General features: G+C 39.6%; 41 protein-coding genes, 2 pseudogenes and 1 CRISPR repeat array (1 of these 44 only partly in view). Of the genes and pseudogenes, 20 read left to right on the top strand and 23 right to left on the bottom strand.

Translation table 11 applies throughout. The annotated features are described in order from the left end of the window. From treY to H6G79_RS15670, 5 genes are all read right to left on the bottom strand, one after another. Window positions 1-792, bottom strand: partial view of a malto-oligosyltrehalose synthase gene (gene treY, locus H6G79_RS15690; protein ID WP_190592467.1) — the 5' portion only. It extends 1,974 nt beyond the left edge of the window; 792 of the gene's 2,766 nt are visible here — the first part of the coding sequence; its start codon is at window positions 790-792; its stop codon lies beyond the left edge, outside the window. Window positions 793-1,029: 237 nt separating this feature from the next. Continuing rightward, on the bottom strand, window positions 1,030-2,877 hold the full coding sequence (gene treZ, locus H6G79_RS15685; protein ID WP_190592468.1) for a malto-oligosyltrehalose trehalohydrolase: 1,848 nt from the start codon (window positions 2,875-2,877) through the stop codon (window positions 1,030-1,032). A gap of 228 nt (window positions 2,878-3,105) precedes the next feature. After that, window positions 3,106-3,297 carry a hypothetical protein gene (locus H6G79_RS15680; protein ID WP_190592469.1) on the bottom strand — a complete coding sequence of 64 codons (192 nt, stop codon included), beginning with the start codon at window positions 3,295-3,297 and terminating at the stop codon, window positions 3,106-3,108. Window positions 3,298-3,437: 140 nt separating this feature from the next. Further along, window positions 3,438-4,847: a tyrosine recombinase XerC gene (gene xerC / locus H6G79_RS15675; protein WP_190592470.1), complete on the bottom strand. Its 1,410-nt coding sequence runs from the start codon at window positions 4,845-4,847 to the stop codon at window positions 3,438-3,440. Window positions 4,848-5,224: 377 nt separating this feature from the next. Beyond that, complete coding sequence (locus tag H6G79_RS15670; protein WP_190592471.1) at window positions 5,225-6,952, bottom strand: NFACT family protein; 1,728 nt, start codon at window positions 6,950-6,952, stop codon at window positions 5,225-5,227. Between the two features lie 69 nt (window positions 6,953-7,021). On the opposite strand from H6G79_RS15670, the gene H6G79_RS15665 reads away from it, so the two are divergent. Together H6G79_RS15665 and H6G79_RS15660 are read left to right on the top strand one after the other, a co-directional pair. Next, the gene (locus H6G79_RS15665; RefSeq protein ID WP_190592472.1) at window positions 7,022-7,345 is read left to right on the top strand and encodes a hypothetical protein; all 324 of its coding nucleotides are present in this window, start codon (window positions 7,022-7,024) and stop codon (window positions 7,343-7,345) included. A gap of 248 nt (window positions 7,346-7,593) precedes the next feature. Then, window positions 7,594-8,085, top strand: a complete 492-nt coding sequence (locus tag H6G79_RS15660; RefSeq protein ID WP_190592473.1) for a hypothetical protein — start codon at window positions 7,594-7,596, stop codon at window positions 8,083-8,085. Window positions 8,086-8,221: 136 nt separating this feature from the next. Here the strand turns inward: H6G79_RS15660 and dacB are convergent, their stop codons facing one another. After that, window positions 8,222-9,709: a D-alanyl-D-alanine carboxypeptidase/D-alanyl-D-alanine-endopeptidase gene (gene dacB / locus H6G79_RS15655; RefSeq protein ID WP_190592474.1), complete on the bottom strand. Its 1,488-nt coding sequence runs from the start codon at window positions 9,707-9,709 to the stop codon at window positions 8,222-8,224. Window positions 9,710-9,853: 144 nt separating this feature from the next. Here dacB and H6G79_RS15650 point away from each other — a divergent pair, with 144 nt between their 5' ends. The 3 genes from H6G79_RS15650 (at window position 9,854) to H6G79_RS15640 (ending at window position 13,511) form a co-directional block, all read left to right on the top strand. Next, entirely contained in the window at window positions 9,854-11,371 is a 1,518-nt protein-coding gene (locus H6G79_RS15650) for an MBOAT family protein (protein ID WP_190592475.1), read from the top strand. Between the two features lie 30 nt (window positions 11,372-11,401). Next, complete coding sequence (locus tag H6G79_RS15645; protein WP_190592476.1) at window positions 11,402-12,400, top strand: DUF459 domain-containing protein; 999 nt, start codon at window positions 11,402-11,404, stop codon at window positions 12,398-12,400. Between the two features lie 187 nt (window positions 12,401-12,587). Next, window positions 12,588-13,511: an alpha/beta hydrolase gene (locus H6G79_RS15640; protein WP_199334044.1), complete on the top strand. Its 924-nt coding sequence runs from the start codon at window positions 12,588-12,590 to the stop codon at window positions 13,509-13,511. Between the two features lie 145 nt (window positions 13,512-13,656). Here H6G79_RS15640 and H6G79_RS15635 read toward each other — a convergent pair whose 3' ends face one another. Then, window positions 13,657-15,570: a heavy metal translocating P-type ATPase gene (locus H6G79_RS15635; RefSeq protein ID WP_190592477.1), complete on the bottom strand. Its 1,914-nt coding sequence runs from the start codon at window positions 15,568-15,570 to the stop codon at window positions 13,657-13,659. A gap of 253 nt (window positions 15,571-15,823) precedes the next feature. On the opposite strand from H6G79_RS15635, the gene H6G79_RS15630 reads away from it, so the two are divergent. Then, window positions 15,824-16,573, top strand: a complete 750-nt coding sequence (locus H6G79_RS15630) for an SDR family oxidoreductase (protein WP_190592478.1) — start codon at window positions 15,824-15,826, stop codon at window positions 16,571-16,573. Window positions 16,574-16,754: 181 nt separating this feature from the next. Here the strand turns inward: H6G79_RS15630 and H6G79_RS15625 are convergent, their stop codons facing one another. Continuing rightward, on the bottom strand, window positions 16,755-17,363 hold the full coding sequence (locus H6G79_RS15625) for a Uma2 family endonuclease (protein WP_190592506.1): 609 nt from the start codon (window positions 17,361-17,363) through the stop codon (window positions 16,755-16,757). Between the two features lie 676 nt (window positions 17,364-18,039). Here H6G79_RS15625 and bchE point away from each other — a divergent pair. Further along, the gene (bchE, locus tag H6G79_RS15620) at window positions 18,040-19,623 is read left to right on the top strand and encodes a magnesium-protoporphyrin IX monomethyl ester anaerobic oxidative cyclase (protein WP_190592479.1); all 1,584 of its coding nucleotides are present in this window, start codon (window positions 18,040-18,042) and stop codon (window positions 19,621-19,623) included. 348 nt (window positions 19,624-19,971) lie between these two features. Then, entirely contained in the window at window positions 19,972-20,604 is a 633-nt protein-coding gene (locus H6G79_RS15615; protein WP_190592480.1) for a glutathione S-transferase family protein, read from the top strand. A gap of 234 nt (window positions 20,605-20,838) precedes the next feature. On the opposite strand, the gene H6G79_RS15610 is transcribed toward H6G79_RS15615, so the two are convergent. Together H6G79_RS15610 and H6G79_RS15605 are read right to left on the bottom strand one after the other, a co-directional pair. Beyond that, entirely contained in the window at window positions 20,839-21,558 is a 720-nt protein-coding gene (locus H6G79_RS15610; protein ID WP_190592481.1) for a dienelactone hydrolase family protein, read from the bottom strand. Between the two features lie 52 nt (window positions 21,559-21,610). Next, window positions 21,611-22,282, bottom strand: a complete 672-nt coding sequence (locus H6G79_RS15605) for a phosphoribosyltransferase (protein WP_190592482.1) — start codon at window positions 22,280-22,282, stop codon at window positions 21,611-21,613. A 479-nt stretch (window positions 22,283-22,761) separates the two neighbouring features. Here H6G79_RS15605 and crcB (H6G79_RS15600) point away from each other — a divergent pair, with 479 nt between their 5' ends. Beyond that, window positions 22,762-23,145, top strand: a complete 384-nt coding sequence (gene crcB / locus H6G79_RS15600; protein ID WP_190592483.1) for a fluoride efflux transporter CrcB — start codon at window positions 22,762-22,764, stop codon at window positions 23,143-23,145. Window positions 23,146-23,159: 14 nt separating this feature from the next. On the opposite strand, the gene crcB (H6G79_RS15595) is transcribed toward crcB (H6G79_RS15600), so the two are convergent. Further along, window positions 23,160-23,573: a fluoride efflux transporter CrcB gene (gene crcB / locus H6G79_RS15595; protein ID WP_190592484.1), complete on the bottom strand. Its 414-nt coding sequence runs from the start codon at window positions 23,571-23,573 to the stop codon at window positions 23,160-23,162. Between the two features lie 620 nt (window positions 23,574-24,193). On the opposite strand from crcB (H6G79_RS15595), the gene H6G79_RS15590 reads away from it, so the two are divergent. From H6G79_RS15590 to H6G79_RS15560, 7 genes are all read left to right on the top strand, one after another. Beyond that, window positions 24,194-26,431 (top strand): peptidoglycan-binding protein, encoded by a 2,238-nt coding sequence (locus tag H6G79_RS15590; RefSeq protein WP_190592485.1) that lies wholly within the window; start codon window positions 24,194-24,196, stop codon window positions 26,429-26,431. A 644-nt stretch (window positions 26,432-27,075) separates the two neighbouring features. Continuing rightward, window positions 27,076-28,281 carry a response regulator gene (locus tag H6G79_RS15585; RefSeq protein ID WP_396019802.1) on the top strand — a complete coding sequence of 402 codons (1,206 nt, stop codon included), beginning with the start codon at window positions 27,076-27,078 and terminating at the stop codon, window positions 28,279-28,281. Window positions 28,282-28,754: 473 nt separating this feature from the next. Then, the gene (locus tag H6G79_RS15580; protein WP_190592487.1) at window positions 28,755-29,117 is read left to right on the top strand and encodes a response regulator transcription factor; all 363 of its coding nucleotides are present in this window, start codon (window positions 28,755-28,757) and stop codon (window positions 29,115-29,117) included. Between the two features lie 93 nt (window positions 29,118-29,210). Then, window positions 29,211-29,684 (top strand): chemotaxis protein CheW, encoded by a 474-nt coding sequence (locus H6G79_RS15575; protein ID WP_190592488.1) that lies wholly within the window; start codon window positions 29,211-29,213, stop codon window positions 29,682-29,684. Between the two features lie 83 nt (window positions 29,685-29,767). Continuing rightward, window positions 29,768-33,064 (top strand): GAF domain-containing protein, encoded by a 3,297-nt coding sequence (locus H6G79_RS15570; protein ID WP_190592489.1) that lies wholly within the window; start codon window positions 29,768-29,770, stop codon window positions 33,062-33,064. 45 nt (window positions 33,065-33,109) lie between these two features. Next, window positions 33,110-33,499 carry a four helix bundle protein gene (locus tag H6G79_RS15565; RefSeq protein ID WP_190592490.1) on the top strand — a complete coding sequence of 130 codons (390 nt, stop codon included), beginning with the start codon at window positions 33,110-33,112 and terminating at the stop codon, window positions 33,497-33,499. Window positions 33,500-33,738: 239 nt separating this feature from the next. Next, the gene (locus H6G79_RS15560; protein WP_190592491.1) at window positions 33,739-37,236 is read left to right on the top strand and encodes a hybrid sensor histidine kinase/response regulator; all 3,498 of its coding nucleotides are present in this window, start codon (window positions 33,739-33,741) and stop codon (window positions 37,234-37,236) included. 36 nt (window positions 37,237-37,272) lie between these two features. Here the strand turns inward: H6G79_RS15560 and H6G79_RS15555 are convergent, their stop codons facing one another. The 4 genes from H6G79_RS15555 to H6G79_RS15540 all read right to left on the bottom strand — a co-directional run bounded on the left by H6G79_RS15555 (window position 37,273) and on the right by H6G79_RS15540 (window position 41,370). Then, window positions 37,273-37,836, bottom strand: a complete 564-nt coding sequence (locus tag H6G79_RS15555; protein WP_190592492.1) for a Uma2 family endonuclease — start codon at window positions 37,834-37,836, stop codon at window positions 37,273-37,275. A gap of 37 nt (window positions 37,837-37,873) precedes the next feature. Next, window positions 37,874-38,764 carry an ABC transporter permease gene (locus H6G79_RS15550; protein WP_396019804.1) on the bottom strand — a complete coding sequence of 297 codons (891 nt, stop codon included), beginning with the start codon at window positions 38,762-38,764 and terminating at the stop codon, window positions 37,874-37,876. Between the two features lie 60 nt (window positions 38,765-38,824). Continuing rightward, entirely contained in the window at window positions 38,825-39,907 is a 1,083-nt protein-coding gene (locus H6G79_RS15545; protein ID WP_190592493.1) for a spermidine/putrescine ABC transporter substrate-binding protein, read from the bottom strand. A 335-nt stretch (window positions 39,908-40,242) separates the two neighbouring features. Beyond that, window positions 40,243-41,370 carry an ABC transporter ATP-binding protein gene (locus tag H6G79_RS15540; RefSeq protein WP_190592494.1) on the bottom strand — a complete coding sequence of 376 codons (1,128 nt, stop codon included), beginning with the start codon at window positions 41,368-41,370 and terminating at the stop codon, window positions 40,243-40,245. Window positions 41,371-41,602: 232 nt separating this feature from the next. Here H6G79_RS15540 and mrdA point away from each other — a divergent pair, with 232 nt between their 5' ends. After that, window positions 41,603-43,444: a penicillin-binding protein 2 gene (gene mrdA, locus H6G79_RS15535; RefSeq protein WP_190592495.1), complete on the top strand. Its 1,842-nt coding sequence runs from the start codon at window positions 41,603-41,605 to the stop codon at window positions 43,442-43,444. Beyond that, window positions 43,419-43,556, top strand: coding sequence for a hypothetical protein (locus H6G79_RS15530; protein ID WP_191049362.1), 138 nt, complete (start codon window positions 43,419-43,421; stop codon window positions 43,554-43,556). Before mrdA ends, H6G79_RS15530 begins: the two co-directional genes overlap by 26 nt. Before the next feature lie 93 nt (window positions 43,557-43,649). On the opposite strand, the gene H6G79_RS15525 is transcribed toward H6G79_RS15530, so the two are convergent. The 8 genes and pseudogenes from H6G79_RS15525 to priA all read right to left on the bottom strand — a co-directional run bounded on the left by H6G79_RS15525 (window position 43,650) and on the right by priA (window position 54,983). Then, complete coding sequence (locus H6G79_RS15525; RefSeq protein WP_190592496.1) at window positions 43,650-43,889, bottom strand: DUF6737 family protein; 240 nt, start codon at window positions 43,887-43,889, stop codon at window positions 43,650-43,652. A gap of 217 nt (window positions 43,890-44,106) precedes the next feature. Continuing rightward, a complete protein-coding gene (locus H6G79_RS15520; protein WP_190592497.1) occupies window positions 44,107-45,957 on the bottom strand; it encodes a DUF1565 domain-containing protein in 1,851 nt (616 codons plus the stop codon). A 363-nt stretch (window positions 45,958-46,320) separates the two neighbouring features. Further along, window positions 46,321-47,452: a CRISPR direct-repeat array (repeat unit 37 nt; unit sequence GTTAAAATCTCACTTAATCCCTATCAGGGATTGAAAC). Between the two features lie 136 nt (window positions 47,453-47,588). After that, window positions 47,589-48,180: pseudogene (locus H6G79_RS15515) on the bottom strand (FAD-dependent monooxygenase); the annotation flags it as partial. 159 nt (window positions 48,181-48,339) lie between these two features. Next, window positions 48,340-49,440, bottom strand: a complete 1,101-nt coding sequence (locus tag H6G79_RS15510) for an RNA-guided endonuclease TnpB family protein (RefSeq protein WP_190592498.1) — start codon at window positions 49,438-49,440, stop codon at window positions 48,340-48,342. Next, window positions 49,424-50,026: an IS607 family transposase gene (locus H6G79_RS15505; RefSeq protein ID WP_190592499.1), complete on the bottom strand. Its 603-nt coding sequence runs from the start codon at window positions 50,024-50,026 to the stop codon at window positions 49,424-49,426. The genes H6G79_RS15510 and H6G79_RS15505 overlap by 17 nt, the downstream gene beginning before the upstream one ends. A 69-nt stretch (window positions 50,027-50,095) precedes the next feature. Continuing rightward, a pseudogene (locus H6G79_RS15500) lies at window positions 50,096-50,764 on the bottom strand (FAD-dependent monooxygenase); the annotation flags it as partial. A gap of 226 nt (window positions 50,765-50,990) precedes the next feature. Next, window positions 50,991-52,292 carry an NAD(P)/FAD-dependent oxidoreductase gene (locus H6G79_RS15495; RefSeq protein WP_190592500.1) on the bottom strand — a complete coding sequence of 434 codons (1,302 nt, stop codon included), beginning with the start codon at window positions 52,290-52,292 and terminating at the stop codon, window positions 50,991-50,993. A 24-nt stretch (window positions 52,293-52,316) separates the two neighbouring features. Then, entirely contained in the window at window positions 52,317-54,983 is a 2,667-nt protein-coding gene (gene priA / locus H6G79_RS15490; protein WP_191049361.1) for a primosomal protein N', read from the bottom strand. Window positions 54,984-55,853: 870 nt separating this feature from the next. On the opposite strand from priA, the gene H6G79_RS15485 reads away from it, so the two are divergent. Both H6G79_RS15485 and H6G79_RS15480 read left to right on the top strand, forming a co-directional pair. Further along, complete coding sequence (locus tag H6G79_RS15485; RefSeq protein WP_190590079.1) at window positions 55,854-57,023, top strand: RpoD/SigA family RNA polymerase sigma factor; 1,170 nt, start codon at window positions 55,854-55,856, stop codon at window positions 57,021-57,023. A gap of 103 nt (window positions 57,024-57,126) precedes the next feature. Beyond that, window positions 57,127-57,609 (top strand): GNAT family N-acetyltransferase, encoded by a 483-nt coding sequence (locus H6G79_RS15480; protein ID WP_190590080.1) that lies wholly within the window; start codon window positions 57,127-57,129, stop codon window positions 57,607-57,609. The last annotated feature ends 62 nt before the right edge of the window (window positions 57,610-57,671 follow it).

Below are 57,671 nucleotides of genomic sequence, written 5' to 3'. Positions count from 1 at the left end.
CAAGTTAAAACTTTCAGAATTACCCGGTTCGCCATTGAAAATTTTCAGGTTTTCGTCAATAAATTCCCGGATATCATCATTAGTGCTGTAGAGTTCCCAAATCAAACCTTTGATAAAAGCAATTTGGTCTTGACGCTGTTTACCTGTAACTTCTGAAGGCACACTTTTGAGAATGTAGAGAACACCTAAAAGTTTAATAAAATCAGGATGATTTCTCCCCAGTGTGCGGGTAAGTTTACCAAGATTGTAAGTCAGAAATTTGCTATAAGACTCTAACCGCAATGGTAATTTTAAGCTGTAATAGTTAACAGTTAAACCATTCGGCTCATATTGGATTTGAATATCTCCCTTTTCTAAGGCTTCGCCATAAAAATCTCCTAACAATGGTGCAAGAATGCGCTCTTGGCTATTAGCAAAAGGCGAGTTCCAACAAACATCAAAATAATCGGTATAACTAGAATCTGCACCATGTTCTAACACATCCATTAAATAGGGATTTTCGCTACTATACGCCATGTGGTTAGGCACAATATCTTGTAGCCAACCCATCCCCAAAGCTTGTAATTCTGCCACTAAAGCCGCAAAATCCTCCTCAGTGCCTAATTGCGGATTTAACAGTGCAGCATCTACCACATCATAACCATGTGTACTCCCAGTCCTCGCCTTAAAAATTGGCGAAGCATACAAATCAGAAATACCTAAATCTGATAAATAGGATGCGATCGCTCTAGCATCATCAAAGCCAAACTGGGGTGTAAACTGAATTCTATAAGTTACTTTTGGGATTCGCATAATATTGTTACTTGTATATAAATAGGTTGAAAAAGAGGTTCAGGGGAAAACACTCTGCGCCCCTCCGCGTTGACTTCACGTAACTCTGCGTTAAAAAACCTCATATAGCAGCCCTAAATAATTTGTGAAATTTTCTTTCTTTTCCTTCCTTTCCTTCTTTGTGTCCTACCCTTCGGGAAGCCGCTATCGCGTCTATGCGTCCTTTGCGGTTCGTTAAAAAGAATACTTTTTCACGACTCATTTAGGATTGCTATACAAAACTAAACTCATAGCCGCCAACACAACCTCATCCCCCACCGCGAGTTTGTCAGCAGCTTGAGAACCTTCACCAGACCATACAGCATCGGCTGAGTCTAATAACTTCCGCGCACTTTGCTGAATTGGTAAACTTACCGCCACCGATGAGGAATTAAAATTCATCGCAAATACCACCTCACTCGACTCACACCAACGCCGCACTACAACTAATTTTTTGTCTTCATCACTGGTTGCTGTAATATTGTCGCGGTCAAAATTCAACAACGCGGGATGAGTTTGGCGTAAATTAATTAACTGACGATACCAATTCCATAAAACCTTGTGTTGTCCTTGGTGACGCAATTCCCAGTTAAGTTTACACCGCAGAAATGTCTGTGCAGATTCGGGATCTGGTGGATCTTCTGCATAGTGGAACGCCTCAAACTCTTGCTTACGTCCAGCACGCACAGCTTGAATCAATTCAGGGTCGGAGTGGCTGACAAAATAGATAAAGGGTGCTGTTTCGCCATATTCTTCACCCATGAATAGTAACGGTAAGTAGGGTGACAACAATACAGCACCAGCCGCTAATTTCAAACCAGCAAAGGAAATTCGCTCAGATAAGCGTTCCCCCTTCATTTGATTACCAATTTGGTCGTGATTTTGAATACAGACTGAAAACTGAGATAATGGGCGATCGCGGCAAGATATCCCATGAAAACGCTTACGGTGGGGTGCATACCGCCAATCGTAGACAAAAGTATCTTGGTAAGCTTTAGCTAAATCGGCACACTTACCGAAATCTTGATAATACCCTTGGCGATCGCCTGTTAACAATGTATGTAATGCGTGGTGAAAATCATCACTCCACTGTGCATCAATTCCATATCCTCCCAATTCTGGCGGACGTACAATTTGCGGGTTATTCAAGTCACTTTCTGCAATTAAATAACGTTTCCATGTCCCCCCTTGACAAAAGTTATGCACAACTTCCGCCAACTCCCCTAAAAAATGCTTTGCACCCAAATCATAAATTGCTTGAATTGCATCCAGCCGCAAAGCATCTATATGAAAATTTCCCAACCAATACAGAGCATTTTGAATAAAATAATTTCGCACACCTTGACTATAAGCATCATCGAAATTCATCGCGTTGCCCCAAGGTGTCTTATAAGTTTTAGTAAAATAGGGCGCAAACTGACCCATATAATTACCTTCTGGGCCAAAGTGGTTATAAACCACATCTAGCACTACAGCAATGCCATTTTCGTGACAAGCATTCACAAATCGCTTGAAATCGGCGGGACTACCGTAGGAATTTTGTACCGCATACAGATAAACGCCATCATATCCCCAATTGCGATATGCCAAATCAGGCTGAATATGATCATCGCCCGGAAATTGGGCAATGGGCATAATTTCAATCGCGTTAATTCCTAACTCCCGTAGTTCTGGTAAACGGGGAATAATCGCAGCAAAGGTTCCTTCCGGTGTGAATGTCCCGACATGGAGTTCATAAAAAATCATCGATTCTAAGGGAATACCCGTCCAGGTTGTATCTGTCCACTCAAAATGATGATCTACAACCACAGAAGCACCGTGAACTCCTTGGGGTTGAAACTGCGAAGCCGGGTCAGCAAAAGCTTCTTGCTCATTTAATTGATATCGATACAATGTACCCGGATACACATCATTGACTTTTACTTGCCAGTATCCCTCTGCTTGCGGTTTTAGCGGAATTAACTGCGACTCTGGCGTTAAAATCTCTACCGCAACGCTGTTTAGTGTGGGAGACCAAACAGTAAACTCACACTCGCCGTTACCTAAGTAGTGAGCGCCAATTTTCACACAGCATCCTCCGCTTAAATGATGTTCTGAATCAGTGTTTGACAACTGTAAATGTCATCAAGTCAACATTTTTCAGTTATCTGTCAGATAGCATCATGATATTTTTCTCAGTTATTTCACTAGTGCCAAAAGATATATTTGGTAGTCAGCATTTGGAAATAAAAAGACCAGCCTCTGGTGAGATGTCAGTTTAAATCTGATCTCAAATGACACTTTCTCAGAAGGGTATCAATCCGATTGTTTCTGTTTATCTAATTTTTCTTGTACCGCATCCCTACAAAATTGTGCTGGGTCGGGTTGTGCTTTCACTGCATCTTTCATGTCTTTACTTGCACGAAAGCTGATTTGCTCTGTTAAGGATTCCTCACCTTTTCTTTGTCCTGGTTCTAAATTTTCAGGTGTTCCTCTAGGATTCGGCATTTATGTAGAAACGTAAATATAAATTGAATCGATTGAAACCAATCGATTAGAGTTTTAATCAGTGGTTACTTAACCCTGGAAAAGTTGTTAACCACTGATACCACTCGTAAAAATGGTTTTTATTGTTGGTTTAGTTGTGTTTACTTGCCTTTCTCAGCTAACAGCTTGTCAATTAATTCCTGTTGCTGTCGTAACTGTTCTTCAAGTTGCTCTATTTTCGATAATTGCTGTGTTTGTGGACTAGCTGGTAATTCTGGGTTAATTAGAATTGCTCTGTCAGTTATATCTTGATAGTGTTTTTGGCTGACTGCTTCACCATGACCACACCAAGCACTTACTATTTTTTCATCCCTGCCTAAATCGAATATTTGGTGTGTGATGAATGTATGTCGTGTGTTATAGGGTGATAAATACTTAGTTAGTTTACCTTGCTCTATCAATTTATCTATAACTGGCTTCCAATGTTCTGAAGTAAAAATATTTCCACGTATGATTTTTTTGGTTTTGGTTTTAAATACAGTTTCATTTGCTTCCCCTTGAGGAATTGATTTTATTAGGTTCCATAGTTCCCCATCTTTAGGCATAGGGAAAATTCTAATTAATTCTTTATCCCCTTTGGATGTTTTTGTATGATAAAACTTTTTAGTTACTCTATCGTATGTTCTACGAATGTATACACATTCTTTCTCCCAATTAATATCACACCATAAAAAAGCAATTGCTTCACCCGTTCTACATCCTGTAAGAAATTTAAATTTAGTAAAATCATGCCAGTGAAATTTTTTAGGGTGATTTTTGAAAGCTTCTAAAATTGTTTGTACGTCATGCCAAGTATAAGCTTTCGATTTATCTAGTACATCATCATCGGTTTCTGTGTTAACCTCTGTCTGTTTTTTTCCCTTTGCACCTAAAACCTTAATATCATCTGCTAATCCATCGTAGGGATTAAAACTTACAGATTTGTTTTTTATTGCCAATTGATAGGCTTTAGATAAATTAGAAAGTAAAATTTTAACTCTATTTAAGCTTCTATTCTCAACTAACCAATTTCTAATCTTGATTGCATCCTCTGACTTAGTAGCTTCAATTGCTGATTTAATAAAACTTGAGTATTGATGGCAATACATATTAACGAAATGACTTTCTTTCATTCCTAGTTTTATGTATTCTAAATACCTATCCCAGACTTCAAGTAGTGATAACTCTGGCTTAGGTGGTAATTCATCACTAGTTTTGATCCCTCCATCCACTAACCTAAGCCTTGCCTGTAATCCGTATTCCTTTAAAATTGCCTGATAACGTACCTCATTAAAGTTACCGTTGCCGTCGTCAAGCTTTCCCTTCTCAAGCTCTAACTGTAGCCGACGTTGTAATTTATCTGCCTTAGCTTCCCATCCCTCAACATTAGAAATACCAGTACCTTTTTTGACTTGTTTACCATCCGCGAAATAGTTACGAGGAAAGCAAGCCTTGATGCTACCGCTATCCTCACGTACTACTATTTGACCCTTCTTAGTCTTACCAGTCGGTGTTGTGCTGCTATTTACCATAATGCTCAAAAAATGCTCAAATGTGAATGCTCAATTTTAAGGCACTTGGTATTATAAGGTGCTTGAAATAAAAAGACCAGCCTCCCACAGCTGGTCAATGAAATATTTTTCGCGTTGTCTTCTCAATAGAGTTAAAACCCGATTGCGCGTTCCCAAAATGCAACGGGCAACTTTTCTTAACAATATTGTAACAGCCAACACAGTTTTTTCTTAAAAATTCACTAAAAAAAGATAAAGCCCGTTCGGATGGGCTTCCATCTTTGAGAATATTTCAACTAACGCGGAAGGTAGAGGGAATTTAGGGGGGCAAGGGGGACAAGGGAGACAAGGGAGAAGAATAACAATTGATAACTCCTGCCTTCTGCCTTCTGCCTCCTTCAATGACTATTGACTAACTGTGGTTTTCCCCAGAGAATGCGCTCTTGTTTATAAATGGCAATTCCCGGTTTGGCTCCTTTTGGTTTGTAGACGTACTTGGGCTGGGTGTAGACTACTGGTACTTGGTCGCTTTGACGAGCGCGGCTGTAGTAGGCGGCGAGGTTGGCTGCATATTGCAAATCATCTGTATCGGGAACAGTACCCGCTTCTAAACGCATGAGAATATGACTGCCGGGAATTTCTTGGGCGTGGAACCACAAGTCATAATCTCCGGCCACCCGAAAAGTTAATTGGTCATTTTGGCGATTATTGCGACCAATTAAGATTTCCCAACCGTTAGGAGTGCGATAACGACGGAAGTTGGTGATAGCAGTTTCGTTAGTGTTGCGATCGCGGTATTGTGGATCTTCTAAATATTTTTGTCCAATTAGCTCATCACGGATTTCTTCTAAAGCTTGCAAATCTTCGGCTGTTTCGTAGTTTTCAATTTGCGCGATCGCAGCTTCTACTTGCTCTAAATAATCAATCTCTGATTGTACTTCTAACAATAGCGGTTCCACTGCCAAACGAGCGCGTTTGAGTTTTTGGTGCTGCTTGTAAAAATTTTGAGCATTCTGCACACCGTTTTTATCAGGCTGAAGTGCGATCGCTACTGGTTCCCCTGTCTCAAAATCAGGTAGAGTGATTTCTTGCATTCCCGCTTGCCAATTTTGCAAGTTAGCCATCAACAAATCTGCTTTTTGGCGATAATCATCAGCTTGATCTGATTGCTGTAACCGAGTTGTAAAGGCTTGGGCTTTGATTTTTAACTTCGTCAGAATATTTTGTAATTTCTGACTCAGTTGATGGCGCAATTGAGCAAATACCTGTTGATTGAGTTGGTCAGTATAATACTTATTCAGCAAGCTTTGAGTATCTTTGACTAGCGCAACCGCACCCCAACCCATCACGGTGTAACCAGTTGCTGTCCAAGCTGGTTGGAATTTACCAACATTTAAAGCTTGTAGCCATTCTTGCCAACATTCAAAGAGTTTTTGCCAATCGTCAGAACTTAGTTGATCAGTAGTTGTGTCTGGTGCAATACTCGCAGCTAACAGCAGAGAATCTACCAGTGATGCACTTAAACCGCTATAACTTTTGATCAGTTGACGCTTAATTGCACCGGGAACTAAACTCACCCTTTCTTGCCAACGTGCTTGAGATTCGCTCAAACTGGGAACCGGGCCTGTGAGTTTGGGGGGAAATTCGTAAAGCTGTCCAGTTTGAATTGGTCGGACACTCGATTGCTGTTCACTAACTTGATGGGCAGCCGTAATGATGAAATTATTGGCATCAGTCAAAATCGCATTACTGTATTTGCCCATAATTTCCACATACAAGTGATATAGGGCAGATTCTCCTGGACGACGGGCAAATTGTAAATCAATCGCCCTCTCCCAAGGTGCGATCGCTTCAATGGCAATTAAAGCCAAGCCGCCCAATTGATGTACTAGTTGCTGGCTAAATGTAAAAGTATCAGGCGATCGCGGCGGCGGATCACCAATACAAATCCGTGCAGCTTGCGGATGCCAAGAAATTTCCAGCCAACCCCGTTGTTTCAGGGTGCGTAATGCGATAGAAATAGTGTAGCGATCGCGCTGATAAACTTGTTCTAAACGCGATGGCAGCCAGTAAGCGCGTAGTTCGCTACAAGCAGAAGTCAGGGTGGTAAAGTCAACTGGTTGCACAACAAATCATTGGCGTTCAAACGTCGATGCTCAGTATATGCTATCTTGTCTAGCTCTGATTGGCATACTATGAAAAAGATAAAATCTTCCACATCCTCCCGCCTTCTCATAGCTACAGTCGTCACTACAGGCGTATTGTCATTAATCACTCCAGTTAATGCTCAACAAACTCCTGAAACTGTAGCTAACGGCATTTACCATCCGCGAGAGGCAGCATTTTTCCGTGAGGGAAGGGACAAATTAGAACGAGAAATAGAATTTTTATCAACAAATAGCATTTCTGCTCCCGAAAACATCCTCAAAATTACTCCAGCAAAAACACCCGTAATTCAGCAACCACCTTTAGATAACCCTGAATCTTTACCAGGTAAAAAAGCTCTACCGTCAAATTAATCACCACCTCATCTACCTGGACATTATTACAGACGAACAAAACAATTGCGAGATTCATATCCCCGACTTTTAAAAAAAGTCGGGGATATTTTTTCTGATGGATACTTTCCCCCGAATTTATAACTTTAACTACAATGCCATCTTCCTAGAGATACTAAAATTTTTCCTAAAGTTTGTCTATATTTTGAGCATAATTTTGTTGCTAAAAGGTAGCAAAAGTGAACTAGTAATTTCTAGAGGATTAAAGCATGAGTTTGCTACTTACAACATTCACCCAACACCTAAACCTTTCCCAAGCACAACTAGAATCTATCCTGTCAAAATCACTGAGTGAAGTACTGATTTTGCCAGAATTGCAACAAGAATTAGCGAGTTTAGATATTAAATTGCTCAAAGAAACATTACCTACAGCCGGAGCAGTTTTAGCCCAAGAATTACCACCTTTTTACAATTGGTTAAAAAACGAGTTGGGTGTTAAACGTGTTCCCGACAGTCCAGATCATGCAACTGCGTGGGTAATTGGGTTTGTGAACAATCAAGAAAGTTTAACTCACTTAGTTGAATTACATCGCCCTGTACCACGTCCAGCTTTAGAAGCTTCAGTTCCTCGCCTGATAGGGTTATTTGACGGTGTAGAAAATCCAGTAGTCAGAAAAGAATGGCAAAAAGCGATCGCAGCTTTATGCTTAGTCTTAATAGTCGATGCTCGTGAACAAGAGAAAATCTCTCTTGCTGCTTAAAACCTTGATTCTGTACCCAGGAGTGTCACAAGCCAAAGCAAGCATTGAAGATATGAATACAGGACTTACGCAAAAAACCTCTCAAACTCTCATTCCTGAGTTACATAGCCTCTGCGTAAGTCCTAGTTAATTAGAACTAACAATTACGACGTAGCTGTGTTAATAGAACAACAATCTCATCAACAGCTTGGCGAATTGTACTAGCGGGTTGATCAGATTGATTCACAATAATGCTAAAAACTAATGGTTCATACTGTGGTGAATCTATATATCCTGAGAGAGCAACTACTCCTCGTAAAGTACCTGTTTTAGCGTGTACAATGCCCTCGGCTGATGTGTTGCGAAAGCGATTTTTTAAACTACCACTCACCCCAGCTACAGGTAAAGTCGCACGAAAAACTTTGGCTTCTGGGGATGCTGCGATCGCTTCTAACAATTGTACCAAAGCTTCTGGACTAATTAAATTTTTCCGCGATAAACCAGAACCATCAAATACACTATAACTGTTGGGTTTAACTCCAAATTGAGTTAAGGTTTCTTGCATAACTTTCAAACCAAAATCAGCAGTATTTTGATTTTTGGTTAATTGTTGTTTATGCGCTAAAGTTCTTAATAAAGCCTCGGCAAATAAATTATTACTATTAACATTAGTTTCAGTTAATAAATCCGACAAAGGTGGAGATTCAATTGCAGCAACTTCGCGTTCATTATTACCACCATTAACAATAGATGTTTGCTGCACAGAAATTCCGGTTGCTGCTAAACTTTGGCGAAATTTACGTAAGAAATTTTGTGTAGGATCAAAAACTGCGATCGCAGTAACTTCTGGTGCAGCATTCACAGGTAATTGTCCTTGTAAATATAGCACCGCCCCTTTTAAATCACGCTTAATTTCTACTAACCCTCGTTCATCTTTCTGCACAGTTACAGAATTATTTTCGACTCGCCATTGATATGCTTCTGTAGGATCAGCCCATTTAATTTGTAATGGATTGCCTACTGTTTGTGGCAACAAAGTTAACACGGCAGCATTTTCATTTAAAATTAAACTATTAACTGGTGCGCCATAATCAGCTTGCACATCTTCCCATTGCCAACTCGGATTTACAACATCTCCTTGAAAGTAACTATCATCAGCAATTAAATTAGTAACTTGAGTAATTCCCTGTTGGCGTAATTGCTTGGCTAATTCTGTTAATTGAGCATTTTTTAAACTCGGATCTCCCCTACCAACAACACGCAAACTACCATCAGCATCTTGATAAACAGAAGTACGAATGCGAAAATCTGCGCCTAATTGTTTTAGTGCTGTGGCTGTAGTTAACAACTTAGTATTAGAAGCAGGAATAAAATATTTCTCCCCATCACGGTTATAAAGAGTTTGGGTAGAAACTAAATTTTTCACTAAAATTCCCCAACGGGCGCGACTAAACAAAGGACGATTAATAGTAGTATCTATCAGTGCGCCTAATTGGGCAGGACAGACTGATTTTGTTGTAGATGTAGGGGAAGCTGGAGTTTGGGCTGTAACTGCTTGTTGAGTAATACCAATGTGCATCCCCAGAAACAGTAGCATTAAACTCAGAGAAACTTTGTGTGTTTGGCGATTAATTCTGCTCAACATTGGTTTTAGTATATTCACTCACAAGTATCGTTTATTTATTTAAGCATTGACTCTGGAACGAGTGAATACACCGAAGACAAAATTTACTAATCTCAACCACAATATACTTACTTATTCACACACATCTGCATCCTAAAACTATCAGTGTTATTCCCTACATACGATTTTTTCCTATTCTTTATAGGTACATTTGCTTGTGCCAGTTTTTTAAAATCTCACGTTCTGGCTTACAAATATTTTCTGTTAATTGTTAATGTAATTTTTTATGCTTTTTTTGGCTGGCATTTCCTAGAATTGTTAAGTGCCAATGTTATAACTAATTATTTAATACTTGAAGGTATAAGTACAGGTAAAAATAGACGCTTTTTTCTTGTCTTTGGTATAGTTATTAACTTAATATACCTGGGCTTTTTTAAATATTATAATTTTTTTATTGATTCCTTACAAGAAGTATTAAATACATTCAAAATTTCCAGCGAAATTCCAATTTTACAAGTTTTAATCCCAGTTGGAATTTCCTTCTACACATTCCGAGTTATTTCTCATTTAATTGACTGCTATAAAAATCAACTTGCTTGTCCCAAGTTTTTAGATTATGCAGTTTATATTACTTACTTTCCGCAAATTGCTTCAGGGCCAATAGTTAGAGCAACGGAATTTTATCAACAGTTAAACAGTGAGAAAAAATATAATTATCAGATAGAAAGAGTTATTATTTTGATAATTTCTGGTCTGTTTAAGAAATACACTTTATCGAGTTTTTTATTTAACTTTATCAAAGTACCGTTTCAACTACCAGAACAATACTCAAGTTTCGATTTAATTTTAGCGGCACTAGCTTATTCTTGCTATATATATGTTGATTTTAGTGGTTATTCTGATTTAGCCAATGCTATTTCTAGTTTGTTAGGATTTCCGCCAGTGCTTAATTTTAATATGCCTTACTGCGCTCAAAGTTTGCAGGAGTTTTGGCGCAGATGGCACATTAGTCTCTCAGAATGGTTGCGAGATTATTTATATATTTCCTTGGGAGGAAGCCGTAAGGGGAATTTGAGGAAACATTTTAATTTACTAATGACGATGGTAATTGGTGGTTTTTGGCATGGTGCAGGTGTGAATTTCTTGATTTGGGGATTTTTGCATGGAATTGGTTTGGTTTTTACTCACCTTGTGAAAGATTTGATGAAAAACTTTCATCCCAAAAAGCAATCTGATCAGTCTTTAACTAGCAGCCATATTATTGTTTTTTCACGGAGGAGTCAAACACAAGTTTGGTTGAATTGGTGCCGATTTTATTTTCGACAAACTGTATATATATTTAAGCCGATATTTGCCTGTGCTTTGACTTTTAGCTATGTAAGTTTATGTTGGATATTTTTCAATACATCTAACTGGGAAACTGCACTGAAATTTTTACAGCAGATGGTGAATTTTTCCTCAAATTTGGAGTTGCGATCGCAATTTAATCTTTGGCAGTTATATATCACGTTCGCCATCATATTTATGATGAATTTTTATGGAGATAAAATTAGTGTTTATTTACAAAACCTCTTAGCCAAGCGGAATTTCATCATTCAAGCCATACTGACATCTACCTTGCTATATATCGTATTTAGATTAGGGCCAAATACCGTACCGCCATTTGTTTATTTTGGTTTCTAAGTTATTGAAATATTTCTGATAATTATTAATATGATGCAAGACTTAAAGTTTTTAGCTCTTTGTGGTTTAGTTACTTACAGTCTAGTGATGGTGAATGAACCTATCTTTCTGAAAAGTTTAGGTTCTAGCCCCATCGCACCCAGCGAAGTTAAACAAATAGCCCAACAAGTTGAACTAGAAGGACTTAGTAAAGTTGAATCTGATTTTTGGGATAGTATCAAAGAAATTGATGGTAAATCTCAAGCCACAGCACAAGCTACAGAAGTTCCTATAAAACCTGAACCTCAGATTCCAAAAAAACCTGAAACTACTATTCCAACCCCATCAGTTACTAGTCCACCTATCAAGCAAGCAGAACCAGCAAAACGTTTCTTATTGCTGGGTGATTCGATTATGAGTTTTTTGGGAGTTGCATTTGAGAATGATGTCAAAAAATCAGATTATGGCTTGGAAAGTATTAAAGTTTTTTATAAAATCTCCACAGGCTTAAATCGCATCGATTTTTATGATTGGTATTCCCGCACACGCGAACTGATTCAACAAAATAACCCTGATGTAATGGTGGTGATTTTTGGTGGGAATGATGACCAGAATATTTTAGATGCTAACAAAAAGTTGTATGCCGAATTAACTCCAGAGTGGGAAAAAGCTTATGAAGAACGTGTCGAAAGATATGCAAAATTGCTCGATGAATATCCCGTCAAAAAAGTTTACTGGATAGGTCATCCAATATCGAATGTGGCTAGATATAATAAATTCTTTCCTATTTTTAATCGGATTTATCAAAAAGTCTCAGCCGTTCACCCTAAAATCGAATTTGTTGATTATTGGAATACCTTTGCTGTCAACGGTAAATTTTCGCCTATAGCGGCAGATAGTACAGGGAGAAAAGCAAGAGTTCGGTATAACGATGGCTTACATCCAACTGAGCATGGCGCTAAAATTATGATTGAAATTCTCAAAAAAAGAATGATAGATGAAGGTGTCTTAAAACCAAAGTTAAAACCTGCGACTCATCTGAAAAAATAATTGATATGAATAAGAGACTTCAGGGAGAAAAGGTAGACAAGGTAGACAAGGGAGATAGAGGTTTTTAAATTATTTAGGAATGCTATAGCTCTTTTTAGTCTGCTGAGGTAAAAATTTATCTGCGTCCATCCGCGTCCATCTGCGGTTAATTATTCCTGAAACATATCACCTCTATTTAATTAGTCTTATGATACTTAAAAACAAGTCATATCGTCAGTTTTATCTCATTGCGGCTATTGTTACTCTCGCTATTATACTTTTGAATAGTGGGCAAGTCTTTGCTAATCAGCTTGCACAGGTAAATCAACGCCAAGTTTATAATTTAGAACGCAACATTGTTTATGAACAAGTAAATGAAACTAAATTAACTCTTGATGTTTACAAAAATAAAAAATCTGGCTTACGTCCGACATTAATGGTAATTCATGGCGGAGGTTGGATTAAAGGTGAAAAAGAAGATGAGTTATTTTTTAAACCTTATTTTGATTGGGGATTTTCTGTAGTTAATATTGAATATAGATTAGCAAAGGTAGCATTAGCACCAGCCGCAGTGGAAGATGCTCTATGTGCTTTAAATTGGGTAGTTAATAACGCCTCAAAATATAACTTTGATACCAAGAAAATTGTGTTGACTGGCTTTTCCGCAGGTGGACATCTATCATTAACTACGGGAATGATGCCTGATGTGAAAAAATTTAATCAAAACTGCCCCGAAAGCAAACCAACAAAAGTTGCTGCCATAGTTAATTGGTCGGGAATTACTGATGTGAATGATTTGTTAATTGGACGTAATCAAAAATATTTTGCTGTGCAATGGTTTGGCAATCGCAATTCTCCGCGAGAAATAGAAATTGCGAAAAGTGTTTCTCCAATTAACTTTGTGCGTCCAAATCTCCCGCCAATTCTAACCATACATGGTGAAAAAGATAATTTTGTGCCTTATAGTCATGCAGTGAGACTACACCAAGCATTGCGTCAAGCTGGAACTGTCAATCAATTATTTACTGTGAAAGGTGCAGAACATGGCGGTTTTAGTAAAGCGCAAAAAAGACGAATTTATGCAGCTATTAAAACGTTCTTGATTAATCAAGGTGTGATTAGGAATAATTGATACAGCTTTCAATGAAAGAGAGGCTAGAGGCTAGTACAACAAGGCAAAAGTAAAAAGTTGAGCAGAACAGTAGCGAAACCCAACATTCTCAAGACTTTGTTGGGTTTTGTTCCTCAAATTAATCTACGCTTTTTCAAACATCCTCTTAGAATCTCCTCAGCAAGCGCAAGCCGTTCAGAGTAACTAACACTGTTGAACCTTCATGGCCAATGACACCGATGGGGAGGTTAATATTCCCCACAAAGTTAGCCAGCATTAACAAAATAATAGATGTCAGCGCAAAAGTAATGTTTTGTTTAATAATAAATTGCGATCGCCTGCCGAGTTCCATTGCGACAACCATTTTTTCGAGTCTGTCTGCGATTAAAACAATATCTGCCGTTTCTAAGGCGACATCACTACCCGCGCCACCCATTGCTATGCCTACAGATGCTTGGGCTAAAGCAGGCGCATCGTTGATTCCATCTCCCACCATCGCTACATTTTCATACTGTTTCTGCAAGCTGCGGATGAGATTGAGTTTATCTTCTGGTAGGAGTTGGGCGTAAACCTGAGTGATGCCTATGGTTTGAGCGACACTTTGGGCTGTACGCTGGTTATCGCCTGTCATCATGACAATTTCTTCTACTCCCAACTGACGCAGGCGGCGAATGGTAGCAGCAGCTTCTGGTCTAATCATATCTGCAATGGCGATCGCGCCGATAACTTCCGCATTTTGGGCAACCCAAACCACAGTTCTGCCCTCAGATTCCCAACTATGCGCCAAATCTTGTAATTTATTGGGTAGCTGTGTCACATATTGCTGAATAAAAGCAGCATTGCCCACGGTAATTTTTTGGTGGTTGAGTATTCCCACAATACCTTGTCCTGGTATCGCTTGCACATCAGTACCCCGTTGCCAATTTAAATCACTTGCTGCTTGGACAATGGCTTTGGCTATCGGATGTTCGGAAGATGCTTCTAAGGCGGCTGCTACTTTTAACACGTCTGCTTGTGTATATTCCTCACTGGGCATTACCTGAGATACTTGCACTTGTCCTGTAGTTAAAGTACCAGTTTTATCAAAAGCGATCGCCCGGACTTTACCCATATTCTCTAACTGTGCGCCATTTTTGAATAAAATCCCTTGTTTCGCGCCATTGGCAATACCTGATAATAATGCTGGCATAATTGCCGCCATCAACGCACAAGGAGAAGCCACCACTAAAAAAGTCAAAGCCCGATAAATCGTCGTTTCCCAATCCCAAGCCCAAATAAACGGCGGTAATATTGCCAGCAATATGCCGGAAATCACAATTACCTTGGCATATCCCCGTTCAAATTTTTCGATAAACTCTTGGGAAGGTGGCGCTGTTTCTTGGGCTTCTGCGACTAACTTAATCACTCGTTGAATCAAATTACTCGCAGCCGGTTTGTGAACTTGTAATTTCAGCGCCCCATAACCATTAAGTGTCCCTGCAAACACTTCCTCACCGACAGTCTTTTCTACAGGTAAAGATTCCCCAGTAATCGCCGCTTGATTAATCGTGCTGTAACCAGACAAAATGATCCCATCGGTGGGAATTAACTCTCCGGGTTTGACAATAATTTCATCTCCCACCTTTAATTGGCTAATAGGTAGCATCTGTTCTTGTCCCTGATGCAAAACCCTGGCTGTATCTGGTGTCAAACTCATCAAACTGCGAATACTCCGTTCAGTGCGCCCCATTGCGTAACCTTCCAACGCGCCACTAATCGCAAAAATCAGAATTAACACCGCGCCATCAAGAATCAGGTGATATTCTCTGCGCCATAAACCCAAACCAGCCGCACCAACAGCCGCCACAATCATCAGCAAATCTACATCTAGCTCTTTTTCTTTAATTAATGTCGTTATTCCCTCACGGGCGCTTTCATAACCACCAATGATATAAGCAGCAGGTAACAACAGCATTGCCCATCCCAGCCAACCCAGATGTAAGGCGAACCATCCGAGAAACAACAACAGCCCACAAACCAAGGCTGCTAAGATATCGGCGTGTTCTTTTGTGAATTTGGTGAAATGCTGTGGGTAAACCATGAGAGTGAATTTATTGACAACTGATCTCACGTTAAACCTTGACATTAATGTTAAGGTCAAGCAATTGTTTTTCCACAAGACTTAGGCACAAAGAATGGGTGTGAGGGTATAAGGGTGTGGGAGGATGGTGAAGAAATCTTTCCCCCCACACTCCCCACACTCCCCACACTCCCCACACTCCCCACACCCCTATACCCCTTCACCCTTCCTAAACCCTTGATTTTTAATTCCTATCTACCAGGAGGCATTATAAATGGCACGCTTGCATAACAAAACTGCTGTGATTACCGGAGGTACATCGGGTATTGGTTTTGAGACGGCGAAACAGTTTATTGCGGAAGGTGCGCGAGTAATTATTACAGGGCAAGATGAACAACGTTTACACACCGCAGCCCAAGCACTCAATTCTCAGGTAATTCCAGTATTAGCAGATGTGCGATCGCTTTCTCAACTTGATAATTTAGCAGCACGAGTTAAATCAGAATTTGGCAGTCTTGATATTTTATTCGCCAACGCCGGTGTCGGATTTTTTGCCGCTTTAGAAGCAATGGACGAAACCTTGTATGACAATCAGTTTGATATCAACGTTAAAGGTGTGTTTTTCACTGTACAAAAGCTGTCTGGCTTACTGAATCCCGGCGCTAGTGTCATCTTAAATGCTTCATCAGTCAATGAAAAGGGTATGGCGATGGGCAGTGTCTATTGTGCGACAAAAGCGGCTGTGCGCTCCTTGGCTCGCAATTTAGCGGCAGAATTAGGATCGCGCCAAATTAGGGTGAATGCCATTAGCCCTGGTTTAATACCCACTGATTTTCAAACCAAAATGGGTTTATCGCCAGAAGCTTTGGAAAATTTTGGCAATTATATTAAGCAAACCGTACCTTTAGAACGCTTTGGTAAACCAGAAGAAATTGCGGCGGCGGTAGTATTTCTGGCTAGTGATGAGTCATCTTATATAACTGCGGCAGATTTAGTGGTTGATGGCGGCTATATGAACGTTTAGTAATGTAGCAAGGCTAAAATAGGAGCAGTGCGATCGCCCTACCTGTCAACAGCCGCTAAAATAAAAGGTTGGGTTGAGGAAACGACACCCAACAAAATGCAGCCATTGATAGAAGTTTTCACTCTGTTACAAGAGCAAATTTATCTAATAAGTTTACTAGCAGCAATTTTGATTAGATTGCTCACAAAACAACCTGAAAAATTTGTTCAGCAGTCAAACTTAACTCTGGAAAAGAAAGTGATTGAATTCGGTCACTCCCTCGAAACTGAGTAATTTGATACTCACCTTCAATTAGTGTGTAAACTGATATTGTTGGCTGTTTAGGACTGCCAATAAACCGCTTTCCACCTAAAGCTGCATAGTCAACAATCCAATATTCGGCAATTCCTATTTCTTCATATTCAGCAAATTTCAGGAAATAGTCATCACGCCAGTTAGTACTAACTACTTCCACTATTAGTGGAATTGATTCTGCTTGTGAAACAGTAGATGATTTCTGCCAAAGTGGTTCATTCACTAAATTAGGCAGATTCAATACTAAAACATCAGGGATGTAACCAGATTTTTTATCTACAGCTTTCACTAATGCTTGACTAGGAATTGTATAAGCCAAATTCTGAGAACGAATTTCAAAGTTAAGTTCTCTAATTAAAAATGCCCTAACTAACTCATGGTCGCCCGTTGGCTGCATTTCAACTATTACTCCTTTATGTAATTCATATCGACCATTATCTGGTTTCCATTCTAGGAATTCTTCAAAAGTTACTGGCTCTACTAAAGGTTGAAACATCATTTTGCCCCTTTCAATCTCCCACAATCATTCTACGCCGCGCTTTCTCGTCCTTGATCACCTGTGCTTCTGAACCATCGGGGTGCATGTATCTAAAACCCTTACACCCTTACACCCAATCTTTACAGACAATCTTGGTGCGTAAGTCCTGCGTAAGTGCCTATAGGAATATGGTTTGATTCCTGAATCTAGTTGTGTAAGCAGGGAGTAGGGAATGGGGAGTAGGAAGTAGGAAAGACGGCTGATCTGGGTGTACTGATTTTTTTCATAAATCAAATATGAGTCCTATATTAAGTTTTGAAAAATTAGCTATGTCTTTTAAAATCATAACTATATAGTTATGAAAGCTAACTTGGGTTAAATTTGAAAGTCAAAAACTTTTAGTTGATTTTAAGTTTTTCTTAAGAATTTGATTGCCAAGCTTTAGCAAGTGTTTGTATTTTAATCAGCAGAAACTTATCGGTCAAGAGTAAGAATTCAGAACCTAGAAGTTAGGGGAAAGAAGCATAATTGCTACCTTGAGTTATTACCTTTTCCCTGAGTCGTATAACTATTATAACTTCTGGATTCTTACGATAAATATTTCTGTGATTCTGCACTTGCTAGAAGTAGGCTAACAAAATTACAAGTGTAAAATTCTCTGTTCTTCTGATAAAAATTAGAAGGTAGGTAGAACATGCGGATTCTGATGATTCAACCTAATTACCATTCTGGTGGTGCGGAAATTGCCGGAAATTGGCCGCCAAGTTGGGTTCCTTATGTTGGTGGAGCTTTAAAAGCTTATGGCTTCAATAATATTCGTTTTATTGATGCGATGACCGACCATATTGCGGATGATCGTTTAAGGCAAATGGTTGCTGAACATCAGCCGGATATAGTATTGGCGACAGCAATCACGCCAATGATTTATCAATCGCAAACAACGCTCAAGATAGTTAAAGAAGTTTGCCCAGAAGCAACAACAATTATGGGCGGGGTTCACCCTACCTATATGTATAATGAAGTCCTCCATGAAGCGCCTTGGGTGGATTACATTATTAGGGGAGAAGGAGAGGAAATTACAGTTAATTTAGTGAAAGCGATCGCTAATGCTACAGTCGAGAGTGAACGACGCAATATTTTAGGTATTGCTTTCTTAGAAAATGGACAAGTTGTAGCGACACCAGCCCATCCACCAATTGCAGATTTAGATACCCTAACCCCTGATTGGAGTTTGTTGGACTGGAGCAAATATATTTATACTCCCCTAAATGTGCGCGTCGCAGTTCCTAACTATGCTAGAGGCTGTCCTTTTACTTGCCGTTTTTGTTCTCAATGGAAATTTTGGCGCAAGTACCGTTCTAGTAGTCCCAAGACATTTGTCGATCAAATTGAAATTTTAGTCAAAAAACATCAAGTAGGTTTTTTCATTTTGGCAGATGAAGAACCAACCATTAATAAACCAAAATTTATCGCTTTATGTAACGAATTAATTGAACGCAATTTAGGTGTTTACTGGGGAATAAATACCAGGGTGACAGATATATTGCGGGATGAAGAAGATTTACCACTTTATCGTCAAGCTGGGCTAGTGCATGTTTCCTTGGGTACGGAAGCAGCAGCACAGCTAAAGTTGAATTTGTTCCGCAAAGAAACGACAATTGAACAAAACAAGCGGGCGATTCAATTACTGCGGCAAAATGGGATGGTAGCGGAAGCTCAATTTATTATGGGCTTGGAAAACGAAACCCCAGAAACCATTGAGCAAACTTATCAGATGGCTTTGGACTGGAAAGCTGATATGGTGAACTGGAATATGTTTACTCCTTGGCCATTTTCGGAGTTATTTGAGGAGTTAGGCGATCGCGTAGAAGTGCGAGATTATTCTCAATATAACTTTGTGACTCCCATTATGAAACCGGAGGTAATGGAACGGGAAGAAGTTCTCAAAGGCGTGTTACGTAACTACGCCCGATTTTACCTGCGTAAAACAATAGAATACTGGTTTGAGAAAGACCCATTTAAGCGTAAATATCTTTTAGGGTGTCTCAAAGCATTTGTGAAAACAACTTTCAACAAAAGTTTCTACAATCTCCAACGGGTTAAATACAAAGGTTTGCACACCGAAATTGAGCTAGGGTTTGATAAGTCCAAAGTTCTCACCCGCGAACAAATTAATCAACGCAAGCAGGAACATCCAGAATTAATGGCAGATGTCAATTTTGCGGGGAATATTTCTGCTTGTGGCGCTCCCAATGATCTACCAGAATTTATTGAGTAATTACTAATTTGTCAGGGTGGGTTTACCTAGATCATCGTTAATCATCTCAACCCGCCCCTATAACCCGAATTTCTCACGTATGGGTAGCGGGTGTGGAGAGAGAGGGGAGTGTGGGGAGAGAGGGGAGTGTGGGGAGAGAGGGGAGTGTGGGGAGAGATTTCTTCACCATCCTCCCACCCCTCCCACACTTCCCACACTTCCCACCCCTCCCACACCCCTGGATTTCTCTCTTGTGAGAAATCCAGGTATAAATGTTGCTCTTGTCTCATTTCCAACCATCACCGCGATCGCATTTGTTGATACAGTATCTTTGTCCTGATTGGATTTTGGCAGAAAAATCTCAAAATTATGGCAAAGCTTACTGTTTACGGAACTCCTCTGAGTACTTATGTTCGGACTGTCCGATTGTTACTTGAGGAAGCAGGTGTAGACTATACCGTTCAAGACATTGATATCTTCAAAGGTGAAAATCAGTCGCCAGAGTACCTTGCCAAAAATCCTTTTGGTAAAGTGCCAACATTGGAAGTAGATGGAGAAGTAATTTATGAAACTCCAGCAATTACTGATTACCTGAATACAGTCTTTGCCAATAATCAGTTCAGCCCATCCGAACCGATGCTTCAAGCTCGGATGCGCCAGATTATCACAATTATTGATAACTATTTTTATCCTGCTGCAATTAGTAAAATTGTCATTCAACGTCTGATTGTGCCAATTCGCGGTGGTAAGCCAGATAAGGAGCAAATACAAAATGCGATCGCACCTGCACAAAAAGCAATCCAAGCAATTGAATCGATAACTGTTAGTAGCCCATATCTACTCGGTAGCCAGCTAACTATTGCCGATTTTTACCTCATTCCTGTTTTTATTTACCTTTCTCAAACTCCAGAGTATGAGGCGATTACTGCTCAAACTCCCAAATTGCAAGTTTGGTGGGATGCAGTTAAACCACTTCCGAATGTGAATAAAGTCTGTGCTTGAAGAATTTAGGAGTCAGAATCAATCCAATACATGTCGGTTAACATCTAAATCTTGTTCAGATCCCCCCAACCCCCCTTAAAAAGGGGGGCTAATAACCCTCTTTTACCCCCTTAAAAAGGGGGTCGCCGTAGGCGGGGGGATCTAAATTTAGAATGAGTGAACCTTTATCCGAAAAGTATTGAGAATCAATCAGTGGGGAAAAAGACCGACAACTGATTGCACACTGCTCAATCTTCAATTCAGCGACATACCTTGTAAATCTCTTGCGCCTGAATCAGATGCTTTGAGATAATGTTTAAACCATAGACTTGCCAATCGTGCTACTTCTTCTAAAGTTCCGGGTTCACTAAACTGATGAGTTGCACCAGAAATAACCTCTAGTTGCTTGTTGAATGCGGGAATATTTGCCAGTGCATCTTCATTCATAGCGATGATAGGCAAGTCATTACCACCAATAATTAACAAAGTCGGGGCTTGCACACAAGCTAGGGCTTCACTGACTAAATCAGTTTGTCCACTACGAGAAACAACTGCTTTTACAGCCATTGGACGTGTAGCCGCAGCTAATAATGCAGCACTCGCACCTGTATCTGCACCAAAATAGCCAAGCTTGAGATGACTGGTGCAGGGATTTGCTAACAACCAGTCGGTGACAGCAACTAAGCGGTTGCCCAGGAAACCAATATCGCTGCGAAAATGTTTGGTACGCTGGTCTATAGCTTCTTCTTCTTTGGTAAGTAAGTCTATTAACAAAGTTCCTAGTTTCGCTTCCTGACGTAGTATATGGGCGAGATAATGGTTGCGGGTACTATAGCGACTACTAGCACTACCATGTGCAAACAATACCAGTCCTTCAGCATTAGCAGGTATCACCAATTCACCTTTGAGCCTGATGTTTGCCAGTTCCACAATGACTATTTGTTCTTCAACGTTGAGTAGTAGTGTAGTATTCATAACTTGACCCTGATGATTAATGGAAGTCGATTGAGCTTTTGATTTTGCGTTTTTAGGCGTAGCTTTTATCTGCATTGTTAATAACTGAGTGTTTGGCTAGTAAATGCTGTACTTCTACATCGGTTGTTTGCGAAAAGTCTTCATACCACAGACCGATCGCATACAATGACTCTGGCATCACTAAACAAACTATTTCATCGACTTCCGCTTGTAACTGTTGGCAGGTTGTTGGTGCGGCAATTGGTACAGCTACAATGAGTCGTTGGGGTTGCTGTTGTTTAACTACCGCGATTGCCGCCAGCATGGTTGAACCTGTAGCAATACCATCATCTACTAAAATGACAGTCCGATTTTTGATATCTGGGAGGGGACGCTCGCCTCGATAAGCGCGATCGCGTCGTTGTAATTCCCACAATTCTTGAGTTGCAACTTTGTCAATTGTGGTACTATCGATAGCCAAATTATTGATGACATCATAATTTAACACGCGCACACCACCAGCCGCGATCGCACCCATCGCTAGTTCTTCATGACCAGGTACACCCAGCTTTCTGACTAAACATATATCTAGTGGTGCATTCAGGCTGGTGGCGATTTCATAAGCTACGGGTACACCGCCACGAGGCAAACCCAACACTAACAAATCTGGATGGTTAGTATACGCTGTTAGTTTTTTTGCTAACATCTTGCCTGCATCACTGCGATCGCGAAATTTACTTGTCATAATCTCAAGCTCCCGTGGAGAGGGATATATAGCTGACACAGAAGAAAAACCTGTCATTGTCTTCAACCCACTTTGCCTAGAGGGTGAAAAGTGCAAATTGCTAGTTCAGCGAAAACGTACTTTAATACAGTTCGATTGATTAAATTAATAGAGATATCTGGAAATTAATCCTCGCCACAGCATTTAAAAATATCTCTTTCTCTCCCCACATATTCAACTTAACTAGCTATCTTGCTGTTTGTGTGATCAATGCTCATTGCAATAAAACTTAATGCTAGTGATGAACATTTTTCACATGATGATCGCATTTTTCTTATACTTTAATATTATCCCTGTCGGAGATTAACTGTTTCAGATTGACACAAATCAACTCAAAAATTTTATATGTTTCAACAATATCAATCGAGTTTAGTAATGCAACTATAGAAAAAAACTGACTTCTGCATTGCGGCATATTTTCCGACTATTCCATTCAATATATGAACTTGATTATTGATGTACCTCTAGCAATTAGTTTCGGAGCCGTCCCAGGTGCGCTCAGTCGCTATTACCTAACCATATTATTTGGGCGCTGGTTTGGGCTAAACTTTCCCTATGGAACCTTGTTTATTAATGTGTCAGGTGCTTTTTTGATGGGTTTTTTTGCTACCCTTGTATCCAAGTTTGCAATTGATTCTACCGTATCATTGTTAATCGCCGTCGGATTTTTAGGCTCTTACACAACATTTTCAACTTACGCGCTGGACACCTCTAACCTCTTACGCACTAAAAATTATCAAGCTGCGTTACTTTACTGGTCTGGTACACCAATTTTAGGATTTATCAGTATAGAAGTGGGAATTTTATTAGCAAAAATGCTATGAATTAATTTGTCAAGCTATGCTTCTTTTGTACCCTGGATAGCTTCAGCTATTTTATTTCCTAATAAAATACCCAGCAGTGATAACACAGGACTAATTAGCCAGTAAATTAAACTCATTTCTAAACTCTGTTTTTCTATTAACTTGACTACATCTAATTCATAAGTAGAAAAAGTGGTATAAGCTCCTAAAAAACCAGTGGTGACTACTAGTCGAATTTCAGGACTAATTACAATTAATCTCCCCAATACCAACATCGTAAACAAACCCATCACAAAACAGCCACTGACATTAATGATCAGTGTGCTGTAAGGAAATACTTGTCCAAAAAGCTGAGTGAACCACAAACCGAGATAATAACGTGAAAGTGCGCCAGCTATTGCACCCAGACTAATACCTAAAGAGTTACGAAGCGCCAAATTTTGCAGCATATATCGTTAGAGGTTGTTAGTAAAATATATGACTTAGTGTGAGTGCGATCGCTCTCTGACCATATAAAACCACAGCGTATTAAAGCGTAGCCTATTTTCAACCAAGCAAATGTAAAAATAATTAACCGGCTTACTGCGTCAAACTTATAATCATCACAGCAAATATAATTTTGAACATATTTAATTCCTTTTAAACGAAATTAAACCTTTTCACTAACAATCGCTATAGCAGTGTAAAAATTGATAGTCACTTTTTATAGCGTTTCTCAGTATAAAGTGTTAAGTTTTTAGTAACCTCATGGGTCTGCTCTTCATCACACCCATTGGAACAGCGATGGCGATAGTATGGATAGCTGACAAGCTTACCAAGAAACTATTACACCATCTCCAATCCCAAATCGTATCACCCAGAGTTTAGCAGTCTTGAGGTCAACATACACAAACAGCCACCACTCAAACTTACATCTTGCATAAGTTGGAATTAGCGGAGTTATTAAAAGTGTTATATGATACTTGATTGTAAGTAAATTTCAATAGTCTCTAAACATCTCAAAAGTGGATCAATTTACTCTAGCGACAAAATGTCTTAAATTTGACTTAATCTTGGGTATTCTCTAACTATGGATACACTTGCTTATCTGCATTTAGCTGAAAGCTACGAAAACTCTATAAATTCAGAATCGGCAAATCTGGCTGGTTCTGACTTATGTTATCCGGAACTCGACTGGGTACCAGAAAAGCGGGGAGCGTTCATGCTGTTTCTCTCTTGTGCTTTCGGGCTGAGTTCTTTGGGTTGGAGTAACCCAGCGCAAGCATTAAAAAAAGGCGAAAAAAATTCACAAGTAGCATCACTACAACAAAAACTGCAAGCGGCGGGATATTTTAAACAAGCTGTAACTGGATATTTTGGCCCTGTAACCGAAACTGCTGTTATCAAATTTCAAAAAGCTCATGGATTAAAAGCTGATGGAGTTGTTGGTTCTCAGACATTAGCTGTACTCGAAGCTGATTTGGGAATAGCTACTCCAGCAGTTGTTAAACCAAAACCTGCGGTTACTAAAACTACTCAAAAAAAATCATCACCCCCCAATTCTCAAGTAAGCTCTCAGGTAAGTTTACAAAGAGGTGATCTGAGTTATGAAGTGATGGCAATTCAGAGGAAACTACAAGCAGCAGGATATTTTGACCAACCAATCACGGGAGATTTTAACGCGGCGACAGAAACTGCTGTTATGCAATTTCAGAAAGCACATGGACTTGTGAGTAATGGAATTGTTGATCATCGGACATTAACAGTATTAGAATCTGGTGCAAATATCAAAACCACTACACCGCCCCAGCCTACCAAACCTGCTGTAATCAATTCGCCAAAGTTGCAGACTAACACGCCTAAAATTTCTATGTTACGCAGAGGTGATATTAATGCAGATGTAAAATCTATTCAACAACAACTGCAAGCATCTGGGTATCTCAAACAATCAATTACCGGCTCTTTTGATGCAGCCACAGAAACTGCTGTCCTGAAATTTCAAACAGAAAATGGACTGATTGCTGATGGAATTGTTGGGCCAAAAACATTAGCAGCCCTGAAATCACAATCTATTAAATCACCTGCACGCCAAAACTCTGTAGTTCCAGACAAATCAAAAGAACTCAAAACTCCCATTCAAGAAAAAACTCCAACCGCACCAAAAACTAACTCCATAAAATTTGCCACCGAACCCACTCAACCCATCAATCAGCCGCCACAACAAGAACAACCAAACAACGAAAAAGTATTAGCGGCTGCTGTGTCAGAATATGATTTTGCTCAACCTGAACAATTAGCAACTCAAGATAATATTCAAAAAAATTCATCCAGTCATTCTCAGAAAATGACGCTCAAAAAAACGATTGCTGGGAAGATTTCGCCAAAATCTGTCGTACATTCTGGCAATGGGTTATTTTTTGCTCAAAACATGATGTACAACCACACAATCACTGTTTACAACCGTGAGCATAAATTAGTTAAGGTGATTCCCGACAAAGTTGATTTATCAAAATTTGGTTACTCCAAATTCAAAGGTAATTATCGCGGCGCACCTGTTGAAGCTAGTTTTTCCCAAGATGGTAGGTACGCCTGGATTTCTAACTACCAAATGTATGGCCCTGGATTTAACAATCCAGGTAGTGATAAATGTAGTCCTGAGCAGAAAACAGACAAGAGTTTTTTATATCGGATTAACACTGATTCTTTAGAAATTGATCATGTTGTTCAAGTTGGTTCAGTACCAAAATTTGTAGCGACAGCTAATAATGAAGGTTTAGTACTAGTTAGTAACTGGTGTTCTTGGGATTTAAGTGTTGTCGATACTGTCAAAAATAAGGAAATTAAAAGAATTCCCCTTGGCCCTTATCCTCGTGGTATAGCAATTGATTCAGCGACAAATCAAGCTTATGTTGCTGTTATGGGTTCTTATGACATTGCGAAAGTTGACCTCAATAACTTTTCAGTCAAATGGCTAAAAAATATTGGTAATGCACCACGACATTTAAATATAGATCCCACTGGTAAATATCTCTATGCTTCTTTGAATGGAGAAGGAAAAATAGCCAAAATTCAATTACCACAAGGAAAGTTAATCAAGAAAATCTCTACAGGTAACGCACCACGTAGCATGGTTTTATCAGAGGATGGGCAAAGACTTTATGTTGTTAACTATAGTGACAATACAGTTAGTAAAATTCGGACGAATGATCTAAAAGTCATACAAAAAGTAAATGTTGGTGCTAACCCAATTGGTATTACCTATGACCCACAAACTAGAGAAGTTTGGGTCGCCTGTTACTCTGGTAATATCATGGTATTTCAAGATTAAGTGATTATTGGGGCTAAATTTCAACTGTCTCTTTCTGTGGAACGTTAGTAGCTACAGTAGATAGAAGAGACAGTTTTTTCTACTAAATTTTCGCCAACTTATCCAATCAAGCGTTCTGTTGATAGCACTAACAGTATAAAATCCATATATTTCTTTTATAGCTTGTTTGTAAACATAAATATTTACTAGTCAACAAGTATTTTAAGAAAAATAACACACATATCTTTGTAATACTTAACAAATAAAAATATTATCTCGAAAATCTTTAAAAGAATTATATAGTTTTAAAATCAGGATTTCCACGGTTATTTCTGACATTAAAGTTGCTTAAGATAATGTTAATGAGATTTTAGCGTTGAAATATAGCCATTCCACTTTATAAATAAAAAATGAGTTTAGTTGGCTCACAAATAAAGAAAAGTTTGTATTAGTAGCAAATCTATCTAATACAAAATTTTCTATTGCTATTTTCTGACTCTGTTCAATGTTGCTTAGGGAAGGCTATGTATCAATATTCAGAAGGTTGCAAAATTTATTTCGCCAGCTTCTACATTTTTGCCAAGAACTAGAACTATATGGCTAATGTGGATTTGGACAAGCTGACTTTTGCATTATAAGAAACAGGTATGACCCCCCCGGAACTAATGGTATCAAATAACATCATTCATGAATTTAGAACTTGCACTCAGCTACAATACAACGGTCAGCTAAACATCAAAAGTGCTAAAGGACACCACTGGTCTTTTTATTATCGGCTAGGTCGGATAGTTTGGGCCGCAGGTGGTACTCATCCGTTTCGGCGTTGGCGCAGATACATGGCACAATATTGTCCGCAAATTGATGTGGAGAAAATTCAGTTTCGCCAACAAGATTTTGCCGTTTATTACTGGGATTATCGCCTGTTAGAAATTTTGTACAAAAGGCAAAAAATTCACAGAGAACAAATTCAAGCAATTGTCGAAAGTACAATTACTGAGTTGTTATTCGACTTGGCCCAGCATACAGATTTTGAGGCTTTCAGTTGCGATCGCACCCAGGATACCATTTTAGAAACACCAATGAGTTTCACGAGTGCAGATTTATCTGTCAAACAGATGCAAGACTCTTGGAAAAGTTGGTCAGAAGCTGGTTTAGCAAACTTTTCGCCTGATTTAGCACCAATTCTGCGGAGACCAGAACAACTCCAACAACAGGTAAGTCCATCTGTTTACAATAACTTTGTCACTTTGATGAATGGTAAACAGACGCTACGAGATTTAGCTGCAAAAATGAAGCAGAATGTTTTACCTATAACTCGTTCATTACTTCCCTATATTCTCAAAGGCATTGTTGAATTAATCGAAGTACCAGACTTACCTTTGTTAGCTACGGAAGGTGAAAATAACTCTATTGCTTTGCAACCAAAAAACTCTCAGATGCCATTGGTTGCCTGTGTCGATGATAGTCCCCAAGTATGTAAGATTTTAGAGGATATTGTGACTGCAAATGGGTTTAGATTCATTAAAATTCAAGACCCAATCCAAGCACTACCGACTTTAATTCAACATAAACCAGATTTGATTTTTTTAGATTTAATTATGCCAGTCGCTAGTGGTTACGAAATTTGTACTCAGTTGCGACGTGTATCTGCTTTTGCTAATACACCCGTGATCATCTTAACGGGCAATGATGGTTTATTAGATCGAGTCCGTGCTAAAGTTGTTGGCTCTACAGATTTTCTGACTAAACCTGTCGCTGCGGATAAAGTTATGAGTGTAATTCGCAAATATTTGCAAGTTCAGAAACCAGCAAGCGTAACACCGCCTAAATCACAGAGTAACTCTAACTTAGAAGTGTCTTTGGGACATTAGTAATCAAGCCTAGATACTGACTCTGCTTAAACTTGCTAATAACTAGTTAAACTGGATATTCATCAAGATATTTATCCAGATTATTCTAGTGCGTTTAGCTATGACAATTTTTCTGTAATTTGACAAACCTTAACATTTTTCTTCCAGATTTTTGCAGCAAAATTAGAAATGTAAGTGTTTTTTCTCTAACATTTACAAAAATAATCAACCAAAATTAAATCATTGAAGCAGAATTCAGAAGTCAGAATTCAGGAGCGATGCCCTGAGATTGCTGAAGGGTCTTAGAGATTTAGAGCTGTAGTAGATTTGGTGAGTTTTTAAAACGTTTATTTATTAACTAGTAGTACAGAATTCAAAAGAAATTCTGGCTCCTAACTCCTGAATTATGTTTCGATTAAAAGCTCGTATTCATCTATAGATGAGTATTGAGATTTTTTGTCTCTATTTGTAAGTTAATTGAGTAGGAAACTTTTATGAATACTGCGTTAATTGTTGAAGATGGTTTGACAGATATGGAAATACTCAGCCGTTACTTACAACAGGCTGGCTATTCCGTAATTAGTGCCAAAAGTAGTGAAGAAGCTCAAGTCAAGATAGATGGCAAGACACCAGATGTGATTTTTCTAGATGTAATTTTGCCAGGTAAAAGCGGATTTGAAATTTGTCGAGAACTAAAAGCGAATCCGGCAACTAGTAAAATACCTGTGGTTTTTTGTTCCACGAAAAATAGTGATGTGGATAAAATGTGGGGCAATATGTTAGGCGCAGAAGCTTATTTATCCAAGCCAATTGATAAAGAAGAATTGGTAAAAACACTGAAGCAAGTCCTACAATAAAATTGCTTAAATGTGTCATTTAATCTATTAGATAATACAACCAACTAATAGATTAATAGTTCAAAAAATAACTTGTTTAAGGATGAGTTGACATTGGAAAACCAGCAAAAATTTTTAGGATTTACCCTGGGTAGTAACGATAAAGCAGTCATATCATTGCAACACATTACCGAAGTTTTACAAGTATCTTTGGCAGATATATGTGGTGTTCCTCAAATGCCTAGTTGTGTTTTAGGTATATATAACTGGCGGGGTGAAATGCTTTGGCTAGTTGATTTAGAGGAGATGCTAGGTTATCCATCACTTTTACAAGGAGTGAATTTTCTCTCTAAAATGATGGCAGTTATTTTAGAAATTGATGGCAAAAATCTAGGATTTTTAGTCAAAAATCTGATGGATATTGAGTGGTTAGATACTGAACAAATGAAGTTGCCTGCGGCTGATTTTTTGTCTCCTAAAGTTTCAGCTTTTATCCAAGGTTACTTTATCAATACCCTTGAAGAAATGGTATTTAACCTCGATGCAGCCGCAATTATTAAATCTCCTATGTGGATGAGCCAGCATTAAACTCAATCTTTTACTATTCGTTGCTTTGCTAGTCAAATTTGAAATTTACTGATCATTTAATTATCAAAACGAGGTATTTGGAAATGACAATTGCGTATCACAATAGTAAAGATAATGAAGAAGTTATCCCTGAAGTTGAAGTAAGGGAAAATCAAGCTGTTAATAATCTGACTGCCAATAATTATCAAATTTCTCAAGAGTTTAAACTTTGGCGACAGCAATTACAAGCTATCAGTAATGTGATGCGTCAAGCTAAAGATATAGATACATTACTAAAACTTAGTGCTGCTCAAGTTAGAGAAAAAATTAATTGCGATCGCGCCTTAATTTATCAATTTACATCTATAGATTCTGGTACTGTTTTGGCTGAATCTAGAACCCTCGGTTGGACACCAACATTAGGTGAAAGCCTACCAGGGATGTTATTTGGTTTGTATAACAATCAAGATTATTTAGAACCTGTAGTAATTGAAGATGTCGAGCAAATTCAATCATCTACACCTTATCAAAAACAATTACTGGAAAAATTTCAAATTAAAGCGAGTTTAAGTTTACCTATTTTAGTAGATGGTAAAGTCTGGGGATTACTAGCAGTTAATACTTGCACCAATGCTAGACAATGGCAAGAAACAGAAATTATGTTCCTGTCGCAAGTGACAACAGAATTAGCTTATAAATTCCAGAGTTTTGAATTTCAAAGAGAATTAGAACTACGAACCCAAGCGAAAAAATCTGTCGCCAAGGTAATTGAGAAGATTATTCGAGTCTCTGATATTGACAAGATTTTTCAAGCAACAACTCAAGAAATCAGACAATTGTTACGTTGCGATCGCGTTGCTGTGTATCAGTTCTATGATAATTGGAGTGGTGAATTTGTCGCTGAATCAGTTGGTCATGGTTGGGTGAAACTTGTCGGCCCAGGTATTAATACAGTTTGGGAAGATACCCATCTACAAGAAACCCAAGGTGGACGTTACCGCCATCATGAAAGCTTTGTTGTGAATGACATTTATAAAGCAGGTCATTTTCAGTGCCATATTGAAATTTTAGAGCAATTTGAAGTCCAAGCTTATGTGATTGTCCCTGTATTTGCTGGGGAAAAATTGTGGGGTTTGTTAGCAGCTTATCAAAATTCTGGCATTCGTGATTGGCACGAGTGGGAAGTCAGCTTTTTAGAACAAATTGGTTTACAGTTTGGTGTAGCCATTGCCCATGCCGAGTATCTCGCACAAATGCAAGTGCAATCTCAACAATTAGTGCAGATTGCAGAACAAGAAAAAATCTTAACTAAAATCGTCAACCGCATCCGCCAGTCTCCAGATGTGGAAAGTGTTTTTAGAACAACTACCCAAGAAGTACGACTTTCCTTAAAATGCGATCGCGTGGCTGTTTATCAGTTTAGTCCTGACTGGGGTGGTGAGTTTATTGCTGAATCAGTCGGTAGCAATTGGGTAAAATTGGTAGGGCCAAATATCAAAACCGTCTTGGATGATACTTATCTGCAAGAAACTCAAGGCGGACGATATGCTAGAGGAGAACATTTTGTAGTTAATGATATTTACAAAATTGGGTTAGCTCCTTGCCACATTGAAATTTTAGAACAATTTGAAGCCAAAGCTTATATTATTGTTCCTATCTTTTTTGGGGAACAATTATGGGGTTTATTAGCAGCTTACCAAAACTCTAGCAGTCGGGAATGGCAACCTTGGGAAGTTAACTTCTTAAATCAGATAGCCTTGCAATTTACTATTGCAAAATCGCAAATAGACTATCTCGAAGAAGTGCGAGTTAAATCAGAAAAATTAACTCAGATTGCAGAACAAGAAAAAGCCTTTACTAAGATAGTAAACCGCATTAGACAATGTGTAGATTTAGATGAAATCTTCAAAGTTACGACTCAAGAAGTCCGGCAATTATTACGATGCGATCGCATGGCTGTGTATCGCTTCTCTCCTGATTGGAGTGGTGAGTTTATTGCTGAGTCAGTTGGTCATAATTGGGTCAAACTTGTCGGCATAGATATCAAAACTGTTTGGGAAGATACCCACCTCCAAGAAACCCAAGGCGGCAGATATGCCAAAGGCGAAAGCTTTGCTGTTCATGACATTTATCAAGTCGGACATTCCCCTTGTCACATTGAAATTTTAGAGCAATTTGAAGCCAAGGCTTATGTAATTGTGCCGATATTTTTTGGAGAAAAACTGTGGGGTTTGTTGGCAGCTTATCAAAATTCCAGCACCCGTAATTGGGAAGAATCGCAAGTTAGCTTGTTAGCCAGAATTGGTGATCAATTAGGATTAGCACTGCAACAAACTGAATCTGTGCAACAACTACAAGCACAGTCAGCACAACTAGCAGAAGCCGCCGCCAGGGAAAAAGCCGCCAAAGAATTACTCCAACAACGTTCCATTCAACTTTTGATGGCGCTGCGTCCGGCTTTAAATGGTGATTTAACAGTCCGCGCCCCCATCACAGAAGACGAACTCGGCACCATCGCCGATGCTTACAATAACACTCTGCAAGCATTACGACAAATCGTCATCCAAGTACAAGCCGCAGCCCAGCAAGTAGCACAGACTTCAGCTACTAGTAACGCTTCCCTGGCGGGACTGAATAATTTAGCCCAACAACAGTCAGAAGATATTGCCTCGGCTTTGGGTGATATTCAACAAATGCTAGACTCTACCCAAGCTGTGGTGGCTAATGCCGAATTAGTGCAAGTAGCAGTCCAAAAAGCTAACCAAACAGTAGAGTCTGGCGATATTGCCATGAACTTGACTGTCAAAGCCATTGAAGGCATTCGAGAAACCGTTGCCCAAACTAGTAAGAAAATTAAACGCCTCAGCGAGTCTTCGCAAAAAATCTCGAAAGTAGTCAATTTGATTAGTAATTTTGCCACTCAAACCAACGTTCTCGCGCTGAATGCCGCCATTGAAGCAACACGCGCCGGTGAGTATGGTAAAGGCTTCGCAGTTGTAGCTGATGAAGTGCGTTCGTTATCTCGTCAATCAGCAGCAGCCACAATTGAAATTGAAAAATTAGTACAAGAAATTCAAGCCGAAACTGGCGAAGTTGCAGTCGCAATGGAAACAGGTATTCAGCAGGTTGTTGAAGGTACAAATTTAGTCAGTGAAACCCGGCAAAACTTAAATGCAATTGTTTTAGCCACTGCTGAAATTAGTCAATTAATTCAACAAATTACCGCCGCTACTCAAACTCAAATGGGTCAATCTGACACTGTGACTAATTCAATGCAAGATGTTGCAGAAATCGCTAACAAAACCTTTGCCGAGTCTCAAGAAATTGCGGCTATTTTCCAAGATTTACTGGGAATGGCACAAGAACTATTAACCACTGCTAGTCAGTTCAAAGTTAACTAATTGAAGGGGAGTGGTGAGTGGGGAGTGGTGAGTAGGGGAAATGATATGGCAAGTGGTGAAATTCGTTCTTATCAAGATTTAAAAGTTTGGCAAGAGGGTATGAATTTAGCTGAAGCTTGTTATGAATTCACAAAAGGATTGCCAAAAGAGGAAATCTATGGAATGATTTCACAGATTCGTCGCTCCTCCGCATCAATTCCGGCTAATATTGCAGAGGGATATGGACGTGAATATCGTACTGAATATATTCACTTTCTCCGTACTGCACAAGGTTCTTTGAAAGAACTTGAAACTCACCTTTTACTATCAGCCAGAGATAAAGTCGGGCTAACAAATTCACAAACAGTTACTCCGATTCTAAAACAATGTGAATCTGTAGGTAAATTGCTTCGCGCACTCATTCGTTCTCTGCAAAATAAAGGTCATAGGGAGTAGGGAGAAAGACAATTTTTTAACTCCCCAAAGCATTTAAGGGCGGGTTGATGAAGAATTTTGTCTAACCACAGATTCATTCACCCAACCTGCCCCAACTCCCAATTTCTCTACAAGACTCATATTTGACTTATGAAGAAAATCAGTACACTCATATCAGGATTCTTTCCTACTCCCCACTCCCCATTCACTACTCCCTGCCTACACAACTAGATTCAAAAATAAAACCGGATTCCCATATTATGATTACAGATGCTGAGATTCGTGAACAAGGTTATGTTTATTTCCTAGCAGAAGCACCAGAGTTATTACAAACAATTGAACAAGAACTTTTAAGTTTAACGGAAGAAGAAGATAAGCGAAAAAATAAAGTTCATGCTTTAATGCGGGCTACTCATACCCTCAAGGGTGGTGCGGCGACTGTGGGACTAGAGGCGATTCAAACTATTGCCCATTCTCTAGAAGATGTATTTAAAGCTTTATATAATCCAGATATAGTTATTGATAATGATTTACATACACTTTTACTGAAAGCTTATGAATGTTTGCGCCTTGCTTTAACTACAACATTAACCAGCAGTGCGGCTAATGTGCAAGAAGTGATTGAACGAGCCACTAATATTTTTGCCCAATTACAAGTAAGACTTGGCGATGATTTCGGCACAGATAATTATCTTCCTACTTCACAAGAATTAGGTTTTGATGTTGTCAAGTCAATCTTTGAAGTTGGAGTTCAACAACGTATTGAAAATATTACTGAAACTATTAATCATCCTCCAGAAGAAGCGGAATTTAGAGATTTTGTCAACTCTCAAGCCGAAATATTTCTGGGCTTGGCTGAATCTTTAGATTTACTGGGATTAGAAGAACTCGCCCAAAAAATTATGGCGGCGCTGCAAGCATATCCTTCGCAAGTGATGGAAATTGCTGAACTGATGCGACACGATTTACAAACAATTCAAACAGCAGTATTCGCAGGAGATCGCACTTGCACTAATCTGCTTTCTCCAGCTTGGCAAAACCTGACACCAGTCATCGAGCCAGAACAGTTATCTCCAGGATTTCCAGATAATTCAACGACTGAAAATTTACAACAAGCTGCGGCAGAATTTTACCAATTTTTAACAACATCAGGCAATTATAAACATGAACAAATTCAGCCAACAACGGCTAAGTTTTACCTCAAGTTAGTGCAGTGTATTTTGAGTTGGTTTGAGCAGCAGCAACAAATCCCGCCAGCCGAATTAAATTTATCCCTATTAATTCCTAAATTAGATATAGAGCCGCAAATAAATTATATTGAAACTTGGTTAAAAGAATTTTTAGCTTTCGTGCAGAACTCAGAAGATAGTTATAGTCTTTGCCTGTATCGGCATGGCATGATTTTAATTGTGCTGCTGGCAATTGCTCAGTTTGAGTATGGTAATGATAAAGGTGATGATTATGTTTTATTAACTCGATACTTACAAAAACAAATTATCACATTAGCTAAAGAATATAAAAATTATCCTCCTGTAAACAGTCAAGAAAAAAACTGGTTAGAGCATCTCCCGTTCCAAAATATTGCAGTTGCGAATGAAACAGTAAACTCTTTAGAGGCTGAGACTGAGTATCTCTTAGAATCAATTTGGGGAGAAGAAACTGCAAATGAGCCAGCCGTAATTCTAGATGATGCGGTTCCAGAGTCAGCCAGTGTAGATGCTATTACCGAAGTAGTGAGTAATATTCGTGAGCAGTTAGAAGATAAAAACTCACAAGTTGTCAAAAGTCAGAAATTTGTCCGTGTTGATGTTGAAAAATTGAGGAACCTTAATTATTTAGCTGGAGAACTGCTAATTTATCACAAGAAACGCCATCTTTATGATGAACAGATTCAAGAATTGATTGATAAGTTATTAGAGCAGATTAATAGACATCAAATCATCTTACACCAGTTAAGAGATATACCACTAAATTTACCTACTGTTACACCTCAGTTATCGCAGAATTTTGCCGCAGTGAAATTTGACTCGCTGGAAATGGATGTATACACAGAATTTAATTTAGCACTCCACGCAGCCATCGAAGAAACTCTGCAATTACAAGAAACTACAGAATCGCTAGATTTAACTATTAAACAAGCAACGCAAGCAACTGAGAAAAAACAAAATTTAGTTTTCACGATTATTGATAACTTGGTAGAAGCAAGAATGTTACCTTTGGGTGATATTTTGCATCGTTTCCCCCCAATGGTGAAAAAATTAGGCAGTATTTATCAGAAAAATGTCGAGTTGCAACTGATAGGCACAGATGTACTAGTAGATAAAGCGATCGCGGAAAAATTGTATGATCCACTATTACATTTAGTACGTAATGCTTTTGATCACGGCATTGAATCTCCACAAATACGTCAAGAACGTGGTAAACCAGAACAAGGTTTAATTACAATTCGGGCATATCATCAAAGTAGCCAAACGATTATTGAAGTTCAAGATGATGGAGAAGGGCTGAATCTAACAAAAATTCATCAAAAAGCCATCGAGATGAAACTAGATATTTCTGGTAACAATGAATCAGAGTTATTAGATTTGATGTTTGCACCGGGATTATCGACAGCAGCAGAAGTCAGTAATATTTCAGGACGTGGTATCGGTTTGGATATTGTACGTTCTCAAATCGAAGCTCTTCATGGTTCAATTGCGGTGCAAACTTTACCCCAAAAAGGGACAAAATTCACACTCAAAATACCTTTTTCTATGACTACTGATAAATTGATGCTGGTGCAAGCGGGAGGCGTAATTTATGCGCTATTGTTAGACAGCGTGGAAAAAATTATCATTCCGACTCCGCAACAAATTAAGGAATTTGAAGGGAAAAAAGTTTTATATTGGCATACCGAGCAGGATGAAACTTTAATTGGGTTACATGAACTGTCAGAGCTAATGTCTTATACTTGCTCTGTCGCTAAGAGTAATAGCCTCAATAATCTAGCAACGACTCTTGAAACAAAATTGATGAATAATCCTATATTAATTCTCAAGTGTCATCAAGGTATTTTTGCTTTAGAAGTTGACCAAATAATTGGCGAACAAGAATTAGTAATTAGACCATTAGGAAATGCGATCGCACCACCAAAATACGTTTATGGTTGTAGTACTTCTGCCAATGGTAATCTCATTTTAGTGATTGATGGCGCTCTTTTATTAGACTCTACTCATATACAAGTAACACCAGAACTTATACCCCTCCCGATAATTCCTGCTAATGAATCTGCTGTAGCAACAAGCGAAGATTTATCTATCTCGATTCCAGCCAAACCATTATCGCCGCAGCTAGAAGCTAATTTTTCTGCACCCAAGGTAGTGTTGATTGTCGATGATGCTATTAGTTTGCGCCAAACTCTTTCATTAACTTTGCAAAGAGATGGCTATCAAGTGATTCAAGCCCAAAATGGTGTAGAAGCTCTCGAACAGTTACAAAAGTATCCCGATATTCAAGTGATTATTTCTGATTTAGAAATGCCGCGAATGAATGGATTTGAGTTATTAACTAACGTGCAGCAAATTCCCAACATTGCTAAAATTCCTGTAGTTATTTTATCTTCTCGCAGTGCAGATAAACATCGTCAACTGGCAAAAGAACTAGGCGCAAGAGCTTACCTAACTAAGCCTTATCTAGAGCAGGAATTTTTATCTACTATTTCATCTTTAATTCAACAAAAAAGTGGAACGAATAATTTAGTTATGGAGTTAACTGTGTAAATCCTCCGCCAACCCCTGCACTGTTCCCTGTAAAATCTAATTGCCCATTTTTAACCAACTAAAAACTTGATTAACAGTTAGTACCAACTCAATTTCAGGTAACATGGGCAAAATATCATCTCCCTGAAATAACTCTGGTTGCTGTTCTGGTAAAAATACTAAAATACTTAAATCATCGGGGTCGATGAACCACCCCAAACGACTACCAAACTTTAAACAATACAGAATATTACCAATTACTTGGTTTGGTTTTTGTTCTGGGGATAAAATCTCAATTGTCCAGTCGGGCGCTAGTTCAAAGTTATCTGGAACTTCGCCATCAACGGTTAACGGTATTCTGCTCCATATAAATACTGCCACATCTGGTACGATTGAGCGATCGCCAAAGCTACACCGTAATTCAGGAAATGCGTAAGCAATTTTTTGCTGTTCACTAATGTCATTTACTGCACCGCATAATTTACCTTGTAAACGGCTATGTCTCCCTTTTGGCATTGATTTTGGTATGATTTCGCCATTAATGTATTCTAAGCTGGGCTTAGTTTCTGGTAGCTTGAGAAATTCTGCTAAGGTGAGAGCTTGAGTTGAAGCAATATTCATAGCTCTGTAAATTTATGTTGATGACTCTAAATTTAGTTTAGCGGCTGGGCGTTGGTTCACCATATTTAATCAGAAAGGCGATCGCTACACTCACTGCTAAAATTAATGCCATACTCAATGCTGAACCAAAACCCCAATTTTGGGTTACACCAAGGAACTGATTATAAACTAGCCGCGCCGCAGTCATACTGGAAGCACCACCCAAGAGTTCAGGATCAACAAAATCTCCTAATCCGGTAATAAAAACTAAAATTGAACCAGCCGTAATTCCTGGGGAAACTTGCGGTACTGTGACTTTCCAAAAAGTCTGTGTTGGGTTCGCACCTAAATCAGCAGCAGCTTCTAGTAAACGCTTGTCTAATTTTTCTAAAGAAGCATATAAAATTAACACCATATAAGGTAACAAGCTGTAACTCATACCGATAAATACAGCCGGAGGGCGGTTAAGTAATTCTAAAGTTGGTAAACCTAAATTACTCAAAATACTATTAAATAAACCAGTGGGACGCAAAATTGTAATCCAAGCATAAGAACGCAGTAAAGAAGAAGTCCACAAAGGTAAGATAAAAGCTAATAATAGTAAATTTCGCCATTGTTTTGGGGCGATTTGTGCTATCCAATAAGCCACAGGAAAGCCGCAGATTAAACAAATTATAGTTGTGCCTAATGCTAACCACAGCGATCGCAAAATAACTTGCACATACAACGGGTCAAATATCCGCAGATAATTATCTAATCCGCTAGGATTGACTAAATCTCCTGGGCGAATATTGGGAACTAAACTGAGTTGAAAAATGATGATTGCTGGCAGTACTAGTAATAATAATAACCAAATAGCTGCCGGAGCTAGTAAGATTAACGGTTGTAAAAAGTTAAATGTAGGGCGATGTAGTTTTTTCAAGTCGATAATATCGCCTGATTCATTGATTTGCGGAGAATTTTTGATAAACACAAGCTGATACCATTTTGGATTAAATAATCTTCCTATTTAGGCACTAGTTAATTGCGTCCAGAAACGCTCATAAACTTCCTCAAAATCTCCCAGAGGAGTAATCCGTTCGCACTTTTCTAAAATGGCGGTTTCGGGGAATAAATTTTTATTAGTTTTGATTTTTTGGGGTAATTGTTCAAACCCTGCACTATTCGGTGTAGCAATATTTAAATGTTGGCTAACACTGGCTGCAACTTCTGGTTGTAAAATAAAGTTAATCCAAGCATAAGCTCCATCAGTATTAGGGGAGCTTTTCGGCACGACAATTGTATCAGTCCATAAAGAAGAACCACTGCGCGGAATAACATATTTAAATTTAGGGTTTTCTTGAATGACGCGAATTGCATCGGCTGAATAACACATTGCTAAGACTAAATCTCCCGCCAGCATTTGATTTTGCCAAGCATCTGTATCGAAAGCAGCGATCGCTGGTTTTAATTGCTTTAATTTGTTATATGCTTGTTGTAGTTCTTCCTCCTCTTTTGAGTTATAAGAATAACCCAACATTCGTAATACTGCACCCATTACCTCACGCACATCATTGAGTAAGGTCATTCGCTTATTGAGTGTCTCTTGATTTTGCCAAAGATATTCCCAGTCGGCTGGGGCTTTTGGCAAAACTTCAGAATTATAAATTAAACCCGTCGTTCCCCAGTTAAATGGTAAACTGTAGCGGTTATTGGGGTCGTAGCTAGGGTTTTTAAATTGGGGAAAGAAATTCTCTAAACCATTGAGGCGAGAGTGATTTAATTCGATTAACAAATTTTTCTCGACCATCTTCTGTACCATATAGTCAGATGGATAAATCACACTGTAAGCACCACCACCTCCGGCTAAGACTTTAGCTAACATCACTTCATTAGAATCATAAGTATCTACAAGTACTTGTAACCCAGTTTGAGTGCTAAAAGTTTGGATTAACTTTTTATCAGCATATTGTGTCCAAGTATAAAGGTACAATTTATCACTTTTACTCGATTGTGTTGCCGCCCGCACATTAGCTAATCTCCAACCACAACCAGTTAAAGATAAGCTGGAAAGTGCTGCTAATTTTTGTAAGAATTTTCTTCTATTTGTCATTTGTTATTTGTCATTGGTCATTTGGGTTGGAAGTATTGCCTATTGATTTTAAGTATGAGTTTAACTTTGGCGCTAGTTCATTAATAATAATTATTTATCTGCGTACCCTACCCTTCGGGAACGCCTGACGGCGAACGGGAAGCCGCTATCGCGTCTACATCTGCGTCCATCCTCTTCAATCTGCGGTTAAATTTATATTACTGTACTTCACCCCTGTGAGAATAGCTATGGTTGACTTTAGCTCAACTCTATATTTAGATATGCCAGAGAGTTTTCAATTATATTTACTAAATTGTCATTCAACAAATAACCAATGACAAATGACCAATAAATAACTATTGACTAATAGCCAAACAATCACTTTCAGCCCATAAAACATAAATTGGTGTATCTCTGTCTGGCAAATTACCAAAGGTATTAGGTTGGAGAACATTGATATTTATGCCATTGGTTAATTCAACAACATAAGTAACATGGGTTCCTAAATACATAACATTAACTAGTCTGCCTTCAAAGCAGTTAGTTGGTAAATTGGGTGGATAGATTGATAGTTGAATTTTTTCGGGACGCACACTCACCACTACAGATTGAGATAATTCGATGGGTGTATCTTCATAGCGGGTGACGATAATTTTTAAACCCGTTTTGGTGACAACTTGGATACATTCAGCTTCGACAGCAGCAATTTCCCCACTAAATAAATTAGTATCACCAATAAAATCAGCCACAAAAGCGGTTTGGGGATGTTCGTAAATTTCGCTGGGTGTCCCAATTTGCTCAATTTTGCCTTGATTCATCACCGCAATGCGATCGCTCAAAGACAAAGCTTCTTCTTGGTCGTGAGTCACTAAAATAAAGGTTAAGCCTAACTTTTGATGTAAGTTAGACAACTCCACCTGCATCTCCTTCCGCAGCTTTAAATCCAACGCGGCTAAAGGTTCATCTAACAGCACCACAGCCGGTTGATTTACTAACGCCCTAGCTAATGCTACCCTTTGCTGTTGACCACCAGAAAGTTGATTGGGAAAGCGCGATCGCAAACTTTCCATTTTGACGAGTTTTAAAGCTTCTGTCACTCGACTTTCAATTTCTGATTTGCGGAGTTTTTTTAATTGCAGTCCAAAGGCGATGTTATCCCAAACATTCAAGTGATTGAACAGCGCGTAACTTTGAAATACAGTATTGACTGGACGGCGATAAGGCGGAACATTCGTCATCGGTTGACCTTGAATCAACACCTTACCCGCATCCGCAGTTTCAAATCCCGCAATTAAACGTAATGTTGTTGTCTTGCCACAACCAGAGGGGCCTAAAATACTAAAAAACTCCCCTTGGCGGACATCCAAATCGATTCCATGTACGGCTGGTTCTTGCTTGAAGAACTTAAACACGTTACGCAGTTCCACATCCAAAGGCTGAAACGACGTAATACCCCTCTGATTCTGCACAACAGATTGAGCCATAATCCTCAGTAGAATGCTGTGATTTAACCTGATTGTTTCCGTGAATGTAGCCTATTAAGCAGACTTAAAAAACACTTTGGTTTATTGTATCCGCCAAAAACCCCAGATCGGGAATATACTTTGGTGATTGTTACAAGCTTAATAGCAAGATTGGATTTTGGGCATTCTATAGCAAGTGTTGGGCGTGGGAAGATTATTCACCCTCAAATCTAAAATCTAAAATATTTGTCTTATGGCGTTATTTCCATCACCCTTATCGAACAGCAAAAAAGATACACGGACTGTTGGACGTGGTATTCAATCAATATTTTTAATTGGGTTCACTTTATTGACGCTGGTTGGAATTGAAGCACGATTAGCATATTTACAAATCGTTGAAGGATCTCAACTGCGAAAACGTGCCGAATCTAACCGCGTTCGGACAATTCTTAAGCAACCAGAACGAGGTAATATTTTTGACCGGAATGGGAAGTTGTTAGCCACCACCAGATATCCCCATTCTGTATATTTGTGGCCTCTAGCACACACTAAACCATCTTGGTCAGTGGTTGCGCCACGGTTATCCAAAATTCTGGGTATTTCCCAAGAAGAAATGGAAAAGAAACTGGATGCTGCTGGCGCTAACTCAGCTTCACTGATTCGGATTGCGCGTGATGTCAGCGAAGCCCAAATTACGGCGTTAAAAGAGTATGAAAGCGAACTGAAAGATGTGGAAATTAACACAGATGCAGTACGCTACTATCCACATGGTCAAGAATTAGCCCATGTACTGGGTTATACACGAGAACTCACCCCCGAACAATTAAAAGATAAGCAAAAAGAAGGCTACCGTCTGGGTGATGTGATTGGTCAAATGGGCATAGAAAAAGCTTATGAAACGACCTTACGCGGCGAATGGGGCGGTCAGCAAGTGGAAGTGGATGGTGCAGGTCGCCCAATCCGCATTTTAGGGGAAAAACAAGCGAAAGCTGGCAAAGATTTACATTTAACTATAGATTGGGAACTGCAAAAAGCCGCCGACAAAGCTTTAGGTAAGTATCAAGGTGCAATTGTCGCCCTTGATCCCCGAAATGGTGCAGTTTTAGCGATGGTGTCTCATCCTGATTTCGACCCGAATATTTTCTCTAAGCAAAAACTCTCCGAGAAAGATTGGGAAAGTGTGCAAGGAAAAGACCATCCTTTAGTTAATCGAGCTTTAAGTGCTTTTCCGCCTGCGAGTACTTTTAAAATTGTCACCACAACGGCGGGGTTAGAATCGGGTAAATTCTCCCCTGGAACAGTGCTGCAAACCTATGGTTCCTTAACTGTTGGTGGTGTAACTTTTGGTGAATGGAATCATGCAGGATTTGGGCCTTTGGGATTTCCCAGGGCAATGGCTATGAGTAGTGATACATTCTTTTATCAAATTGGTAAAGGTGTTGGTGGCCCGACTTTAATTGCATGGGCGCAGAAGTATGGTTTCGGTCAAAAAACTGGCATTGAGTTCCCCAGCGAAGAAACTAGGGGTTTGGTTCCCGATGAAAATTGGAAACAAAAAGCTTGGAAGATACCTTGGACTGTGGGCGACACAATTAATATGTCCATTGGTCAAGGTGCTTTGCAAGTAACACCACTGCAATCAGCAATTATGTTTTCTGTCCCTGCTAATGGGGGATATCGTGTCAAACCCCATTTATTGAAAGATAACGAAGAAGCGAAAAGCTGGCGCGAGTCTTTAAATATGAAGCCGTCAACTATTAATGTTCTCCGCGATGGACTGCGGAAGGTAATTACTGAAGGTACAGGGAAACGCTTAAATCTGCCAACGATCGCTCCCGCTTCTGGTAAGAGTGGTACAGCCGAGGCTGGTGTTGGTCGGCCTAATCATACATGGTTTGGTGCTTATGCCCCAAGCGATCGCCCAGAAATTACCGTTGTCGCCTTTGGCGAAAATTCTGGGGATCACGGTGGTACAGTTTGCGGCCCAATGGTTTTACAAGTGTTGGAAGCATATTTCCAACATAAGTATCCAGGGAAGTACCAAAAACCAGAATCAGCTAATTCTCAAAATGGTAATGCTGTTAACGGCGACTAATACGGAATTTGTCATTGGTCATTTGTATTTGCAAAGAATCAAGAACAAACGACCAATGAAAGTTTCCACCAGAAAATTAGTGCGATCGCCTGAGCTTGTAGCGACAGCGTAACGCAGCTACCGCAAAGTTTCCTGACATTTTTTTAAAAATCAAATATGAGTCATATATAGTAATTCAGTGGGATTTTGACTTCTGATTTTTTCTTCAAGAATTTTCTTTTTGATATGATTCTAAAATTCCACTGCGAATCATTAACTGTGGCCAAATAAACACAAAAAAGCCCATCCAAATAAGTACAGGAATTGACACAAGAATTGTTAACCAAATAATTTTAAATAGGAACCAACTACCACTAATCAAGATTACAGATGTCAAAACTATAGACCAAGGTTGACACCACCAAGGTTTATAATCCCAAGGATTTAAAGGTTTTTGTTCAGACATAAAACATCATAGATTGTTTGAATGGAACAGGGATGAGAGGCTAGTACCGCTACGCGGAAGTCAAAAGTTAAAAGTCAAAAGTTAAAAAGCTGATATCACAAGCTTTTCACTAACTTGAAATGGTATCTTTACTTCCGCCACGTTGTAATAGGGATTAGAGTTTTTTAGAACTCAATACTTTGCTTACCTTACACCTCTACACCCCTGTGTTTTTTAATTAACCATTCACAATATATTGCGAATCAATCGCCGCTACACGGCCAGCATCAACCAATGCTTGATAAACCATCACCGCTACCTCCGCCCTTGTGGCATCGCGGGTGGGGTTGAGTTGCTTCAAGTTGGGATGATTGACGATAATTCTTTTATCTATGGCTTTGGCTATCTCATCTTTGGCATAGTCAGGAATTTTGGCTTGGTCATCGAAAATTTTGATCGCGTTGGCAACATTACTAGCTGTGCCTAGCCCTAGTCCATTCACGAGAGAAACCAGAACTTGCACACGCTGGATATTTTGGTTAGGGCGGAATGTATTATCTGGGAAACCAGAGAGAAATTGACCTTGATAGGCTTGCTGAATGACTTTAGCTGCCCAGAAGTTAGCTGCTACATCTTTAAATTGTGTTGCTGCCCGTTTTGAGGATGGTGCAAAAGCTTTGACAATTAATGCTGCATATTGCGCCCTAGTCATGGTTGCATTTGGTCTAAAGGTGCGGTCTGGGAAACCGTTAACTATGCCTTGTCTGACTAATTCTCTAATAAAGGCTGCTGCCCAATGATTAGCAATATCGGTTAAGTCGATGGGTGCAGGTGTAGGCGTTGGTGTGGGTTTTGGTGTTGGTGTTGGTGTGGGTACAGGGGTTGGTGTAGGCGTTGGTTCTGGGTCTATTTCTGGTTCTGGGTCTGGGGTGGGTGTGGGTATTGGTATTGGTACGGGTACTGGTGTGGGTTTTGGTATTGGTGTGGGGGTTGGTACTGGAGTCGGTACGGGAGTAGGAGTAGGTGTGGGGGTTGGTACGGGAATCGGTGTGGGTGTTGGTACAGGGGTAGGTGTGGGCGTAGGAGTCGGTACGGGAATCGGTGTGGGTGTTGGTATGGGAGTAGGAGTAGGCGTAGGGGTCGGTACGGGAATCGGTGTGGGTGTTGGTATGGGAGTAGGAGTAGGCGTAGGGGTCGGTACTGGTGTTGGTGTGGGAATTGGAGTACTAGCAAACTCGATATTACCGCTAACTTTGCTGGGATCAATTTGATTACCAACGGAAATTAGTCGATTGGAACTAGCATTTTGTAAGTCGAATTTGCCGTTATTGCGGAACGTATTACCGCCAGAACTGGAGGTACTGCCTAAGTCTGGTAGGGCGGTGGAAATTACAGTTAGACCATCGTCGGTATTATTTTCACTCACATTGTTACGTAATACGGGGCGGGCGCTACCAGAAACGACGATGCCAGAACGGTTTTCGGTAAATTTGTTATTTAAAAGTGTGGGTGAGGCTGTATCACTAATCGCTATACCAAAACCTGTTTTAATGCAGGTGTTGTCTTGAATTTGACCTTTGGCATTTTTAGCGATCGCAATTCCATTAGCTGCATTCTCTGTAAATACATTACCCTGAACTACTGGGTTCGCATCACCAGTGGCAAATACTCCCTCTCGCTTATTATTCTTGAAGGTGCAATTGGCAATGGTCGGAGTTGTTGATTCTGACCAAACACCACTACCGCGAGATGCTGGGTTGGTCACAGTCACTCCCCGCAGTTCCGAACCATCTAACATCACAAAGGTGACGTTTTGACCCGCAAAAGTCCGACTCAGATAGTTACCACTTCCTTCAATTAAAATATTGCTGCCTTTGTTGGCTTCGTTACCAATCACTTTCACACCAAATGGAATGGTTAAGGGAAACACCTCTCCACTAGTAACGCTGTAATTTCCATCTGTAAGTTGAATAATGGTATCAGGTGTGGCAACCTTGAGGGCTTGGCTAATGGTTTTAAATGGCGCTTGCTGGCTACCAGGGTTGGTACTATTGCCAGTTAAAGGATTTACGTAAAATTTTTGAGGCATATTTATACCGCTAAAACATAGTCATACTATTAGCTCTAACTGGTAAAATGGCTAGTTATTGCTAAAATTTGCAACATTGACTACCAAATTTAACGGCTAAATTCCTGAAATTCCCAGATAGACAAACTTACCCCAAACACGCGGATAGGTAGGTGTACAAAATCGTCTTTGAGGAATAACGGCTGGATTCCTTGGAGGGTAAGCTTTTGCAGAAAAATTTAATTAAAATTATCCGCGCACCTTATACAGCCTGGGTTTCAGCATTTTCATGTAAATCAACTGACATTTCATCATGTTAGAATTATGCCATCCGCGAAACTGCACCTTGAAAACTAAATACAGCAAGCTTTTCCGGCTTCCGCAGTTAAAATCTCACTTAATCCCTATCAGGGATTGAAACATCAAATTAAAGGGGATGAGGTGGAGCTTTGCATCCTTGTTAAAATCTCACTTAATCCCTATCAGGGATTGAAACGGAACAGGGAGCTAGACCCAGCCCTCAACACTGGGTTAAAATCTCACTTAATCCCTATCAGGGATTGAAACGTGCAGATTTTAAACAGCCTGACCAGTATGACGCAGTTAAAATCTCACTTAATCCCTATCAGGGATTGAAACCTGGAGTCATCCGCTCAATGCCAGCATTGATTAAGTTAAAATCTCACTTAATCCCTATCAGGGATTGAAACGAGGCAGGAACTCCGCAACGGATCAACCGATGAGGTTAAAATCTCACTTAATCCCTATCAGGGATTGAAACTTTGTGTTGTGGGTAGTACATCTTGGCTGTTATCTCAGTTAAAATCTCACTTAATCCCTATCAGGGATTGAAACTTTGTGTTGTGGGTAGTACATCTTGGCTGTTATCTCAGTTAAAATCTCACTTAATCCCTATCAGGGATTGAAACGCCGCATAGCATCCACTTACCAGCGACATTTAGGTTAAAATCTCACTTAATCCCTATCAGGGATTGAAACCATCTTGAGAGCGATCGCCTTAAGTTTGCGAATCGTTAAAATCTCACTTAATCCCTATCAGGGATTGAAACAGGCACTCAGGCAGTACCAATCTGGCTGCAATGAGGTTAAAATCTCACTTAATCCCTATCAGGGATTGAAACTGATTGCTGCATTAATTGCCAAAATACCGACCACGTTAAAATCTCACTTAATCCCTATCAGGGATTGAAACCATGTCTACCAATAAAATAGCTTTACATAATCTAGTTAAAGTTAAAATCTCACTTAATCCCTATCAGGGATTGAAACCTCACCATCCCCGATAAGCTTTGATAGTTCCTCTACGTTAAAATCTCACTTAATCCCTATCAGGGATTGAAACGGACAGCAGGAGCCGGAAGATACTAGATTATTTCTTGAGTTAAAATCTCACTTAATCCCTATCAGGGATTGAAACTGATTCATCAAGAGTAATGGGTAAAAGGTCAATCAATCGGTGTTAAAATCTCACTTAATCCCTATCAGGGATTGAAACCTTGTATTACTTGCTTGCTGTTGCCCACAAGGATGTTTCTTGTTTCGCGCAAAGGCGCAAAGACGCAAAGAATCAATATTTACTCTCTGCTAAAAACCTTAATTCATCCCGCAAATAAGCAACGCTCAAAAATTAACTATTTCACATGAACCGGAAACACACCCAAAGCAATTAATCTAGCGGGTAAATCGCGCAAAATTGGTAAGCGTAACAATGCTGGCGGTTGAAAAGTCTGATTAGCAGACAACACAGGTGCAAATACTCGCTTTTGAATAAATGTCTGAAATGCTTGAATAATGCGTGTCGGTAACTCTCGCTGACGCTGGACTTTGGCTAAGTCACTCAGCTTGACTTGGTGATTTTGCAGAGGTTGACTGAGAACATTAGCGGCTACGACTGCATCTTGAATGGCGTAGTTAATCCCCACACCGCCAACGGGAGACATAATATGAGCAGCATCACCAATGAGTAACAACCCTGGAAGATACCACTGTTTAACGCGGCTTGATTCTACCGATAAAAAAGCGACTTGTGACCAATCTTGAAGAGTATACAAGCGATCGCTTAATTCTGGCACAACTTCCACAATCGATTTCTTTAACTCCTCCAAACCAGCCGTCCGCAGTTTTTGATAGCCGCCTTTAGGAATGACATAAGCAATTTGCCACTCTGTACCACGGTCAAGCATCGCTACAATATATATGTCCAGGTGCAAAACGTCCCATTCCGTTATATAAAACTTACTCAAACTTATCTATTTAGACTTTTCTAGAAAAGATAACTTGTACTAAATAGAGTTCGATGTTTACTTTCTGCTTCACTCTGGTAATGTCGGCATTATCCAGTCCACAGACTAACACTGTCTAACTGACAGCACTTCGACAGGCTCAGAGTGCCACTTTTGACAAATCAATCTTTGATAAATTGATTGCTGCGTTGAAATCTCTATCACACTCAAATCCACATTTTTCACATTTAAAAACTCTATCACTGAGTGTGAGATTTTCTTTTTTAGTTCCACAATTGGAACAGGTTTTAGAACTTGGATACCATCTATCAACTATTACAAGTTCGGAACTATATAATTCACACTTGTAAGTTAGTTGACGACGAAATTCATAAAACCCCATATCGGAAATAGCTTGTGCTAACTTTCTGTTAGCTAACATTCCAGATACATTTAAATCCTCAATTACTACTTTGCTGTGGTTCTTAGCTAATAGTGTGGTGAGTTTATGTAATGTATCTTTACGGATATTAGCTATCTTCAGATGTAACTTAGCTATTTTTAATTGGGCTTTTCTCCAATTATTTGAATTGATAATTTTATTTCGATTTAACCATTGGAGCCTACTTAATTTAGATTCATATTTTTTGTAAGATTTTGCACCTTCTATTATTTCACCTGTTGATAAAGTAGCTAGGTTTTTTACGCCTAAATCTACTCCAACAATACTATTCACATTATTTTCTTGTTTTTCTATATCCAACCTAAAACTGATAAACCATCGATCAGCTTTACGACTGATAGTTACTGATTTAATTTCTTTCTGAGGCAATCTCTCATAAGTTTTTAGAACTCCTATTTTTGGTACTTGAATTTTATGAGAACCTAAGACTTTTACAGTACCTTCCAAGGTAAAACTATCATGTTTACCTTTCTTTTTGAATTTTGGTACTCCTGATATTTTCTTAAAGTACCTATCCCATGCTGTTTTTAAAGCTCTTAGTGCCTCTTGTGGTGCTGATTTTGAATATTGATAATACCAAGAGTTTTCCGACTTAACTAATGCTACTAACCATTTGTGTAACTCTATAGCTGTAGGAAATTTTATTTTAGAATCAGGATATTGTTTGTTGTGATCAAGTATTTGCTTGGTTAGTGCTAAACCCCAATTCCAAGCATGACGAGCAACACCGCAATGTCCTATCAATTGAGTACGCTGATCATTATTTATGTTTAACTCAGTTTTAAATCCTATCAGCAACTTCTTTTAGTTCCTCGATAATTTTCTTGTTTTTGTGGCTTCTAGAACCGTAAAGTCTTGCTGAAAATACTGTAATTATCTCTAGAACATCTTGAGCTAAATCTTCTTCAAAAGTAGCATCTTCAGTTCGGTTAATAATTACAATTTCAGTACCAAAATGTTCACAAAGACTAAAAATTAATTCACTACCAAATCTTATCAGTCTATCTTTGTGGGTTAAAACAAGACGTTCAACTTTACTATCAACAATTAATCGGATTAATCTTTTCAATCCTTTTTTACTGTAGTTTAAACCTGAGCCTAAATCTTCTATGATTTCAAATTGCCAACCATTTTGATAACAAAATAATTCAACGACTTGTTTTTGTCTTTCTAGGTCTTCTTTCTGGTCATGACTAGAAACTCGACAATAACCAATTGTGTAAGACAAATCGGGTTTAATTCCTAGCAATTGAGCTAAATCATATCTTCTATGACCACTAGCTGTTCTCTCAGGAATTAATTTACCTTCAGATTCCCACCTTCTAAGCGTGGAAACACTTACACCTTTTAATTTTGCTGCTTCCGATATTGACAATTTACTCATATAAACACTATAGCCTAGATTTTAGGTAGATATGAGTAAAATTAGATAGAAAATTTTACTCAGTTATTAGCCCCCATCAAATTCTTGAGGATGGCGGGGTAAGCGAAACCAGAGAATATCCATCGGTGGAGAAGTTTCAATAGATGCAAACTCTCCCATTTGTCTTAACTTGGAGTGACGACCATCTGCGCCAACTGTCAGCATAGCGCGGACTTCATGCCAACCACCACCACCCCGATAACGTACTCCTGTCACTACCCCATTTTCTGTAATGAGTTCTTGAACATTCGCACCCATCACTAACTGAAAATTTGGATATTGTTGCGCTTCTTGGGTGATGAACTCCAAAAATTTTACCTGGGGCAACATTGTAATGTAGGGATAATTTGTGTTCAGGTGACTAAAATCTGCCAGAGTAAAAGTATTTTGCGGAGTTTTCACTTGAATTTGGCGCATTTTAGTATGAGGTAATTGTAATAGGCGATCGCTTAAATTCAATTCCTCCATAATTTGCATTACTGAAGGATGAATTGTATCTCCCCGAAAGTCGCGGTCAAAATCTTTATGCGCCTCTAGCAACATCACAGATATACCTTGACGCGCCAACAAAAAAGCTAAAACCACCCCAGCCGGGCCGCCACCCACAATACAACAATCAGTAGTGTGTTGATCTATAATCTCATGGGCTGGGTTTACAGTTGTGTCTGCAAGCGCATTAGTCGGTAGATGAGTAGTCATCACAACACCTCCAGATAGCCCTATCACCCAGGGTAGTTTGCTTTTTCTGGTAGCAGCAAATTTTTTTACTTTTTGTAGTCATTTATGTGAGTAACAAAAACAAGGGGGAGAAGGGGGAGAGATACGGTTCAGCCAGTAGGGTGTGTTAGGCGTAAGCCGTAACGCACCACAGGTTTTGCGGTAGATGCGTTACGCTGTCGCTAACACATCCTACTTATATTTCAACTTACATTTTTGCCAAAATTTGTTGATTTGATTTTTTAACTTTCGCTATCCAATCTTGATATAAGTTGAGAATTTCTGAGTAGGAAAGTTTGCCTTCCGCCATCAGTTCAAATAACGAAGGTAGGAAGAACTTGGGTAAAATAGGAAAGAAATATTTACTCAGACGATTCCTGAATAACAACTCAACAAATAACTTTTTCGAGATAGGAAAAGCGTAATCACTTAATTCTACTAAAGCAATTCCATCAGCTTGACGTTGAAGACTAAACTTTTCCACAGCTACGGCTAAATTATCACCACATTCATCTAAAATTTGGTTAAAAATAGCTACATCTTCCAAGGCGGCGTTACAACCTTGTCCGAGAGATGGGGAAACTCCATGCGCCGCATCGCCAATCAACAAAACACTATCACCGTGATGATAGCGGTTACAGCGCACTGTCAGCACTCTAGATACAGGTCTATTAGCAAAATCTTCCGCTTCTGATTCTGGTAATACTTGGGCAATTTCTAGGAAATTTTGGTGTAAATAGTTGAATACTTCTTGTTTGGTAGTCAGTTCAGGAATGGTTTTATCTTTGTGCGGAAACACAATTACACCATTCCAACTGCTGTCCATTTGATAGACTAATAAAATATTTATACTGTTATCTAACCGCCAAGAGTTGACTTTATTTTGTTGCCAGTTGAGATTTAATTTAGGGTCTAATGGTGGTAAGAAAAAAGATTTGTAGTCATTTGCAACATAATTTTGTTTACACTGAAAGTTCTCTGTTTGTAGAAAACCTTCCCTAACTACTGAACGCGACCCATCTGCACCAATTAATAAGTCATAATCAACGGTAATTTCTGTGTCAGTATCCAGTTGTTTAAACTTTATTTGCTTTGTAGCAAAATCTACTTGTGTACATTCATGATTGAAGTGAAGATTAACTTGATTGCTGCCTTTGATGGTCAACTGTTCTAATAATTGAATTACCAAGCTCGTTCTGTCCAGGGTTAACTGTGAGTAGCTTCTACTGAATACCCGTGTTTTACCATTTTTTTGGTGCAGTGCGGCTCCATTAGTTTCTAAGCTGATGGCTTTTACAGCTTCCTTCAGTCCCTCAATTTGCTGTAAAGCATTGATCCCGCGTTGACTGAGAACAATCGAAAAGGTGCGCGACTTAGAAAAGGCGACAGTGCGGGGATCACTGCGAAAATCAAAAATATCGATTTGATATTTTTCTTGACGACGTAGTAAATAGTGAGCCAGTAGGACTCCGCTAGGGCCAGCACCAACGATCGCTACTCTTTTCACCATAATTCAACTCATAACTACCCAACCTCATAATATATTCATCGGATCAACATCTATAGTCAAGCTAACGCCATCACCACATAACTCTCTAATTTCGTCCCAATTGGGTAACTGGGGTAATTCATCAGGGTTAAATTTTAATAAGATTTGCCAGCGATAACGGTTCGCTACTCGCATTACCCCGGCTGGTGCAGGGCCGAGAATTTCAAAGCCTTCATTGTTCCCCAAGTTGGCAGCGATAATTTGGGCAGTATTCTGCACTTGAATGGGGTCAAGGCTACTGAGACGCAATAAAATTAACCTGCCATAAGGTGGATAATCAAGGTCACGCCGTTTTTCTAACTCAGTTTGACAAAAAGATTGATAATCGTGGGTGCAGACTGCGGCAATTACGGGATCTTCTGGGGTGTAAGTCTGCACAATGACTCTCCCTGCATCATCACCTCTCCCCGCACGTCCCGCCACCTGGGTAAGCGTTTGAAAAGCCCGTTCACTGGCGCGGTAGTCGGATAAATGCAGCAGTCCATCCGCCGCCACAACTCCCACTAGAGTAACTTGGGGTAAGTCCAAACCTTTGGTTAACATTTGCGTCCCGACTAATAAATCTGCTTCACCATTGGCAAACTGAGTTAGCAAGGTACGATGTGCGCCTTTGTTGCGGGTGGTATCGCTATCAAACCGGATGCACCGCAGTTGGGGAAACTGTTTGGCTAATTCTTGGGTGACACGTTGCGTTCCACTCCCAAAGAATTTTAAGTAAGGCGAACTACAATCGGGACAGAATTGGGGATGCGATCGCACATAATTACAGTAATGACACCGCAATAATTGGGGCGCACCTTCTTCTGCATGGTGATACGCTAAGGACACATCACAGTGCGGACATTCCATCACATAGCCACAACTGCGACAAGACACAAAAGTACTATGTCCCCGGCGATGAATAAATAAAATCCCCTGCTGTCTTTTTTCCTGTAATTGTGCCAAAGCCTCTTGCAAGCTGCGACTAAATATTGACCGATTTCCCTGCTGTAATTCCACCCGCATATCTACCACCTCAACTGGTGGTAAGGGGCGCGAGTTGATGCGTTCTGGTAATGATAGGTAGTGAGTGGGGAGTGGGGAGTGGGGAGTGGGGAGTGGGGAGTGGGGAGTGGGGGTAGACAAGGTAGAGGGGGTAGACAAGGTAGTTGAAACATCGTTTCTTCCTTGTCCCCCTTGTCCCCCTTGTCCTCTCTGTCCCCCTTGTCCCCCTTGTCCTCCCTGTCCCCCTTGTCCCCCTTGTCCCCTTGTCCCCTTGTCCCCCTCCTGCCTTTCCATACTCACCCAACTCTCCAAAGACGGCGTAGCCGAACCCAAAACCAAGGGACAGTTTTCTAACTCAGCCCGCCATTGGGCGACGGTACGGGCGTGGTAGGTGGGGATCGGTGAATCTTGCTTAAAGCTGCTGTCGTGTTCTTCGTCTAAGATGATTAAACCGAGGTTGGGTAAGGGGGCGAAAATAGCACTGCGCGTCCCGATGACTACTTGCGGTTCCCCTGTTAGCATTTGTCGCCAAGTATCGTAACGTTCGCCTTCGGAAAGGGCGCTGTGATAAACGGCGACTTTGTTACCAAACCGGGCGCGGAATCTATCGGTGAGTTGGGGTGTGAGTCCAATTTCCGGGACTAAGACTAAGGCTGATTTACCTTGATTTAATAATGGTGCGATCGCTTGTAAATATACTTCTGTCTTGCCGGAACCTGTTACGCCATGCAACAAGACTTGAGCAAATTTAGTTAATGATTGTATAGTTGCTAAAGCATTAGCTTGGGCAGTATTTAATAACTTTGGCTGGTCTGGCGTTAATGTCGGGCTTTGTTCAGCACGTAAAATTTCCCGTTCTTCAATCACGATGTAACCTTTTTGCGCCAAGGTTTTGAGGATGGAAGAACTCGCATTACAAATTTGCAAGAGTTCGCTGTGCCATAATTCCCCACCGTTGCGGCGCAAAACTTCGATGATTTCTCGCTGACGCTGAGTTAAATCGCGATCGCTACTATCTATTAATGTGACAGCTTTTTGTAATTTGGGGCGAGTTAGTCTGGGGGCTTCTAAATAACTCTCCACCAAACCCAAGCGCAACAATTCCCGCACGCCGCGATAGGTGAACTTGACTTTTTGTTGAATATACGCAAAACTGTAATCCCCTGATGGTTGAGTTTGCAACAGTTGTAAAATCTGCTGGGCGACTGGACTGAGAAAAGCTCGATGAGATTGGCTTTGGGTATTAGTTAAACGAATCCGGCGTTGAGTCCGCCCTAATAATCCCGGCGGTAAAGCCACCCGAATCACCTGAATTAAGGGCGTGTAGTAATATGCTGCGACGCGGTTTAATAATTCCCAATAATAGCTGGGGAAAAACCCCACACTCACCACATCTTCGACTTCTCGAATTTTGTCTGGTGCTAGATCAATATTAGGTGTGCTTAACAACCGAATGGCGATCGCGCCTAACTGTTGTGCGCCAAATGGCACAGTTAATATATCCCCTGATTTTACTTCTAACTGCGGTGGTAAACGGTATGTAAATAATCCGGTAGCGCCTGGACAGTCTACCAAAACTTCAACGTAGCGATTCCCCTTTTGGGCTTGATAAGATTCCCCTGGCTCGGCAACTACTAAATTTTGTAAATTTAAGTCATTAATATACATATTTGTTGTTTTTTCTTGACAGGAATTTATGATCCCTTTTCTTAGCTCTCAAGAATTTAGTCTTTTTCTCTGTAAAAAGTAAAGTGTATTTCGCAATACGTTTATCACTCATGATACTTGATAAGTTTCCCGTTATGTAACCTACTAGACAAATCAAACTTAGCTATACGTGCAATAAATATTTGAAGACTGCTTACCACAAAAACCAAAAATAGGACTCATATTTGATTTAGAGAAAAAACTGCCTACTCCCTACTCACTAACTGCACAGATAATTTCAAAAATAAAACCGACTGACTATAAACCTCTGACTATTTATGAAATCATTTGCCGATTTACTAAATGTGGCATAGCCTTTTTCCGTCCATTGGTAGATATTCAATTATTGGTGTATGTGAGATGCTTTTATACAACTAATTAATTTCAGCTAATTAAATTACTGAAATTGTGACCTTTAGAAAATTTTATGAAATCCAAATAAAATCAAAATCAAAACCTTTACTTTGAGATTAGTTCCCCCCAGAAAAGATGAAAAACTTTATAAAAATATAGGAATTTTTAAGAAATGAGAATAATTACTTGGTTTCTTTTATATTTGTTAAGGTTGAGAATGGTTGAGGGTATTTGACAGATTTAGGGATTAATCAAAAAATAAGAAGTATATCTGTTAGAACCTGAGACAATAATTTTGAGGTGCAATCACCAATATTTGTACAGGGTTTGATCTAGCAGTAATCATACAGGACAGCTAGAAAAGAATTTTTTAGTTTTGCTAAGTGATTAGTAGAAACTTGTACTTGGTAATCAAGAAAGTGCATTTGTTTCTAAGGGGAAACTACCAAGCCGCAAACGAGTAGCTGTCAAGGAATTATGTACCAAACAAAGCAACCATCCCTAAAGGAAACTATGAATATTGCTGAATTGGGAACAATGGAAATATTAGAAACTGCTGCCGATACAGAAGAACAACTACTCGAAAGTTTAGAAATATTGGTAGAAGAAGAATCCCCAATTGCAGAAAATCTCGAACCAGAGGAACGTGATGGGGATGAGATGGCAGCAGCGCGACCTTCAGGATATAACAAAACTGAGCATGATGATGCCGTAGGTGCATTTTTTAAAGAAATGGCACGTTATCCTCTGCTGAAACCAGACGAAGAAGTTGAATTAGCACGGCGAGTCCGATTTTTAGAAGAAGTCCGAGACATCCAAGCCGCCTTGCAAGCCGAACTAGGACAGCCAGCAACCAAAGCCCAAGTAGCCGCCCAGTTCGATATGACAGAAAAGCAGCTAGAAAGCCGCTTATATCAAGGTCGAGTAGCGAAACGCAAAATGATTCGCTCGAACCTCAGACTAGTGGTATCAATTGCCAAACGATATTTAAATCGCGGAGTACCTTTTCTAGATTTAATTCAAGAAGGGGCAATGGGATTAAATCGCGCCACAGAAAAATTTGATCCCGATAAAGGATATAAATTTTCCACTTATGCTTACTGGTGGATTCGCCAAGCCATTACGCGAGCGATCGCTAATGATGCCAGGACAATTCGCTTACCAATTCACATTGTAGAAAAACTTAACAAACTCAAAAAAGCCCAACGCGAACTCAAACAAAAACTTGGTCATAACCCCACAGAAGCCGAAATGGCCGCTTCTTTGGAAATGACTGTCCAACAACTACGCCAACTACAACAACTACGCCGCCAAGCCCTTTCCCTCAACCATCGCGTCGGTAAAGAAGAAGACACCGAATTGATGGACTTATTAGAAGATGAAGACAACCTGTCTCCTGAAGCCAAAATGAACGAAAACATGATGCGCCAGGAGATTTGGGAAGTTTTAGGTGACGTACTCACCCCACGAGAAAAAGACGTAATTTCTTTGCGTTATGGACTGACAACCAGCGAACCATGCACCTTAGAAGAAGTGGGAAATATGTTTAATTTGTCCCGTGAACGAGTCCGCCAAATTCAAAGCAAAGCCATGCGAAAATTACGCCGTCCCCACATTGCAAAACGCTTGAAAGGTTGGTTAGTTTAAAAGTGCTGAGTGCTGAGTGCTGAGTGCTGAGTTTTAGTCAAATGAGTCTTGACTCTTTAGCTTAACTATGGACTAATGACTATGGACTAATGACAAATGACTAATGACCGATTTAATTTTGCGGTTTGCTGAACCGAGTGATAGCAACGTACTATTTCAATTAATTAAACAGTTGGCGGAGTATGAGAAATTATCTCAGGCCGTTACAGGCAATGTTGCAGCACTACAAGAGCATCTATTTGGTGAACAAAGATATATCGAAGCCATTTTGGCAGAATATCAAGGACAGGCTGTAGGTTTTGCCTTGTTTTTTCACAACTATTCTACCTTTCTGACCAAGCCAGGAATTTATCTCGAAGATTTGTTTGTTTTACCAGAGTATCGCCGTCAGGGTATTGGTAAAGCACTGTTAACCAAACTAGCGCAAATTGCCGTCGAGCGAAATTGCGGACGCTTAGAATGGAGTGTCCTGGATTGGAATGAACCAGCAAAAGCATTTTACCGGAGTATGGGAGCCAGCATCTTAGATGATTGGCGAATTTGTCGTGTCACAGAAGAGAACCTGAAAAATTTAGCCGCAAAGTAATAACAGGACTTACGCACATGGATGTTTGTTAAGAAATGAGTGTAATAATTCAATATCCTTGC

This window comes from Anabaena sp. FACHB-83, from assembly GCF_014697485.1.
GTDB lineage: Bacteria > Cyanobacteriota > Cyanobacteriia > Cyanobacteriales > Nostocaceae > Nostoc_B.
Note: the sequence above shows the minus strand (reverse complement) of the source record. Positions and strands in the feature narration are given on the sequence as shown.

What these genes read in the sequence shown, in the direction of transcription:
- H6G79_RS15560 (WP_190592491.1), top strand. Translation starts at nt 33,739, where the DNA reads ATGATTACAGATGCTGAGATTCGTGAACAAGGTTATGTTTATTTCCTA.
- H6G79_RS15585 (WP_396019802.1), top strand. Translation starts at nt 27,076, where the DNA reads ATGGTATCAAATAACATCATTCATGAATTTAGAACTTGCACTCAGCTA.
- H6G79_RS15625 (WP_190592506.1), bottom strand. Translation starts at nt 17,363, where the DNA reads ATGTTTCAACCTTTAGTAGAGCCAGTAACTTTTGAAGAATTCCTAGAA.
- H6G79_RS15525 (WP_190592496.1), bottom strand. Translation starts at nt 43,889, where the DNA reads ATGTCTGAACAAAAACCTTTAAATCCTTGGGATTATAAACCTTGGTGG.
- H6G79_RS15680 (WP_190592469.1), bottom strand. Translation starts at nt 3,297, where the DNA reads ATGCCGAATCCTAGAGGAACACCTGAAAATTTAGAACCAGGACAAAGA.
- H6G79_RS15605 (WP_190592482.1), bottom strand. Translation starts at nt 22,282, where the DNA reads ATGACAAGTAAATTTCGCGATCGCAGTGATGCAGGCAAGATGTTAGCA.
- H6G79_RS15545 (WP_190592493.1), bottom strand. Translation starts at nt 39,907, where the DNA reads ATGACAAATAGAAGAAAATTCTTACAAAAATTAGCAGCACTTTCCAGC.
- H6G79_RS15615 (WP_190592480.1), top strand. Translation starts at nt 19,972, where the DNA reads ATGGCAAAGCTTACTGTTTACGGAACTCCTCTGAGTACTTATGTTCGG.
- H6G79_RS15660 (WP_190592473.1), top strand. Translation starts at nt 7,594, where the DNA reads ATGAGTTTGCTACTTACAACATTCACCCAACACCTAAACCTTTCCCAA.
- H6G79_RS15495 (WP_190592500.1), bottom strand. Translation starts at nt 52,292, where the DNA reads ATGGTGAAAAGAGTAGCGATCGTTGGTGCTGGCCCTAGCGGAGTCCTA.
- crcB (WP_190592483.1), top strand. Translation starts at nt 22,762, where the DNA reads ATGAACTTGATTATTGATGTACCTCTAGCAATTAGTTTCGGAGCCGTC.
- H6G79_RS15635 (WP_190592477.1), bottom strand. Translation starts at nt 15,570, where the DNA reads ATGGTTTACCCACAGCATTTCACCAAATTCACAAAAGAACACGCCGAT.
- H6G79_RS15520 (WP_190592497.1), bottom strand. Translation starts at nt 45,957, where the DNA reads ATGCCTCAAAAATTTTACGTAAATCCTTTAACTGGCAATAGTACCAAC.
- H6G79_RS15640 (WP_199334044.1), top strand. Translation starts at nt 12,588, where the DNA reads ATGATACTTAAAAACAAGTCATATCGTCAGTTTTATCTCATTGCGGCT.
- H6G79_RS15505 (WP_190592499.1), bottom strand. Translation starts at nt 50,026, where the DNA reads ATGAGTAAATTGTCAATATCGGAAGCAGCAAAATTAAAAGGTGTAAGT.
- crcB (WP_190592484.1), bottom strand. Translation starts at nt 23,573, where the DNA reads ATGCTGCAAAATTTGGCGCTTCGTAACTCTTTAGGTATTAGTCTGGGT.
- H6G79_RS15590 (WP_190592485.1), top strand. Translation starts at nt 24,194, where the DNA reads ATGGATACACTTGCTTATCTGCATTTAGCTGAAAGCTACGAAAACTCT.
- xerC (WP_190592470.1), bottom strand. Translation starts at nt 4,847, where the DNA reads ATGGTAAATAGCAGCACAACACCGACTGGTAAGACTAAGAAGGGTCAA.
- H6G79_RS15480 (WP_190590080.1), top strand. Translation starts at nt 57,127, where the DNA reads ATGACCGATTTAATTTTGCGGTTTGCTGAACCGAGTGATAGCAACGTA.
- H6G79_RS15665 (WP_190592472.1), top strand. Translation starts at nt 7,022, where the DNA reads ATGAAAAAGATAAAATCTTCCACATCCTCCCGCCTTCTCATAGCTACA.
- H6G79_RS15540 (WP_190592494.1), bottom strand. Translation starts at nt 41,370, where the DNA reads ATGGCTCAATCTGTTGTGCAGAATCAGAGGGGTATTACGTCGTTTCAG.
- H6G79_RS15530 (WP_191049362.1), top strand. Translation starts at nt 43,419, where the DNA reads ATGGTAATGCTGTTAACGGCGACTAATACGGAATTTGTCATTGGTCAT.
- mrdA (WP_190592495.1), top strand. Translation starts at nt 41,603, where the DNA reads ATGGCGTTATTTCCATCACCCTTATCGAACAGCAAAAAAGATACACGG.
- H6G79_RS15565 (WP_190592490.1), top strand. Translation starts at nt 33,110, where the DNA reads ATGGCAAGTGGTGAAATTCGTTCTTATCAAGATTTAAAAGTTTGGCAA.
- H6G79_RS15485 (WP_190590079.1), top strand. Translation starts at nt 55,854, where the DNA reads ATGTACCAAACAAAGCAACCATCCCTAAAGGAAACTATGAATATTGCT.
- H6G79_RS15555 (WP_190592492.1), bottom strand. Translation starts at nt 37,836, where the DNA reads ATGAATATTGCTTCAACTCAAGCTCTCACCTTAGCAGAATTTCTCAAG.
- priA (WP_191049361.1), bottom strand. Translation starts at nt 54,983, where the DNA reads ATGTATATTAATGACTTAAATTTACAAAATTTAGTAGTTGCCGAGCCA.
- H6G79_RS15610 (WP_190592481.1), bottom strand. Translation starts at nt 21,558, where the DNA reads ATGAATACTACACTACTACTCAACGTTGAAGAACAAATAGTCATTGTG.
- bchE (WP_190592479.1), top strand. Translation starts at nt 18,040, where the DNA reads ATGCGGATTCTGATGATTCAACCTAATTACCATTCTGGTGGTGCGGAA.
- H6G79_RS15570 (WP_190592489.1), top strand. Translation starts at nt 29,768, where the DNA reads ATGACAATTGCGTATCACAATAGTAAAGATAATGAAGAAGTTATCCCT.
- dacB (WP_190592474.1), bottom strand. Translation starts at nt 9,709, where the DNA reads ATGTTGAGCAGAATTAATCGCCAAACACACAAAGTTTCTCTGAGTTTA.
- H6G79_RS15645 (WP_190592476.1), top strand. Translation starts at nt 11,402, where the DNA reads ATGATGCAAGACTTAAAGTTTTTAGCTCTTTGTGGTTTAGTTACTTAC.
- H6G79_RS15580 (WP_190592487.1), top strand. Translation starts at nt 28,755, where the DNA reads ATGAATACTGCGTTAATTGTTGAAGATGGTTTGACAGATATGGAAATA.
- H6G79_RS15630 (WP_190592478.1), top strand. Translation starts at nt 15,824, where the DNA reads ATGGCACGCTTGCATAACAAAACTGCTGTGATTACCGGAGGTACATCG.